The organism is Clostridioides sp. ES-S-0006-03, assembly GCF_020662275.1.
Classification (GTDB): Bacteria; Bacillota; Clostridia; order Peptostreptococcales; family Peptostreptococcaceae; genus Clostridioides.
Window position 1 is genome coordinate 1 of the sequence record NZ_JADGMM010000019.1, and the last position, 57,671, is coordinate 57,671.

Genomic DNA, 57,671 nt, shown 5'->3' on the forward strand with positions numbered 1-57,671 from the left:
TTTTTTGTGCAACTTTTATCTGTTTCTAATAATATTGCAAATAAAGTTTTAGATACTAAAAAGATATTCATAGATATTGAATATTATCAAAGAGCTAGAAAAAATAAACTAAATCTATATGACATACAAAGTAGATTAGAAAAAATATTTAATAGAAATATAAAGGTTAAAGATAGAAGTCTAAATATAGAAAATATATCTCCTTCAATATCAAAAGATTCTGTAGGTTATAAATTAACTTTCCTAATTACTGTATCTTATTTTGAAGAGATTTACTTTAGTAAAGAAACATATGAAACTATGGAAAGTGTAGATTTAAAGATAGGAAGTGATTAAATGGGTTTACCAGAAATTAATATATCCTTTATTCAAGCTGGAAAAACTTTTGTTAAACGTTCTGGTGGTATTGTAGCACTTATTTTAAAAGATACAAAGAATACAGGATTGATTGAAATACAGGAAATAGAAGATATTCCAAATGGCTATTCTGCTGACAATTTAAACTATATAAAGATGGCAATGAGAGGAAATATATATCCTCCAAATAAAATATTAGTTTACACATTAGATGTAGATGAATTAATAGATGATGCTCTAGACTTTCTTGAAACTTGTGAGTTTAATTACCTTTGTATGCCAGAGGAAACAGAGCAAGAGTTGCCTAAAATTAAGGCCTGGATTAATAAGATGAGAGAAGATAATAAAATAAAGGTTAAGGCTATAACTGCAAATAATGTAGCAGATTATGAAGGTATAATAAACTTTACAACAACTGATATTGAAATTAATGGTAAGAAATATACTTCGAATGAATTTCTACCAAGGTTAGCAGGTTTTATCTCAGGAACTCCATCAACTCAGTCTATAACATATGCAAATATACCAGAAATAACTAACATACCAAAACTAACAAGGGTTGAAGCAAATACAAAAATAAATAATGGAGAGTTAATTTTAATAAAAGAAAGTGGCTCTATAGTTGTTGCTAGAGGGGTAACATCCTTTACAACAACCACAGATTCAAAAGGTGACATATTTAAAAAAATTAAATTAGTAGATACATTAGACCAAATTCATAATGATCTTAAAAAGATAATTGTAAAAAACTATATAGGAAAAGTCCCAAATACCTATGATAATAAGTGCTTACTTATAGTCGCAATACAATTATATCTTCAAGAATTAGAAAAAGATGGTCTCATTGATCCAGGTTCAACAGTAGAAATAAATTTAGATGCACAAAGAGAATGGTTAAAAAAACAAAATATAGATACATTCAATATGGAAGAACAACAAATAAAGGAGTATAACACAGATACTCTCGTTTTTTTAAAAGCAAAGATTAAATTAATAGATGCTATGGAAGATGTCTATTTAGACATATCTATGTAGTTTGGAGGTTATAATTTGAGAGCTAGAATGGAGACAAATAGAATAATATCTGGTACATTTGGGGAATGTTGGATTGATAACAGACAACTAACATCTGTAAAAGGACTAGAGGCGAAAATTGAAATAGAAAAAGAAGAAGTAAAAATTTGTGGTCAGGTAATGGTTGGACAAAAGTTTATGGGAGCCTCTGGTAAAGGTTCAATCACATTATTTAAACTAAGTTCCTTATTTGGAGAATACATCGAAAGTATGCTAAATGAGGGAAAAGCATTTAGATTTACTATAATAAGCAAGTTACAAGATCCAGATTCATATGGAGCTGAAAGAATTGCACTTTATGGGTGTATGTTTGATGATTTAACTTTAGCTGATTGGGAAGCAGGAAAAATGGGAGAGATAGAGGTTCCATTTACATTTGAAGGATTTAAATACTTAGATAAAATCAAGGAAAAATAGGAGGATTTTTATTATATGAATACAGTAGAAAAATTATTAAATATGGATGCAGGTAAATTAAAAATGCCATCTAGTATATATGAATTGTATTGTAAAAAATTAGATGACACTTTAGAAATTGAATGTAATGCCATTGATCCAGAACGTTTTGACGAAATAAGAGTCAATTCAATGGATGTTGATAGCGGCAATTTAGAGAATATTAATGTTTACGAACTTAAGGTGAACACAATACTTGAATCATGCCCAATGTTTAGAAATATGGAAGTTGTAGAAAAGTTCGGACTGGTAACTCCTAAAGACCTTATAAAAAAGTTACTATTAGCTGGAGAGATTGATAATTTATATGAAGAAGTTAATAAGGTAAATGGTATAGATGCAGAGGGCGATAGAAAAAGACAGAAGGAAAAAGATAAAGAAATAAAAAACTAATTAAAACGGATGGAAAGGTTAACTTAATGTACTTATTATTTAAGTATAAAGGGATAATGCCATCCGTTTCTTTTCGCATGCTTAAAGGTGAAACAAAGATTGTTAGTGTTTTTATGGACCAAGAGTTAGATGAAAGAAAAGAAGAAATAAAATCTGGTGCTGGGAGGTTGTTTTAATCTATGAGTTCTAGTACAAAAGTTTTACAAGCAGTAATAAAAATGAGAGATGAAGCAAGTTCAACTTTAAGAAGAGTAGCAGCTAATACTAGAGCTTTGCATGATTCATCCTCTCAAGCATCAAGAGCATTAAATAATGTCCAGAACAATTTAAAAAGCGTTGGCACAAGTGCATTAAAAGCAGGAGGACTTATAACTGCTGGAGTTGGTGGAGCATTTGCTGCTGCAACAAAAGTTGGAACAGAATTTGAAAGTGCCATGTCTCAAGTTAAAGCCACATTTGGAAATTCCTTAAAGCCAGGAGACTTTGAAGCTATGTCAAAGGCTGCTAGAGATGCTGGGAAAGCTACAACTAAAACTGCTGCTGATTCTGCCAATGCACTTCAATATATGGGGCTTGCTGGATGGGATGTTCAAAAATCAATGCATGCCTTAATGCCAGTACTTAACTTATCAGAAGCAGCATCTATGGACCTTGGTTTAGCATCTGATTTAGTAACTGATAGTATGAGTTCTATGTGTTTAGAAGTTGATAAAGTAAGTAAAAGTGGCAAAGTACTAGCTGGTGCTGGATTAAGTGAGTACTTAGATAAGGTTGCAAATGCATCTACTAAATCAAATACAAACATCCAACAGTTAATGGAAGCATTTAATGTTGCAGGGGGTACATTTAGTAACTTAAAAGTTCCATTATCTGAAGCAACTGCTATTATGGGAATACTTGCAAATAGAGGAGTTAAAGGTACAGATGCAGGCCATGCTTTAAACTCAATCATGATAAACCTTACAACAGGTGCAGGCCAAGCAGGTAAGGCAATGAAAAAACTTGGAGTAAGTGCATTTGATAATCAGGGTAAATTTAAAGGTATGTCAAATGTACTTAAAGAAGTTGCAAATAAAACAAAAGATATGACTGATAAACAGAAAAATTATTACTTAGCAGCCATAGGGGGAAAAACTCAATTAAAAACGTTACAAAAGTTACTTGATGGAGTTGGAAATGAGTATGATAGCTTAAAGAAAAAAATAGATAATTCAAAAGGTGCCTTAAAAACAATGTCTGATGTAATGAAAGATAATACTAAGGGTGGACTTGCAACCTTAAAATCAGCCCTTGAAGAAACTGGAATTACTATTTACTATCAACTAAAACCAGCAATAGCCTCTGTAGTTGATAGTTTAACTAAAATGACTGTTTGGTTTAATAATCTAAGTGAACCAATAAAAAGAGTTATAACCAATGTAATGCTTTCAGTTGGAGCATTTGGAGTTCTTTTACTTACTATAGGAGCTGTATTTTTAATCGTTTCAAAAGCTATAGGGATATTCGCTTTCTTTATCCCTATAATATTAAGAACAAAAGTTGCCTTCAGAGCCTTTGTAATTGGTATGAAACCATTAAGTGCAGTATTTTTGGCTGTAATGGGTCCTATAGGATGGACTATAACAGCTGTAATTGCATTGTCAGCGGCATTTACTGTTGCTTATGCTAAATCTGAAGTTTTTAGAAATAAAGTTAATTCATTAGTAAAATCATTTACAGAATTTGCAAAGCCGATAGTAAATTTTTGCATGCCTGCACTTAAACAATTAGGAGAGAAATTTAAAGAGTTATTATCAGCATTTGGTCCACTATTTGCATCTATTTTAAACTTAGGAAGTGTAATAATGAAGGTCCTAGGACCTGTTTTAATTGGTGTAATAGGTTTTCATATAGCAAAGTTAGTTGTAGTTTTGTCTACTCTTGCAATTGCTTTTAAAACTGTGGTTGATACTATAGCTAATGTATTAAATGGTCTAGCATCTATTTTAAGTGGTATTTTTGATTTAATTATAGGTATTGTCACAGGTGATAGTAAAAAAATGATGGATGGAGTTAAACAAATATTTGATGGTGGAGCTAAAATTATAAAATCAATTTGGAAAGGTTTCATAGATTTTATAACTGCTCCAATAGAAGCAGTGGCTGATATTGTAGATAGTTTATTTAAGGATAAATCGAAATGGCTTACAGATAAATGGAGAGATTTAAGAGCCTTCTTAGAAAATCCAATTGAAGCAACCGCAAAAATATCTACTAAAACAAATGTAAATATCCCAGGAAGTAAAGCAGCAGATGCAGCTGGAAAATCTACACCAAATACAGGTGGATTAAAACAAACAATGGCAAATTTAAAAGGTTCATTTAGTGATTTTAAAACTTTTATTAAACCTATGACAGATTCTATAAGTCAAGGTGTTGAATCTGGAAAGACTAAATTTACAGAACTGCAAAATAAGATATTAAATGATGTTAAACCTGCACTAAAGATTCTAGAGGATTCTGGAGTAAATTTTAAGAATAAATTTAAGGAGTCAATAACTTCAATAAAAGATAAATTTAAGGAATTAAAGGATATATTAGCTGGAAATATTAAAACAAATATAGATAATCTAGTAAAAGCATTTGAACCTTTAAAACCTCATTTAGATAATTTGAAAGAGTGTTTTGATAAGGTTAAAAAAGCAATTACTGACTTTTTTACTCCAGCCAAACAGGTTGGAGATACAGTAAATAAGGTAAGTCAACCATTGGATAGTGTTAAAAAATCTACTGATGGAATTAAAAATTCTTTCCAAAGCTTAGGTCAAGCACTTGCTCCTGTTAAAACTTGGTTTCAAGGATTTATGCCTTTCTTATCTCAAATAGGGCAACAATTGTTACCTTCTATAGGAATAGCAATAGCTGGTGTTGTTGGTGGAATAATTTTAGCATTTACATGGGTTTTAAATACATTAACTGCTATTATAACAATGGTGTCTGGTATCATAAATGGCATCATGTCTTTTATATCTGGAATTATAAATGTTGTCATGGGACTTATAACAGGAAATGCTGATCAGACCATGGATGGACTTAAGCAAATATTTGATAGTGGAGTAGGCGTAATAAAATCAATTTGGAATGGTCTAGTTGATCTAGTTAGTGGAGTACTAGAACCTGTAATAGATCTTGCTGATTCCCTTTTCAAAGATAAGGTTAAAGGAGTAAAGGAAGCTTGGAATAAACTTAAAGAGTTCTTTAATAATCCAATCAAAGGAATGATTGAGATTGTAAAAAGTGGTCCTAGCTTAAAAATAGGAAAAGGTGCAGATGCTGCTGGCGGTCCAAGAGGAGCATTCGGTATAAATAGAGTTCCTCGAAATGATTATTTAATAAGAGCACACGAGGGAGAAAAACTTTTAACTAAACAAGAAGCCAATCAATATAAGAGAAACAGTTCAAATGGAAGTTTATTTCTTGATAAGTTGGCAGATACAATAATTGTAAGGGAAGAAGCTGACATAGATAAAATTGTAAAAAAACTAAACAAAAAAATATCTCTTGCGAATGCTGGAGGCATATTGTAAATTATCGTGCTATAATTGTAGTATATAATTTACAGGGGGTTATGTTATGAATAAAAAAATACCAGTATTAGCAATATCAGTTGTACTATCTTTAAGTTTAGTTGGATGCAGCACAAATGATTCAAAAAATGGAGATAGTAAACCTAAACAAAATACTGAAGAAATTAAAAATCATAAAATAGGCGAAGTTGTTGATTTAGATGGAGCAAAGGTATCTGTTAAAAATGTTAGAAAGCTAGAATCAGATAGTAATGTATATGCAGTTGAAATTGAAATCACCAATACAGGAGAAACAGATCTTGAAAGTGATTTCCTTCAAAACTACATACTAAAAACAGATGATAATAAAGTTGGAAATGCAATAAATAATCAAGAATTAAATGGAGAATTACTATTTGACACAATACATCCAGGAGATACTTTAAAAGGCGAAATAGCATTTGAACTTCCAAAAGATACAAAGCCAAAAACAATTGAAATTGCTTATGAAAATGTGGGGAAATATACAGTATTTGATTTATAATAAATCAACATTTAAAAGGTGCTTATTTTTTAAGTACCTTTTATTTTTTTTAGGAGGATATAATGGAAATTTGGTTAAGGCAAGCAAATAACTCTTTTAGATTCCCTATTTTACCAACTTCTTTTGAGATAAATGGAAATACAACAATAAATACATCTAACATATTAAACATTGGAGATATTGCAGTATTTGGAGGGCTAGGACTTAAGAGTATAGAAATAGCATCATTTTTTCCAAGTCAAGAATATAGTTTCTGTAATTATAATGGATTCCCAAAACCTTATGATTGCGTAAATTTAATACAAGGTTGGATGAAAGAGGGATTTATATTAAGATTTATAATTACAGAAACTAATGTAAACTTTGAATGTATCATATCAGATTTTAATTACAAAGAGCAAGATTGTTCAAGAGATGTTTATTTTACCTTAAGTTTAAAAGAATATAGAAGAATAAAAATATCTAAGGTCAATGCTAAGGATGGCAATTTATCTTCTAGTATTGACCTACCCATTACAAAAGGATTTGAAACTAAGCAAAAAACTCACAAGGTCATTGAAGGAGATACTCTTTTTAAAATAGCTAAGAAATATTATGGAAATGGTGATCTTTGGCATAAAATTTATGAAGCCAATAAGGATAAAATTAAAAGCCCAAACATAATACAAAATGGATGGATTTTAATAGTTCCATAAAAGGATGGTGATTTATAATTAATAAAATCAAAATACAAGTTCATATAAAAAACGGAAATATATATAATATAACTGATTTAGTAGACAAATGTACCTGGTCTGGAGATTATAGATCACCATCAAGAACACTTGAATTTTCTATAATTCAATCATCATCTGATATTAACTTTAGGCAAATAGATATTCCAGTGGCAAGTACAATTTGTTTCTATATAGATGATAAAGAGATTTTTAGAGGCATGATAATAGACAGATCTCTTGATTCAAGTAATAACAGTATTGATTTTACTGCAAAAGATATGGGTTTTTTACTTTTACAAAGTGAAGTTTCATATAATTTTAAAGATAAATTAGTTGAAGATATTGCTAAACAAGTTTTTGTAGATAATAAACTCCCACTAGGTAATTTACCTAAGACTAATGTTAAATACACTAAGATGTTTATTGGTGTAAATGGATATGACACCATAATGAGTGTTTATACAGAAGCAAGCAAAACGACAAAGAAGAAATATATGATAGAAGCCAATCTTGATAAATTTAATGTCATTGAAAAAGGAATTGTTACTCTAGATATTACCTTTGAAGAAGGTTTTAATCTTATTAATACAACTTTTTCAGAAAGTATGGAGAATGTTAAAAATAAAGTACTGATTGTTGATCAGTATGGTAATAAGATTAATGAAAAAATAAATGACTCTATATTTAAAAATGTTGGAGTAATTATGCAAAAGGTAATACAACAACAAGAAAATGACACTGTAGATATAGATAATGAGTTTAAAGGCATAGAAAGAACTTGCTCTTTAAAAGGATATGGTGATATAAGTTGTATAACTGGTAGAGGTGTAAAAGTAAAAGATTCATATACAAAATTAATAGGACTTTTTTATATAGATACAGATAAGCATACATGGCAAAATGGAGATTATCAAATTGAACTTGAACTTAACTTTCAAAATATTATGGATGAAAAATCTGCTGGCCAAGATGAACAAAAAGAAGATAGCAGTTCAGATTATACTGGAGGTACAGAGTTTCCTGCTGAATTTACTGCTTATTGTCCTAGAAAATCTGAGGGAGGAGATACAGATTGTAAAAAGAAAAAATTAGATCCTTCTAAAAAAACATGTGCTGCTCCTATGGCTGGAGCATATGACGATAAGTCTTACTATACAAAAGATTTCTTAGATAAACATCCATTATTAAAATATGGAGATGAAATACAATTAGTTACAGGAGTTTCAAGTCGAGATGGAACATATAAAGTAAATGACAATGGTCCTGCAATAATTATAGAAAAGGATGGAACATATCATATAGATATTTTATTTGGAAATGTTCAAGATGCTAATGAGTTTGGAAGAAGAAAAGGTAAAATTATTATTGGTGGCTATGCTGGCAATGTATCTGATAGATCTAAAACAGTAATAGCAGAGGCTAAAAAACACCTTGGAAAACCATACAAATGGGGTGGTAATGGACCAAGTAACTTTGACTGTTCTGGACTTATGGTATATTGCTTTAAAAAAGTTAATATTAATTTACCAAGAACATCTAGCCAACAATCTAAAGTTGGTAAAAAAGTAGAGCAAAGTAATTTGCAAGCAGGAGACTTAGTGTTTTTCCATAATCCAGTTAGTCATGTTGGTTTATATATAGGTAATGGAGAATTTCTACATGCCCCACAAACAGGTGATGTAGTTAAAATAAGCAAAACAAGCAGTAGTTATTACACTAAAAACTTTGCTACAGCTCGAAGAGTTTTATAAAAAGAGGTGATAGAATGGCAGATCCAATTAATGAATTTATAGGAATAATGAGAAAAGAAGGTAAATATCATAATCAGCCTTCTTTTTTTATTGGTAAAGTTAAAGATAAATTACCAGATTTAAAAATAGAGATAAATAATCTTTTATTGGAAAAAGAAAATCTTTTAATAGATAACTGGATACTTAATAGCCAGATAGAAACATTTGAAACAGAAATAAATCAAGAACACAAACATAATATAAAAAACCCTTTTACTAATAATCTCGAATCTGGAGATATGGTAATAATGTTTAAAATAGGCGAGAAATTTGCTGTTGTAAGTAAGTTGGTGAGTTTATAATGAGTACAATCTTCCCTTTCATGGGTGTTCCAGATGATTATACTTCTCCATCCAATGAAGAATTACATATTTTCAAGGAATTTGCTTGGAATTTTGAAAAAGATGAAAAGATAATTGAAAATGGAGACTTTAAAGTAGTTGAAAGAAATGAAGCAATCAAGGTATGGATTTATAAAACTATAAAGACAGATAAGTATGTTCATTTAATATACACTTGGGATTATGGAACAGATATAAAAAATCTCATAGGACAAAAGTATACTAAAGGCCTTACTGAAAGTGAAGCAAAAAGGTATATACAAGAAGCACTCTTAATTAATCCATATATATTAGAAGTTAATGTAACAAATACAGAATTTAAGGATGATAATTTATCTATAAATTTGAATATAAAAACAATCTATGGAGAGGAGAAGATTACTTTTGTATGATAACCAAACATTTAGTATCTTAAATAATAGAACATTAAATAACATAGACCTTCCTCTTTACAAAGGTCAGGGATCTTCTCTTTATAATATAGTTTCACCTGTTAATTCAGAACTTGCACAGTTATATATAGAACTTTCTTATATACATAAAAGAGTTTTTATTCAAGATAATTTTGACGATTTTCTCGATAGAAGAGTCAATGAATTTGGAGTATATAGAAAGTTAGGTACAGAAGCAATAGGTGAAGTAACATTTGAAGGCAAAATGGGAACTCAAATACCAAATGGAACAATAGTATCTCACAGTGATTTACTATTTGTAGTTATTAAAGATATTACAATAGATGAAAATAGTAAGTTAAATGTAAGCCCTATACAGGCTTTGGAGGTTGGCGTTAAGTACAATTTATCAGCTAACACAGAATTTAAACTTATAGACAATATAAATGGTGTAACTAAAATTTATAATGAACTGGACCTAAAGGGTGGAACAGAAATAGAAACTGATGAAGAATTAAAAGAAAGGTTCTATAAAATACAAAAAAATCAAGCAACGAGTGGAAATAAAGCACATTACCAGTCTTGGGCTTTAGAGGTTGAAGGTGTTTATAATGCAAAAGTAATTCCTTGTTGGGATGGACCAGGTACAATTAAAATTCTAATTTATGGTCAAAACAATCAATCAGTTGACAATGAAGTATTACAAAGATGTGCTGAACATATAGAAGAAGAAAAACCTATTGGACCTACTGTTACAATTGTTACACCAAGTACTTTTGATATTACTATTAGTGCGACTTTAACACTTGAAAATGGATATGATATTGAATCCATAAAAGTTGTGTTCTTAGATATTATAAATTCTTATTTAATAGAAAATTCAAGAGAGATTATTTATATAAAAATAATGAGTTTATTAGCAAGCATAGAAGGAGTGCATGATATAAAAAATCTACTTATAAATGAAGATATTAAAAACATAATAGTTGATGAAGAAAAAGTTCCTGCTGTTTCAAATGTTACATTTAATATCGAGGTGAGTTAAATTGAAGTTAATTGACCACTTACCAAGTTTTGCAAACAATGAAATTGACATACAAATTCAAGATGCACTTGAAAATGAACTTCTAGCATTACTTGATGAAAAGAATGATTTATTAGATCAGTTTTTTATAGATACAGCAACTTGGGGTCTTGATGACTGGGAAGATCTATTAAAAATAAAAACAAATTCTAAGTTGGATTTTGATACTAGAAGAAGTAATATAAAAGCTAAAATGCGTGGCAAAGGTACAACTACAATAGAAGTAATAAAAGCTATCTCAGAAGCTTACACAAAGACTAATGTTGATGTAGAGGTATTTAGTAATCTATTTAGTTTTACACTTAGTTTTATAACAAATAATTGTAGTTACAACACTATCTTAGAGTTAGACAAGAAAATAGAAGAGATAAAACCAGCACATTTAGAGCATAAATTTGAGAGAGTTTTATTTGATAAAAGTGGACTTTATACAGGAGCAATAGCTAGTGCAGGAGAAACAGTTACTATATACCCTTATACTCCTAAAGATATAACATGTTTTGGAGAAATAATATTTGCTAGTGGAAACAATAAAAGTGCAGAAAGGGTAACATTATATCCTAAACAGGAGGTGATATAATTGGCACAAGCACAATATTATACATTACTTACAGAAATAGGTAAGGCGGCTATAGCAAATGCTACAGCACTTGGGACTAGAGTTGATTTTGCAAAAATAAAAGTTGGGGATGGTGGTGGAAGTGCATATATTCCAACGGAAACTCAGACAGCACTTAAAAATGTGGTGTGGGAAAGCACATTAGAACATGTTCAAGCAGACGAAAAAAATCCTAATTGGGTAGTTATCCAAAAAACTATAACTGGAGATACTGGAAGCTTTACAATTAGAGAGGTTGGGGTATTCGACTCTAAAGACCAACTTTTAGCAGTATCTAGTTATCCCGAAACTTATAAACCTGCTCCGGATTCGGGAACAGTAAAAGAAATATTAATTAAAATTATATTAGCTGTATCTAATACAGCAAGTATAAATTTAAAAATAGACCCAACCGTTATTTTAGCTACACTCAAAGATATACAAGATGTAAACACTAAAATAGATACAACTAAAACGGAGTTAACAAGCAACATAGAAACTGCTAAGACAGAGATTAATAATAAAATAGGAGATACAACACAACTTACTACAACGGATAAAACAAATATAGTTAGTGCATTAAATGAGGTAAAAACTAGTGTAGATAGTATAGAAACAACAGCAGATAAAACAAGTATAAAAGATACAGATAACTTATTTGTAAGTGATAATGTAGAGGGAGCATTAAAAGAAGTGATGCAAGAAGTAAAAAAGAATAGAACTAGTATTATATCAACTGTAAATAGTAATCTAATACCAATGTAGAAAAGGGGATGATTAAGTGGCATTTTATGTTAATGAAAGAACCATTAAAAAAAGAAGGGGCTGTTACTCTGAATCTGATATACACATTACCCCTTTATATTATGAATACAGAAATTGTTATGCCAGTTATAATTTAAGCGATATTAAAAATATAAATATTCCCGAAAGAAACAAAGTTGTTATTAATTCATTTGAAGCATATTATTTAATAAATAACGAAAAGGTTATTATAAATGATACAATTCGGCAAGATACAACTATTGAGTTTATAACAGACCCTATAATTTCTATAAGTGACGATTTGGGATATATTAGTTATGCTTGTAGTATAAATTATGAAATAATAGATATTGACCCTACTACAAGATTTAAAATAGTTTATAAATTAAATGATATTGTTATAGGTGAAAAGTATAATACAACTGATTCAAACTATACTATAGATTTAACAGAAGAACAGTTATCAAAATTAAGTTTTAAATCTAGAAACAATATAACTATAGAACTTAGCACCCATGATGGAGGAGTATTTTTAACTAAAGTAGTTTCATTTATAAAAGGAAATACTAAACCAAAACTAAGTGTATTCTCTTATAATTCAACTTCTGCGAAATTTGCAGTAATAGACACAGATAATAACTTAACTAAAATAGAGTGGTATCTTGATGATGTATTAAAAGAAACAATAACAACAGATTTAACAACAGAGAAAACAATAAACTATGAACTTACAGACAATGCAATACACACACTTAAAATAGTAGCTACAGACGCAGAGAATGAAACTGCTGAGAAAGTTTTAAGTATAAGTAAAGAAATAATGCCACTACAAACAGATGCAACCCTGCAAGATATATCTTCTAAATTAGTAGAAATTGGAGAAGGATTTAAGAATGGAAAAACAAGCATTATAAATACTTTAGCATTAAAGAATATAGAAGCAAGTTTAAATAATACACTAGTTGAATTATCAGAGAAGATTAAAACGAGTTTTGATAGTTCAGATGCTAGTGTTGAGGAGTTGCAAAATAGGATAACAGAATTGACTAATGAACTAAGTCGAAGAAAAAGATTCGCAAAAGGAACTGCAAGTCTTACTATATCTTATGTAGATAATACTGTACATCAACAAATAGAAACTAATTTATCTTTTAGACCAAGTATAATTTTAGTAAAAACAAATCTTTTTTTTACAAATTCTGGATTTGAAAGTCATAATTGTAATTTATATAGTGCAAATAACTTGACCGAAACCTATGCTGTTAATGCCAATAAAAATACAGGTCCAGGAAGAGCTAGTGTATACGCTCAAGTTGTAACAATAAGTGAAAAATCATTCGTTTTGTACTTTACAACATCGCTTTACTTTAATGTTTCCCAAAGTTCTGCGATAACATGGTACGCTTTTGAATAAAAAAAATGAAAACTGAGGTGATAATATGAACAGAAATAATAGAATAATTTACGACCAAACAGGCAAAATATGGCTTCAAACTGGTGAAGCAACAGGAGATATAAAAGAATGGGCAGAAATAACTGAATTGAACTTTTTAGATGTTGAGTATGGAAGTATAGACTATAGTAAACAGTATATAGAGTCTATAAATCCAATCACAAAAGAGCCAAATATAAAAGATATAGAGGTTGTATTAACTGATGAGCAAAAGAGATTAGAAGCATTAGAAAAAGAACTAAGTATGTTAAAAGAAGAAAATAAGAATAGAGATTCAGAGATAGTAAACACAGCCTTTGAAGTAGTAAATATAAAACTAAATAACAATTTATAGGAGGAATTAATATGTATAACTTATTAAAATTAATGATAGAACAAAAGAACTATAGTACTAAAGAGGATTTGCAACACAAGATGGATGTATTCTATGCAGTAAATAGGATTACAGAGGAACAATATTTAGAGTTAACAGGTTTATTAAATAAAGAAGAAACACCAGTAGAACCAACAGTATAGGAGGTTCTTTTTTATTCTTAAAAATATATAAATTCATTTACATTTTGCCCACACTTCATATACACTTTGCAGACATTTATAGTTTTAAAATTAGGTACAATGAAACTATAAATTAAGAAAGAGGTGGATTGAATGGCAACAGTTTATGAATTTAATTATACAGGAAGTGAACAAAGTGTAACATTAAAACCTGGTAAATATGAATTAGAATGTTGGGGGGCTTGTGGTGGCAAATATAGTACAAATATTTGGAGCGATTGTGCAAAAGGTGGTTATGCAAAAGGTGAAGTTACACTAAAGAAAGAAACTGTACTTCACATTTGTGTTGGTCAAACAGGTTTTGAAATAACTTCGTCAAGTTCTCCTCTTAAGAGGACTGGTTATAATGGTGCAGGTTTAGGTAGTTCTGTGGGTAGTGGTGGAACTAAATGGTCTACTGTTGGTGGTGGTGCTACTGATATAAGACTTGTTGGTGGTGCTTGGAATGACTCACAAGGTTTACTATCACGTATAATTGTTGCTGGTGGTGCTGGTGGATGTAATGATGATACTCCTTATATTGGCGGTAATGGAGGTGGCTATGCAGGAGAAAGAGGTACTGTTTATTACAGTTTTACTACAGGAGGTACACAATATCAAGGTGGATTATCTTACGATGAAAGATATAATGGCTCCTTTGGCAGAGGAGGAAGTGGTGCTAGTGTAGGAGGTGGAGGTGGTTGGTATGGAGGTGGAGGCAGTACAAGCGATGGAGCTGGTGGAGGCAGTGGTTATGCTTTAACTAAAGACAGTTACAAACCTACTGGATATATACCAACTTCTGAATATTGGCTAGAAAATGTAGTTATGAAATCAGGCGGAAATACTACCAAAGCTGATGGTTATGCCAAAATAACATTACTTCAAGCATTACCATTTTTAACTGTATCTTCTTATAATTCTACTACTGCTAAATTTAAAGCAGACCACACAGACCCTACATTATTAAATAAGATAGAATGGTTTATTGATGATGAGTTGAAAGAAACTATAACAACAGATTTAACAGCAGAAAAAACAATTAACTATCGATTGGAAGACAATGCACTACACACACTTAAAATAGTAGTGACAGACAACACTAATGCAACTTCTGAAAAAGTTGTAAATGTAAGTAAAAATATAATGCCATTAGAAGATGATGCCAATCTAAAAGATATAACAAGCAAAATCAAAGAAATGAAGGACGGACTTAAAACTGGTAAAACAAGTATTATAAATACTTTAGCACTTAAAAATATTAATGCAGATTTAAATAATACATTAGTTGATTTATCAGAAAAAATAAAAAACTCTTTTAATAGTTCAGATGCTAGTTTAAAAGAATTACAAAATAAAATAACAGAATTAACAAATCAACTTAGTCAAAGAAAAAAATGGGCCAAGGGTACTTATGCATCAAATCCAGGGCTTCATATTGAAGCAAATACTGCTATTGGAACCTCAAAAACAATAGAGATAAATGTAGGTTTAAATTTTAATCCTAGCATTATTATAATAGATAGTATATCTATGCTTGATGATAGAAAAAGAGTTTACTTCACAAATGTTAGCAATTTGAGTAATGTAAATATTGGTAGATATTTGGACACTGATGATTTTTGGAGAACTAATGGCAACATAACATTACAAATATCTGGTAGAAACTTTAAATTAACGGTATCTAAAGAAAAAGGATTAAATGGCTCAGCAGATGAGTTAATTTCTACAGCAGATGGTTTCACATGGTATGCTTTTGAATAAAAAAAGATTATAGAAATATTTAAGTCATTTTAATAAATTAATAAAAAAGAACACAAATAACATAAAATGAAATATTAAATATAGCCTTCGAATTAGAAACTATAAAATCAAATAATAATTCATTTACATTTTGCCTACAATTTTCAGACGTGTATAGTTTTAAACTTATATATAATAAAACTATAAAATAAGAAAGAGGTGAAATAAATGGAAAATTTGGTATATGAATTTTTAGAATCCAATAAAATGCATGATGTATACTTACGACCAGGTGTGTGGAAACTCGAATGCCAAGGAGGGTATGGTGGAGTTTCTAGTGTAGAAGATGGTCATTTATCTATAGCTAATATTTCTAATGGTGGTTATGTCAAGGGGGAATTGACCTTACATGAAACTACTTCCATGTATGCATGTGTTGGCCCTACATGGAGCAAGACTACTGGAGGATTTGGTGGCGCAGGTAATGGTGGTGCTACATACGGAAGCCATGCTTCTACATATCATTATGCTGGAGGTTCTAGTGATATACGTCTTAAATATTCTAGTGATTGGGGTAATTTTGAAAGCTTAAGTTCTCGTATAATAGTAGCTGGTGGTGCAGGAATGAGTTCAAATGCTGGTGGTGGTGGAGAAACTGGAAACTGCTATTATGCAACTGACTCTAGTAATAAGAAAGCAAATCAAACTTCTGGCGGAACGAATGGAATTGCACATAACTATAATTACACTATGAATGGTAGTTTTGGAATAGGAGGAATGTATAAAGAAAAAGCAGAAGGTAGTAGTAGCCAAAATAAATATATGGCTCCAGGTGGTGGAGGCTGGTATGGTGGTGCTGCTTATAATGCTACAGCTTCTGGAGGAGGGTCTGGATATGTACTAACATCCAGTAGTGTGAAACCTGGCGGATATACTCCAACTTCTAAGTTCTGGATGATAAATACAATAAATACCATTGGAGAAACAACTATATTTGATAATGCAAAACCTTCTTATGTTAAAATAACATTGTTAGACACAGTTGCTCCTAAATTAACAACTAAATCTCCTTCTAATTTAGGAAATATAAGTAATGAAAATGAGTTGAAATATGATTTTACATTAGAAACTACAACAGATACCCAAGTTACAGTTAAAGAAACATTAAATGGAAAGCAAATTAATTCTAGAATTTTAACTAGTGCATTTTACACTACAACTATTGACAAAGCTCAAATTATACCATTAGCTTTAAATTCTACAAATACAATTGTAATCACTGCAACAGATAGCAAGGGTAAAAGTGTTAGTAAAACATTTACCTTTACAAAAGTAAATTCTGTTCCAGTAATAAATTTGTCTTCTTATAATTCAACTTCTGCGACATTTACAGTAGTTGATACAGATAATAATTTATCTAAAATAGAATGGTATCTAGATAATGTTTTAAAAGAAACAATAACTACAGACTTACATTTAGAAAAGATAATAAATTACGAACTTACAGATAATGCAATACATACATTAAAAATAATTGCTACAGACGCAGAAAATGCAACAGTTGAGAATGTCTTAAATATAAGTAAGAGTATAATGCCATTAGAAGAAGATGCTAGTCTAAATGATATATCAGATAAAGTTGTTGAAATGAAAGATGGTTTGAAAAGTGGTAAAGCTTCTATTACAAATGTACTGTCATTAAAAAATATTGAAGCAAGTTTAAGTAATACTTTAGTAGAATTATCTGAAAAAATAAGAATATCTTTTAATAGTAATGATGCAAGTCTAGAGCAACTAAAAAACCAATTAATAGAAAAAAATAATACCATAACTAACTTACAACAAGAAATTAATAAAAGATATAAATATTATTCTCGTTCAGTTCGTTATTCCACTGGAAATTCTAATGTTACCACTATACAAGAAGGTGGATATACTGGTGGTTGGTACATACAGTTGCCATTTATCCCAAAAGCTCTAATTATGGCATCTTCTATACCAAATGATTTAGCTAGTTATGAAAATTACTTTAGTTTTAATTTTCTTTATAGTGAAGCTACACATGGTAGCTTTAATAGTAATACTACAAATAATACTATTGGTTTTGTTCATACTGGAAGTAGTTCTATAAAAGAAGCAATTTGTTCTCTATTTATTAGTAATAACATTTCTAGTAAAGGCAGTGCTATTCTTTATATAAGATGTTCTGAAAGTAGCAGTAATTCTTTTGGATGTGTTCTTAATATTTGTGCATTTGGTTAATTTGAAGATATATTATATTAAAGCAAATTTACTTAAAAAATTTAAGATTTCAGTAAAGGGCCAAAGAGCCCTTTTTTAATGTAAAAGGAGGATATTATGGAAGAATTAGTAACACAATTAAGTAGCTTAGGGGCAATAGGTATACTATGTGCTTTACTCTTTAAAAATACAATGCAAGAGAAGAAAGAAGATAGAGATATGTATAAAAAAACAGTAGAAAACTTTATTGAACTTTCTACTCAACAACAAGAAATAAATAAAAATTTACTTTTAGAAATGGGTGTAATAAAAATAGATGTAGAAGATATAAAAGAAGATGTGACAGACATAAAGGTTATGCTACAAAAAGAAGGTGACAAATAATGAAAATTGCAATAGTACCAGGTCATACACTAACAGGAAAAGGGACAGGAACAGTTGGGTATATAGATGAGGGAAAAGAAAATAGAATCTTAACTGATTTAATTGTTAAATGGTTAAAACGAGGAGAAGTAACTGTATATACTGACAAAGTAGATAGTTCTAACAACTACTTATCAGAGCAGTGTCAAATAGCCAATAAACAAGACATAGACTTAGCAGTACAAATCCACTTTAACGCAAATAGTACAACCTTAAATCCTATGGGAACAGAGACATTATATAAAACAAATAATGGGAAAGTATATGCTGAAAGAGTTAATTCAAAGTTATCAACTATATTTAAAAATAGAGGAGCTAAAATAGATGTAAGGGATCTTTATTGGCTTAAACATACCAAGGCACCAGCAATATTAATAGAAGTATGCTTTGTAGACAGTAAAGCGGACACAGATTATTATATTAGACATAAAGATATAGTGGCAAAATTAATAGCAGAGGGTATTATAAATAAGAAAATAGATAGTGAAGAGGTAAATAAAATGTATAAACATACAATAGTTTATGATGGAGAAATTGATAAAATACCTGCAACTGTGGTTGGTTGGGGATATAATAATGGAAAAATATCAATATGTGATATAAAAGATTATATTCCAGGAAGAACAGAAAATTTATATGTTATAGGAGGAGAAGCATGTAATAAAATAATGAATATAACTAAAGAAAAATATACTATCATAAAGGGAAATGATAGATTTGATACTCTTTATAAAGCACTGGAATTTATAAAGAAATAACAATGTTAAATTAATATAAAATGTATTATATCAGCTATATTATACATTTTATATTAAAGTAAATAATAACTTATTTTTTAAGTTATTATTTACTTTAATATATATATTATATAGTAACTTATTTTTTGGGTCCTTTATTTCTATTTCTTTTATCATATTCTTTTGAGATTTTATCTATGTTTAATTCTTCTGGTAAATGACTTTTAGTTGCCCTTACATTAGCTCTAATAAATTCATTTATTACTTTATTTAAGGTAGTTTTCTTAAGATGTGCTATAGTTTTCAAAACTTTTAAATCTTCATCATCAATATATAATGTAACTTGTCCTTTTTTAGTCTTTTTATTTTCTTTTAAATCTAGCAAGTTTATCCCTTGAAGTTCTGTGTGTTCATTAAATTTATTTTCAATTTCTTTATTGATTTCATTTTTATAGTCTTTTTTAGGTATAGATATTTCTTCTTCTTCTAATTCAAATTTACTCATTATAATACCCCCTTATTAGTAAGCTCTTCTATTAAATCATTCAATTCTTCTCTAACTTTATGAGCCTTTTTTATCTTCCTACAATAGTCATCTATACTTAATTTATTTAGCACACAATTTTTTACTATAGTGCTTTCACTTATTTTTACATCTGATAAATCTTTTTTTATACTATCAAACCTATCTAAATAATCCATAAATATATCTCCAGAAGTTAACTTTCTTGAAGTAAAAGAATTTATTACAACTGCTCTTTTTGCCTCATTAGTTTCTCCCATATCTTCTAGATCTTCATTGTATTTTTGATAAAATAGTTCACAACCTCTTATACTTGCTATATCTTGAAATTCAAGAGGAGTAATAATACTATCTGAAATGAATAAGAAATTTCTAGCAATCAAATCATATGAAGGAGATAAATCTATTAATATATAATCATAATTTTTAAGAGTAGAAATATTTTTCTTAAACCACTTAAAAGCAACTTTCTCTCTACTAGTTTTTATAGTTAAATACTCTGATAAAACAGATAAAGATAAATCACTTGGTATTAAGTCTACATTTGGATAATCTTTTAATGGAGATTTTATTATTAATTCTTCTGCACTTATATCATCCTTAAATGCATCTAGAATTGTTTTTTTATTATGTACTATTTTATATATGAATTGTGTAAAGTTTGCTTGGGTATCTCCATCAAGTATAAGTATTTTTTTGTCTTTTTTTGATAAATTAAGAGCCATTAGATATGCTAATGTAGTTTTCCCAACCCCACCTTTTACATTAAATAAACTTACTATTTTCATTTTAATCCTCCTGTGAGTTCTATTGATATATGATATTATATCACACTTCCGCCTACATTCGGGTTTTTTGTAAAAAAATTATATAAAACTTATAAATAATTTATCATATAATTTATAAAACAATTTATTTATAAGTTTTACTCAATTACTCAAAGATAACACAAATATAAAAGGAATAGATAATATCTATTCCTTTTATATTTGTGTTATATGTAAAATTACCTGAAGTTTATTACTTTTTAAAAATATCAATTACAAGTATAAGTATTATTATTAATAATAGAAAATTAGCAGACTGAATTAATATAATTGGCCATTCAAGATATATTATTTATAGTCACCTCATCTTATGTATGCAATATTTTTTTAATATCTTTTTTCACTACTTACTATATTTTTGCTTTCAGAATTTGCTTTTATTGTAGAATGAACTCTGTAGTATCCTCTTCCTATAGTTTTTGATTTAGAAAGAGTACATGAACTATTTCCTGAAGCATTCCAAGTTTGAATTGTTGACCATGTTTTTCCATTGTCATTACTTTTCTGTAACCTAGCAATAATTGATGTACTTTTCACATTTGATGAACCTCTAATGGAACAGATTACTCTCGCTGTGTTTCCTGAAATATTTAAAGTACAAGTACCAGACTTAATATAAGACATTTTTACCATAGTATCATCTATATAGTCTACAGCTGAATATTGTTCAATATTCTTGTCTTTATATTCATCAGCAAATATAGGCATCGCAATTGCTGATGAACATATTAAAGCGCACATACTACTTATAATCATTTTTTTCCAAACCATAAAATCACCCCTTCATTTGCTTTTTATTATTTTTTACTTAATATATAACGAATAAAGAAGTGATTTCTGGACACTTATATAAAATTTTTTATTAAATTTTTATCATAATTACAAAATAGATATTCATAGCTATAATAGTTATAAATACCTAGAATACTATATATTGTAACTATCCCCCAATAAACATATATAAACTTGTAATTATATTAATAAATCATAAATACCCAATTTAGATCAGGTTTTACTAATAAATAGGTTCTTTGAGTTTTAAATCATTTTTCTAATATAAAAGGCTTATTGCTTTGTCTTGTCTTAGTTATAATAGCTAAGATATATTTGTATTTGACTTACATTCCATTTTTTAAACTATAAAAACCACCTCTTTTTCTTATAAATTTTTATAACATCAAATATATAACGAATAAAGAGATGGTTTTTGGACACTTAAGAAATTATTTTATGCTTTTAGCCATTTTTAATAAAATATTTTTATATAATTCTAAATCCTTATTATTTTGATAATCTACATTTAACAGATATATAAAGTTGTTGTCATTCCAAAATACTTGTAAGAAAGTTTCTTTTTCTATATATTTTGCCTTATACCCATTTATAAATATATCTTTAACTTTTGCATTTTCTGTATCTAATATAATAGAATTCGTATCAATTTCAGTACTTGTATATTCTATTCTTATACCTTTTTCATTTTCATATGCAATCATAAAATTATCAACCCTATCTGCTTCTTTGAATCCTTCTGGGATGTATCCTGGTTCTTTAATCTTAAGGTTTTTGATTTCAATATTTTCCTTATTTGAAAATACAAAAGAAGTTAAATCTTCATATACTCTTATTACCAATTCATATAAACGTGTACGCAATGCCTCACTACTCATAGTAATAGTAAATAAACTAGCTAAAACTATTAAAAATACAATAGCTGTTCGTTTTGAATAAAAAATAATCTTATTTGTAAGACTACTTCTTTTTTGCTGCTTAATAAGTTTTTTCATCTTTCGTTCAAAACCTTTTGAAAAAACATGATTTAATTCATCATCTGAAGGAAGGCTGTCAAGAATAATTTTTGTCGCGATTGGGATACTTTCTTGAAGCATATCATCTGTAATATCAAAATCATCTTTTTTATTACTCAATATTTCCAACCTCCATTTCTTCTAATATTTCTTTTAATTTTTTCCTAGCACGTTGAATCCTCTTATATACATTCTCCTCCCCTAAATTTAATGCATTTGCTATTTCTTTATTTGAAAAACCATACTGGAACTTTAAAGAAAGTACTTGAAAGTAACTTTCATTAAGTTTTGCAAGTGCTATAGCTAAATTACTTTCACATACTTTATCTTCTATAGAAAAATTTATCGCCCTGTTTTTATACTCTTCTTCAATATCAGATACTTTTTCCCTTTTTCTTTTTCTGTAAAAGTCTATAGCAATCCTTTCTACTATTATAACGATAAAAGCCTTCGTTCTTGGACTATCTACTTCATCAATTTTATCTATATTTTTAATTATTCTTAGAAAAGCATTATGTACAGCATCTTCTGCTAAATGATCATCCTTTAATATTTTATTGGCCACATAAAACATTATCTGTCTATATTTTTCATATATCTTTTCAAACTTGATTTTATCTTCTTCAAACTCAAGCATTGATAAATAAATTAACATTTATAATTCCTCCAAAGTAAATATCTCGAATCAATATTTTAGAGTCTAATTATAACATATATGCATATATAATTCTATTTAAATAGAGTATTGTTATACCTGTATTTAGAACTAATATTACATGTTTTAAATTATATATTAACTTATAAAATAATTTATTTTTTATATTACTTTATAAATTCTATTATTCTATAAAAAAATAGGTGTTTATTTTTTTATAGAATCTATAGATTGAATTTAAAGTAATGATATTATATAAATATAAATAATTTTATTTAAAGGAGAATCTATATGTTGGAAGTTATAAAAAATAGACGTTCAATAAGAACCTATATAGGTAAAAAAGTAGAAGAAAGCAAAGTAACTGAAATACTAAAATCAGCTATGCAAGCACCATCATCAAAAAACGCTCAACCATGGGAATTTATTGTAGTAGATGATAAATACCTCTTAAAAGAACTATCAGAGTCACAGCATAGAGCAAAGCATATAGAATTCGCACCACTATGTATAGTAGTACTTGGAAATAGAGATAGATTCTTGAAGCCTGGTAAATGGATGCAAGATTTAGGTGCTTGTACACAGAATTTATTGTTAGAAGCTACAAATCAAGGATTAGCTGCTTGTTGGATAGGTGTTTTTCCTAAAAATAAAATAGTAAATAAGGTTAGACAAACTCTAGATTTACCAGCAAAATTAGTACCTTATGCCATAGTATCTATAGGATATAGCGAAGAAAAAAATGAATTTATAGATAGATTTGATAAAGATAAAATACATATAAATATATATAAAGATAGATAATATTTAGTAATATAAATGAAAATACATAGTAAAAATACCCTTAAAATCTATTTCTTTGGATTTTAAGGGCATTAACTTTATCTGGAATGAGTAAGTACCTAAACATCCATTTTAGGATTAGTTACTTTTTACATTTATTACATAAATTTAATTATATAAAAAATCAATCTTTTTTTATTTTAATATAATAATATATAAATAAAAGTACATATGCTAAAGGTATTAAAAGTAATATTTTTAAATCAATGTCAAATGTATTAGTATAAAATGATAATGCAAGTGATAATAATACAATTATCAAATTCGGAATTGTTTTTAAAAAAACTTTATAAAGCCTTTTTTTCATATTATTCCTCCTAAAAAAGCATATTTTTTAAGTCTGATAGAACCAATGATCATATCTATAAGTATATGTTGCACCTTGGAAATTCCACTTATCCTCTATATATGATAAAACAATTCCATAATTAGTATTTATACCATTCATGTTAGTAGTTATTATCTTTCCAATAACTACTACAGCAAGCCCTACCCAAAGTTTTGGTAAAAAGCCTCCAAAAGTAGATGCAATATCTGCGCCAGCTTTTATTTTCTTTAAAGTTTTCCCACTTACATAAATATATAAATAGTTTTTACCATTTTTGACAAAGGTTCTGTACTTGTTGTATCCATTTATATACTTTACACGAGAATTTTGATTGATTTTCTTAACATAATCATCAACTTCTTGATTGATTTTATCCAATTCCTCTTGAGTAAATTGACCAGTTTTAATTAACATTTCATCAATTTTTTCATCTGAAAAAATTTTATCTTCAGGCCAGTAATTATGTAACTCCTCTACTTCTTTGTCAGACAACTCTATTTTTACATTATTATCTGATTCTGTCTTTTCCATTGCATTTGCTGTAGTGACAAGCGGTAAAGATATTATCACAGTTGCCATTGTTGTGGATAAAATACGATTAATTCTTTTATTCTTCATTTAAATCCCCCTAACTATAGTGACTTTAAGGTTTTAAAATTAAACCTTTGCATATATAACGTATCCAAACTCAATTTTTGGACAAAAATATTTATATTTTTAAAATTAAATCTTCTAGAAACCTTAATGGTACAGTAATTTAAATGCAAATGGATACAAGACTTTAGTTCTTGTACACAAAATTTATTATTAGAAGCTACTAATCAAGATCTAGCTGCTTGTTGGGCAGGAGTGTTTCCTAAAAATAAAGTGGTAAATAAAGTTACACAAGCTTTAGACTTACCAGTAAGACTAGTGCCTTATGCCCTTATATCTATAGGATACAGTGAAGAAAAAAATGAATTTATAGATAGATTTGATAAAAATAAAATACATAGAAATGTATATAAAAATAGATAATATTTAGTTGGAAAATTATTCATTCATATTTACAATATAAGAAAGTTACTAGTTATACACTGTGAATTGTATAATAAAAAGGGGGGCATTTTATGAAGAAAACACTCTCTATAATATTACCAAGTATGATAATACTTGTAATAACTCTATGGGGCAGAGCTGAAAAAAACATATTACTTGGATTATTTTTACTGTTTCCAATCATCTTTGTTATACAAGGGATAATGTATTCAGATTTCAAAAATGAATTGCTTCTAGGGTTCATTTTATCATCTATAGCATTTATAGTACCTGTAAATTTAATGTATAACATAGGAAATTGTATAGATTTATTAATAGTTTATAATATGTTGGGTATTGGAAGTTTCTTACTTAAAAAGAAAATATCTTCTAGGCATAGTTAATCCTTTTTAAATTGATTTTTACTAATTTTAACAATAGTCTTTCATGCATGAATTTCACTTTTATAGATTGTATTTTTTATCTTATCTATAAAATTAATTCTAATATTGTTCAGTTTTTAATTGACTTCATAAAAAATAGAATACAACTTATTATATAAGTTATATTCTATTTTTTATAATAATTTGTTTTATAATTTTAATTATAAATTGTTTTTAAATTCATAATATCTTCTTTCATCACATTCAATTACTATTTTTTCTTTAAATTTATAGTTTCTTCATTTCCATTCCAAGATATAATTACTTTATAACTAGATTCTCTATTTGAATAAAGACCTGGTCTTTGTATTTTATTTCCAATTCTGATCGTTCTTCAGTAGTCACAAACTTAGCTGTCCAATGTTCAGACTCTCCAATAAAAATATTTTCATCATCTGTTTTACTAAATATAAAAAATAGAGAGATTGCAAAAACTATAAAAATACCTAAAAAAAGTTTTTTACAATGTCAATCCCTCCTTTAAATAATTACTTGTATTATATCATTAAAATGACTTATTTTTAATATTTTTCTTAATATTCTAAATATTTGTACTTTTTTATTTTATTACAATGAAGTCTATGATATAATTTTAAAAAGGGGTATTTTCCAATAAAAAAGTTATTTTAAACCTATTATTAAAATTTTGAAAGTTGTTGATGATTATGAATAAAAAAAATATATTCAACGATATGTTTCTTATTATTTATCCAATTATAATATTAATAGCTATGTTCTTTAACTCATTATTACATAAGCAGATAATAAGATTTAATATTAATAAACTTCAATTTATGGTTTTTATATTAGTTTATTTTTTAATATTTGCATTATTTATATATAAGTTTTTTATAAAAAAAGAGAGTTTTCATATAGTATCTTTGATTATAGGCATGTTTTTGATAATAATCATACAAATCCCACAAGTTTTATTAATGATTTCACATAATTTATTCAGTATTGTTTATGGTCAACTTCAATTAGAGATATTTATGTTTGGAACACTTTTAACTTTGTATATAGTTATGATTATAATGTATCATAAAAAAAATCATAAAAAAACAAGAGGTTAATACCTCTTGTTTTTTGTTAGATACAAAAACGAACTCTATTATAATTTATGTTATATTGAAGTTACAATTATTATAAGTAATCTTGATTTTTTTGTGTGAATTTTAAAATTATGTAAAATTGTATCTTATTATTAATTTTGTGATATAATAAAAGCAAGAAGAACTACAATCTATTTCGCAGTAGAGTGGAGTTCATAATTTTAAAATTAAAACTATTTTTTGCGGAATTTGATTTTTAAATCAAATTCCCAGCCACTCTTTCGCACAGAGTGGCTTTTTACTTTCGCAAATATTTTACTATTTAAGTAAAATATCCAACTAGCAATAATGCCAGCAATTACATTAAGTAAAAATTCATTCATACCAACACCTCCTTTCTTCTGGAGGCTATATCTTTCGTTCGTATGAACTCCACTCTATAGATTATATATTTTCTTCTTGCTAAAATTTATTATACCATAATTTGATACATAACTAACTTCATTTTAATAATGATTAATAAGTTATATATCAATTATATTTTAATTTATTATATAATTTAATTAATAAATTAAAATATAACTTGTTTAAAAAGTTATTCTATCTTTTTCTTTTTCACATTTATCATAGACTACTTTGAATGCCTTGTATTTTTTCTCATCAGGTTTAATTATTCTTTCAAGAAAAGTAACAGGATTCATATCAAGTATTTGCATTTCTTCTAACTGTTCCTCGGTTAAACTCATTTCTATAAGTTCTACTTCAATTGCATTTTCTTTTGCTTTTAAGTAAGATATTTTATTTCTTAAAATCGAAGAAAATAACTCATAATTTGTTGCAACTATTTTAGAAGAGTTGTCCTTTTTTAAAGCAATTTCTTCTGCTTCTAATAATAGTTTATAATATTTTGGTTCACTAAAATTGTATTCTCCAAATTCTATCTTAAATAGATTTTTCAGTTTATCACTCAGAGAGATTTCTTCTGGTATAAAAAACTCTTTTTTATTTAAGTTTATATTTTTATTTTCAAGCCTTTTTTCAATAACATCTTCTTTATTTTCATATGATGTTTCTATATTTTCCTTTTTCTCTCTTATGGAAAATTCTATTGATTCAACACTTCTACCTTTTCTTATTGGTTTATATTCAACAAATATATCTGATTTCTCATTAATCTGTTCTGTACTCTTTTTTAATACATATTTATCAAGATCATAATATCTTTTGTATTTATCTTGTATTTCTAGAAGTTCTTTAAAGTAATCTAATTTAAAAACTATTCCTTGCCTTGTCCCACTCCACTGTTTCAATAATTCATAAATTCTCATAGCAAAAAAGGTTGTGAAGGAATAAATACTAGCAAAATCTAATTTAGTGAAATTTTCTTCTATTGCTTGTATGTATTTAAATATGTGCTCATCTATTATTAAAGTTATTTCATTATAATCCAAATCCCCTTTTATAGCGTACCACTGTGTCCTTATAAACTGATCTCCTATAATTACACGAGGTTGATTATTCTGTATTCCTTCAATTAAATTTTTAAACTCCTGTTTAGTTATATTCTTATCTACTATTCCACTATAGTCTTTGTATATAGTATCAAATTTAAAAGAGATCTCTCTTGAAGAATAATTCCTCTTTTGAATTATTTCAAAAAGCTTATAAACAAATTTCTGTTCAGAAGCAGAAAGAGTATATTTTCCTTGTATAAGATTATTGTGTTTTACAAGACTATTGTAGTCTTTAAATATTTCTTTTTTATCATATTTATTATAAATGACTCTTTTTACATTACCCATATATCTTAATGTATTAAGCTAAAAGTTAATACATTCCTCCTTCTTTAGTTTCTAATAAAACAATAATACATTTTTAGTTACAGTTATATATTAACCTATTTTTCACGAAAAATATATTATTTTTCGTTTTTAGTCTCCCAAATACTCGTTTCTTCATTTTTTGAAATAATTTCTTTGAAATTAATTATTAAAAATTTTTCTTTAAATATGCCAAAATATTGAAATTTAAAGGTTTTATAAGACTTTTTATTTTTTATATCTACAAAGATTTTATTTTTTACACTTTTATTTTAAATTCATAAATTCCCAAACACTCGTCATTAAAAACTCCCAAATGCTCGTTGTTAAATTCCCAAACACTCGTCGTTAAACTCCCAAATACTCGTTGTTAAATTCCCAAACACTCGTCGTTAAATTCCCAAATACTCGTCGTTAAATTCCCAAACACTCGTCGTTAATTCCCAAACACTCGTCGTTCAACCTCTGTACATAAGTAATTTCAATGCTTCCAAATCGCCTAAAATAATAAAATATAAAATAAATAAAATGTTTTTAAAATAGAATAGAATAGTAAAAGGGAAAACGTGAATACTTTTCTATTCTGTACTGCTTATAAAAAATACAAATACCTTTCTTTTATAAATTATCAAGTTATATAAATAATATATAAATTCTTATTACTTATAAAAATATTTTAGATAAAAGATGCATCTCTTGAATAAATTTAAAAGGGCTTTTTAAAGAGTTTTAAAACGTCTGTAACGCTTTTAAATAATAAATACAATAATTTACTTTATGATAAGGACAAACTACCTTAAAATGGCAATAAAATGGAATACATAATCTATTAGAAAATTCAAAGCTATATTTAATTAATTTAATTAGTCTATTAATGAAATAGTTAATAATTTTAAAAAAGGATATGTAATTGAAAAATATTAAAAGATATAATAGTATTTTATCTAAGGATAATTTGAAAAGAGAGGGGAAAAGTAATGCATGGATTATTTGGGGGATTCATTAAGATATATAAATATCAAATGATTTTGGTTATTTTAGTTTATATTTTATTTTTTATACAAAGTAGATTTAAGTTTAAAAATAAATCTTTAAGATTTCTAAAAGATAATAATAATGTATTAAGTTTGATGAATTCATGGGAATGTTTTTTTACATTTTGTATCCCATTTATAGGATATTTAGGTTTTGCATTAGCTATTTTAGGAATGCTTCTTAACTTAGGAGGAGATTTTGAAAAAGAACATGCTAAATATTTGTTAGATGTAATTAAATCTATTTATGATAAAGAAGAAGATATTAATAAGCAATACAAGAGAGAATTTAAGAGAATAGAAAATATTTTATCTGATATTAAAAATTCCTACCACAAGATAGTGGTAGAAAATGCAGTTGTTCTTGATTCTTTTATAAATGAATACAACAATATAAAAGACTATCTTAAAACTGAAAAAGAAAAGATTGATATGTATAATGAAATAAAAACATCTTTAATTAATTTTCTAAAATTTACTGATAATATGGTTAATAATCCTGAAAAAAAAATGGCTTTAGATGAAAAGGAAATATTATTAAAAGATATTAAGAAATATACTAATATGTTAAAAGAATATATGAAGATATAATATATATAATTAATACTTAAGATTTAATAACTTTAAGGTAATAAAAATAACAGTAGAATAAAAGATTGGAATATATTAATACAAAATTTTAATTATATTTTATGCTAATTAAGTGAGTAACAGAGTAGTTCTAACTACTCTGTTTTTTGTAATTTAAATTTTAAAATAAATTATTTTTAAAATTAATATATAATTTAAAAAATAATTTAAATAAAAGTTTGTTTATAATGTTTAAAGAACTTAAAAAACAATAAAATGGAATAACTAATCTATTTAAGAATTCAAAACTATATTTAATTATATTAATGGAATGGCTGATACTTTTAAAAAAGATATATCATTGAAAAATATTAAAAGATATAATAGTATTTTATCTAAGAATAACTTGAAAAGAGAGGGGAAAAGTAATGCATGAATTACTTGAGGCATTAATTAAGGTATATAAATATCAAATGTTTTTTGTTGTTTTAGTTTTTTTTCTGGCTTTTATACAAAGTAAATTTAAGTTCAAAAATAAATCTTCAAACTTTCTAAAAGATAATATTAATGTATTAGATATAGTAGGTTCATGGACATACTTTTTTGTATTTTGCATACCATTTCTAGGGTATTTGGCTTCTGCATTTGCTATTTTAGGAGTGCTTCTTAACTTAGGAGGAGATTTTGAAAAGGATCATGCTAAATATTTATTAAATGTAATTAAATCTATTTATGATAAAGAAGTAGATATTAATAGACAATATAAGAATGAGTTTAAAACAATAGAAAGTATTTTATCTGACATTAAAAATCCTTACCACAGAATAGTCGTAGAAAATGCAGTTATCCTTGACTCATTTGTGAATGAATACAACAATATAAAAGACTATTTTAAAACTGAAAAAGAAGAACTTGATATATATAACGAAATAAAAATATCTTTAATTAATCTTTTAAAATTTACTGATAATATGGCTAATCGCTCTAAAAGAGAAATGGTTTTAGATGAAAAAGAAATATTATTAAAAGATATTAAAAAATACAATAGTATGTTAAAAGAATATACAAAGCTATAATATATATAAGTGGATATTTTAAACTTGAATAGTATTAAGGTTTCAAAGAATGTTAAACAAACATATAAAAAATAGTATCAGTAATGAAGATTTTTTCTCATTTAAAGAGATTATTAAGGGGTTGTTATTTTAGTGGATTGTTTAGAAAAAATAAAAGAAGAGTATGATTATATATCTATAAAAGGCAAGGATAAAATAAATTTTAATGATAAATATGAAATTGATTTAAGAGAAAGTGAAGAAGTAAAAAGTATATTAGAAGAAATAAATATAAACAATATAGATAATATACTTAAATTTGGAAGTACATCTTCAAAGAGTGTTACAGAAATATCTGATGGACTGTTATATTCATTGAAAAATTATTATGAAATTGACATAAATGAAGTATTAAATAAATTAGACAAAGTAATAAATGAATTTGATTTTGATGAACTAAAAGAATCTAAGAAATCAAATTTTTTTAAGCAAATATTTAAAAAAAATAAATATAAATTAGATAAACAAATAAGTAAATATACAGTGATAGTAGATGAAGTTGATAAAAGCTATTTTATATTAAAAAAATATGAAATAGATTTAAGAGATCAATTAAAAAAAATGAACATGTTATACGAATCAAACTTTGAATATTGTAGTAGCTTGGAAAATTATATATCAGCAAGTGGAATTATTTTAGAGGATTTAGACAAAGAATTGTCCCTAGAAGTAGAAAAAACACAGTCTTATGAAAAAGTGGGATTTTTAAAGGAGAATAAAGAAATCTTAGAACAAAGAGTTTATGATCTAAAGATAACTCGAAATATATCTTTGCAGAATATAACATTAATGGAGCAAATTCAAAATTATAATTTCGAGTTAATAAATTTAATAAAATCTTCTCTTATAATTACACTGCCTATTTTTAAGCAATGCTTAACAAACTCAATATTATTAAAAAAACAGGAAATTTTGTCAATAGGAATAAATAGCGTGCAGAAATCAACAAACAAATTTTTTATGAAGAATAAAGTAAGCACATCTAAGAATAATTTAAAAATAATTGAGAATCAAACTGACTTATATTCACTATATAAAAAAATAATGTGTGGCATAGAAGAATATAAGAAAATAAAAGTGGAAAATAATATTGAAGATAGTTTTTTAAAATTAGAAAATTTAAAAGAAGAAATGAAATATTAATAATTTTAAATCAATAAAAATAATGGGAGAATAAAAAAATAGTTATGTATCAAGATAGGAGTTTAAATTATATTTTATATTAACTAGGTGGTATGTAAATAAAAAAGAAAAATATGAAATAGTTGGAGATATAGCAACTTTATATTAACTAAGTGGAAAACAGAACAGTTTGAAACTGCTCTGTTTTTTATTTGAATTAAAAATAGAAACATAACTTAAATAAAAAATATATAAATAATTTATAAAATAACTTATATATATAATTATTTATAATGTCTAAATTTAAAAACGAGTAAAAATAATTTTCTTTGATTATTTCTATTACTATATTAAAAATTTGTATTGACTTGTAATTAATTGCACAAGAAAGTTAGAAGTAATCAGAATTGATTTACTTCTATTTTTCTTTTCTTATAATTGATACGAAGTGTTTACTCATATTATATGCAATAACTTAGTATCAATGTTTTTTATTATTCTGTAATATTATTTACCATTAGTTCACTTTCAATAACTGATATTGTTGAAAATATATATTTCATTGAATCATCATAAAGACGAAAAATACCTCTTCCAGCAGATTTTGCTACATAAAGAGCTTGGTCTGATTGTTCAAAGAGTATATCATATTGATTGTTTGCTTTTTCAGTAGTAGATATACCCATACTTACAGAGATTGAAAAACCCTCATACTCCCCACAAATAGATTGGAAAATCTGTTCAACAAATTCAAGAAGGTTGTCATTATATTTAAAAAAAACAAGGAATTCATCTCCTCCTACTCTTGCGATAATACCATTATTACTCAAGCAATTTTTCAGACATTCTGCTGTATAGCAAAGTATTTTATCTCCAAACATATGCCCTCTACTATCATTAACCTGTTTAAAATTATCTAAGTCAAGTATAATCAAAGCAAATTTACTGTCTGGCTCATCTATAAAGCTCTTTTGTATCTGCTCTTTTGCACAATAATGAGTTAAAAGCTGAGTTAGAGAATCATGTTGTACCAGATGTTGAAGTTTTATAAGCTGACTACGCTCCTCATTAATGTCAATTACTTTTCCAACTGCTCCCATATACTGAGGAGTATCTTCAAGTAGCCATGTGGCATGACAAATAAAATGATACCATCTCTGCTCATCACCTATCTGAATCTGAAAATCATGATGGATGTCTGGAGATTCAGGAGTTGTATTACGTAGTAATCTATCTAACACTCTTAAATTGTTTATACCTATAATATGTTGAAGTTCAGAACTATGATAAGGATCTATTGCGCACTTTGTTAAACCCAGTTGTTTGGTACCCCAGTCTGAAAAAGTTACTATATGCGTTGCTTCTATGTATTCAAATTGAATTTCTCTAGACATCAAAGCTAAAAACTGATACTTAGTACGCTCATTTTCTAGTAGTTGCAATGTACGCTCAGATGCCAAAAATTCCTTATGTTGTAGTATATTTGAAGAAATATTGTGATGTTTTATTGGATCAGTAGTCGCTAAAGGATCATTTTTTAACTTATCTTGAATATGGTCAGAAATATCTATCAGACACTCTAGTAGAAGTGGATTAAATGCTCCACATTCACCATTCAAAATCATTTCGATTGCCTCTTCATGGGGAATTGCTTTTTTATAAACCCTATCACTTATTAATGCATCATATACATCTGCTAGAGCAACTATTTGTGCAGAGATTGGAATTTCATCTCCTTTAAGAGCATCTGGATACCCTCTTCCATCATAACGCTCATGATGCCAATGACAAATTTCATAGCTAACTTTGACAATTGGTTCATTTTTGTAAAAGGGTAATGTCTTCAGCATAGATGCTCCTGCCACAGAATGCGTTTTTATCACTTCAAATTCTTCTGGTGTAAGCTTGCCAGGTTTGTTTAGAATTTCATCTGGAATAGTGAGTTTTCCAATGTCATGAAGAGAGGACGCTGTGCTGATAAGTGAAATATCTGAATATGTTAAATCATATTGATCTGTTTTTTCCACTAAACGATTAAGTAGCATATTTGTCAACGTATAAATATGCAGTACATGCAGTCCACTTTCTCCATTACGAAATTCAACAATGTTACTTAAGATATTTATCATAATCTTGCTTTGCTTTTCATTTTCATAAATCTGATCTGTTACCATCTGAGCTAATTTTTTTTGCTTTCCATAAAGCATAAGAGTATTTACAACACGTCTGCGCACTATTGTTTCATCAAAAGGACGATTGATGTAATCCGTAACTCCAAGTCCATAAGCTTGATTTACATAAGAAGAGGCATTTTCAGCTGAAATCATAATAACTGGTACATCTTCAATCCAATGGTATTGGTTCATTATAGTTAATACTTCAAATCCATCCATTCTAGGCATCATTATATCCAATAGAATAAGGTCAATTTCTGTATCAGTATGCAATATATCTATAGCATGAATTCCGTCTTCTGCTTCTATGATGATATATTCATCTTCTAACATATCAGTAAGGATTGCACGATTAATTTCAGTATCATCAACAATTAATATTTTTTGTTTCCTTTTCATTTGAGTTTCTTTAAATTCATTATTTATCATCATATATCGCCCCCTTTGTGACAACACAATCATTTTTATAATGTTGATTTTAGATATTTTTTAAAACAAGTGTTAAGTTTTTCAAGTTCAATAGGTTTGGTAATATAGTTATCCATACCACAAGCATAGCCTTTGTTAACTTCTTCAATGAAAGCATTTGCGGACATAGCCACAATAGGGAGGTGGTTCATATTATTTTCTTTTTCTAACTTACGGATTTGTTGAGTTGCCTCATAACCATCCATTTTTGGCATCTGTATGTCCATAAAAACTAAATCATAATATCCTGGCTCAACTGTTTTAATACGATCAACAGCTTCTAATCCATTCCATACCTTTTCTGTGGTTACACCAAAATAACTAATAAATTCTTCTGCAATATCCATATTTATTTCATTATCTTCAACTATAAGGACACGACCTGAATAAGTTTTCTTACTTTCAGCTACATTCACATTGGCTGCTTCCTTTGTTTTTTCACTTGATGTTAAGTTACTCATGATGTGATATAAACGGGATTTGAACACTGGTTTTGATAAAAATGCATTAATGCCAGCTGCCTTTGCTTCTTCCTCAATATCAGCCCAATCATATGCAGTAAGAACAATAATTGGTAATTCATCACCAACTATCTTACGTATCTGACGCGTTGTTTGTAGACCATCCATGACTGGCATTTTCCAATCTATAATAACTACATGATAATCTTGGTTAATTTCATGGGCCATTTTTGTTTTCTCCACGGCTTCAATACCACTAAGTACCCATTCACAATTCATGCCAATTTCCTGTATAATTCTTACTGTGTTTTCACATGCAATTTCGTCATCATCTACAACTAGCGAACGCAAATCGTATAATTTACTATAATCAAATGTTTCTTCTTCACAGGTCTGTAATTTAATAGGAATAGTTACTATAAATGTGGTACCTTTACCAAGTTCACTTTCAATCTGAATTTGACCACCCATCATATCTACAATATTCTTTGTAATGGCCATACCAAGTCCTGTACCTTCTACTCTACTTTTTGTGGAAGTCTCTGCACGCTCAAAAGGTTGGAATATCTTTTTTATAAAATCTTCAGACATACCAATTCCTGTATCACGCATTATAAACTGATAACTGCCATAACCTTTTGTAGTTGGTGGCAACTCTCGAATAGTTAAACCAATTTTACCACCAGGTTGTGTAAACTTCAATGAGTTACCTATAATATTTGTCATAATACGATTAATTTGTAAAGCATCTCCAATCACTTTTTCATGAGAGATATCACTAACATTGATTTCCATTTGTATATCTTTCTCAATAGCTTGTGGATATGTAATACTAATGAAATCATCAATTAGCTCAGGGAGTTTAAAATCTTCGTCATTTAGTGAAACTTTTCCACTTTCAATTCTACTCATATCTAAAACATCATTAATTAGTCCTAACATATGACGTGAAGATGACAATATTTTGGTTAGACAGTCTTTTACTTTATCTTTCTTATCAATATCCATGGCTGCAATTACAGTAAGACCAATAATTGCATTCATTGGAGTACGAATATCATGAGACATATTAAATAAAAATTGAGATTTTGCCAAATTTGCACGTTGTTCTACTTCAAGTTCAGCTAGAGCAGAATTCATTTCTTCTTCAGACTTGTATTTAAGTCTTAGTATGTATTGATAAAAAATAATAGCAATTAAAACTGATACACTAAGAATACTACCCATTATGACCATTACTTTTTTAGAACTGGTAACCAATTCGGAATATTCGTTAAGTTTCCTTCCTGCACCTTCTGTGATGGTAACAGATAATGCATCCAGCTTATCTAGTTTTGGTTTTATTTCTTTTGAAAAGTATGCTTCTATATCCTCCTGCGTATTGTTCTGCGATTCTGCCATTTTCAACATTTTCATCTGATCATTATAAAGTTGAGAATAAAGTGAATGCATGGCTGGTACACTTTGTTTATCAGCCAGGTAACGATCCTCCAGAATATTAATTAATTCTATCATTGACTGATTAATAGAACTGTAATGTGTTTTTATCCCAGTTATTACATCAGAGGTTTGGGAGTAAGATAAACGTTCTGGTAATGCACGTAACAATGTCAGATTAGCTTTGACATCACCTATTGCAACAGACACAGTATATGGATGTTCGCTGACTATGTTCATTTGTTCGTTCATAGTATTAGAACTATATATAGTTATTACATAGTATATAATAACTATCACAAATATGATGCCTGACATTATTTTTGATAATAGGTTTATATTCGTTTTTATTAGTTTCTGAAACATATATTATCTGTTCCTTTCTTAAAGTTTAAGCTCTATTAGTAGAACCTTGATATTCTTTGATAGAAGCAACTACTGTGTTGTAATCTTCACTTACCTGCAAAAATAATGAAGTAGCTTTAATAATATCTTCTGTACGAAGTGCTTCTGTAATCAAATGAGATGATTCTGCTAATCTGTTAAATCCAAGATTTTGAGAAACTCCTTTCAATGTATGTGCAGACCTGAAAGCATCTTCAATATTACCTGTTTCTAATGATAATTTAAGTGTCTGAAAAGACTGATCCTGTAAAAACTTATTAATATATTTTTCTATGCGTTCTTCTGAGCGAAAACGGTTAAATATATCCTGATAAGCTCCACCAAAAGATTGATAACATTCTTTAATTGTCATAATTTCACCCCCCTCTATATTCATATTACTTTATATAATATTATAATCGAATCTAGGCGACAGAAGTATTATATTTAGTTAATAAATCGAAATTTTCATTAGATAATTTATCTTATAATAAATATATAAATTTGCAGTGTACGATATTTTAAAAAGAAATAATGGAATGCTTGAAACAACTAGGCTACAAGGTGTTCCCTAAAAATATAAAAAGCACTACTTGTCGTTCAATGAAATTATTGAAAATACCCAATTTATTTTGGGATTTTATATTAACTAAGTGGGATGTAAATCAAAGTTCAGAAATGCTCATAAATAATAGTGTGAGAATATAATTTAGCCCCCTTCTTGACAAGTTAACAGTTGTTAACTATAATGATAGTTAACAACTGTTCACTATATTTATTAATGGAGGTTATTATGCAAAAAAAAGAAGTGCGAGATACAAAGAAAGTTATTTTAAAAGTTGCACTAAAATTATTTTCTGAACGAGGCTATGATGGGGTTGGTATTCGAGACATATCAAAAGAAATAGGAATACGAGAGAGTGCTCTTTATAAACACTATAGTGGAAAGCAAGATATTTTTGACTCAATTCTCAAAGACATTGAGCATCGTTATCAAGAAGAATTTTCTACTATTTTCCCTGAAAACATGACCAATATTTTCTCAGAAGAAAATGATGTAAGAGAGGAATTATTCCGTATTAGCATTACAATGTTTAATTTCTATCTCAAAACGGAGTATGGTTCTCAACTGCGTAGAATGTTGACATTAGAACAGTATAGAACTTCTGAAGCAGGTAAGTTTTTTAGGGAATTGATAATAGATAAAGGTTTAGATTATATATCAGGAGTGTTCACTAGTTTAATAAATGATGGAGTTTATATTCATGCTGATACAATGGTTATGGCCTTGCAGTTTTATTCACCTTTATATTTGTTGTTATCAAAATACGACAATCAGCCTGAAAAACACGAGGAAGCTATATCCTTTTTAGAAAGACATATTACGATATTCAATAAAATCTATTTGAAGGAGTGATAAACGATGAAAGGAATTGGAATATTGGTAACGGAGTGGTTTATAACTGGTTTAATTGTTTATGCAGGACTATCTGGTAAGCAAATATTATTTATTAATGGACCTAGATCAGCTGTTATTACTTTGGGAGCAATCGGATTTGCAATGTGCATGATTATGCCAACAATCGGTAAATTTATCAGCAATTCACCTGCTCACCCACTCACAATTATGGGGTATATTTTTGGTGCAATAGCATTACTAACCACAGTAACTCAAATATTCAAATGGAATATTCCTATCATCTATGACCCAAAAACTGCACTTTTTGTAGTTGCTGGTTGCATTGTAATAAAGTCAATCATTGGTAGGTTTGCACTGTTTATAGTTAAATAAATGGCTGTAACGCTTTTAAATAATAATCTTAAAGATTTGCTATCTTATATCAACTAAGTGGTAAGTAGAGTAGTTGTAAATATATTGTTTTCCGCAATTAAAACTTATAAAAAAGTTATAAATAAAGTGTATATATAAAATTATTAATAATGTTAAAAAAAGTTGTTTTCTAAATCTAATTTAATTAACAAACTAAAATTTTTATTAAATAAACTATGTTATAATAAATATATAAATATGCAGTGCACGATATTTTGAAAATAAACGTTGTAATGATTGTAAACACGTTTTATATTAACTAAGTGGTATGTAAATATTTTAAAAATTAATAAAGATAGATTAGGAAGCATTAGTTTTATATTAACTAAGTGGTATGTAAAGAGGATGTAATTTTTTATCATCAATAAATTCCTTTTGGGTTTTATATTAACTAAGTGGTAAACAGAGTAATTTTTAATTACTCTGTTTTTTATTTTCAAAGATAATAAATTTTATATGGAAAAAATTGGAAGTTGATTATTGTGAAAATGGGTACTATACTTGTAGTATAAAGAAGATATATATCGAAATAATACATACAAAACTATGTACATAAAATACTTTTAAAATAATAACAATTTGATTTTAAACTTATTTTATGACATGACATAAATCAAAAAAATATGAATTATATTAGTTTAAATATTGAAGAAAGGAGTAGTCTATTATTTTTCACAAGTAACGAAGTTTTAGGAGAATAAATCAGAATATTTTGAAAATATGGGGATTTTATGGGAGAATTAAAACTTGAATCAAAAATGAATTGCACTAAAAATAAGAAAAAAGTTGCTATATCTATACATCAAATGAAAAAAAATTCTAAAAAAGATTATGTTTTTTTAACAGATTGCATAGAAACATTTTATATGAAAATAAAAGAGGTTTGATAAATTTTCAAACCTCTTTTTATTGCTATTTGTTTTTCTTTTGCAATAATTCTATCATTTTCAAGATAGCATCTCTATCCTCTTGTTCTAATTCATAAAGTTTGTTAGTTATTTCTTTTACATCATCATCAACTTCCAAGTCAGCTAGACAATCTTTATAAATTTCGCCCTCTCCGTTTTTTAGCCATTTTTCATTTACATTGAATTTATTACAAATGTCATTTATAGTTCTATCTGTAACTGTTCGAGTATCTTTCTCTATTGAAGAAATATGATTTTGAGAAAGATTTAAAATTTTTCCAAATTCCTTTTGTGATAAATTCATTATTTTTCTCAATTCTTTAATTCTATTGTTCATTTTTCATCTCCTCTTTCATGTTTCTCTAAGAAATTATAACATTTAAAAAATCTCAAAGCAATAAAAAGAAACTTTAAAAGCATAAAATATATCTCAAAGAGGTATTGACTCAGACTGTGACAACATATATAATACAAATATATCTCAAAGAGATTAAAATACATTTGTTGAGATAAATTTAAAATCTTATTTCATTGCACCAATTAAGAAATAAAAAATTTAATCCATTTTTATTTCATTGTTTTTTTAATATTTTCTTTATGATTTTTAAAGGTATTTATCAAATCTAAAATATATAATTGTTCTTCTTCTGATAAATCTTTAGAGAGTGTGTATATTTCAGATAAGATTTTAGAGCTTTGAGAAAGTTCTTTCTCATTTGATTGCTGACCTGTACCATGTAGTAACCATTCTTCATTTAGATTTAAAATGTCGCAGATTGCTTTTAAAACTAATGGAGCTGGTTCAGTTTTATCAGATTCAATATTTGTTATTACACCACGAGAATAGCCTATTTGTTTAGCTAAGTCCTCTTGTGAGATGCCATTTTCTTTTCTAGCATCTTTGAGTCTTTTTCCAATACTCAATTTAAATTGCTCCTTTCTTTATGTTATGATAATAGCATAATACAAATAAAATGTATTGTCAATACAAAAATGTATTTATAATACGCAAAAAAGGGGTTGTAGATGTTAAAATGTATTGACAATACATAAATAAAGAGTTAAAATGTATTTATAATACAAAATAAGGAGGTGAAATTAAATGAAAAATCAATTAAATGCTAACAATATAAATCTACCAAATGAAATATTAAAAGAAGCTAGTGAATTGCCTCCAGAGTGCCAAGAGCAAGTACTACTTTCAATAAGAGCAATGAATTTTACGAAAAAAGTGATTCTAAAAGAGTTAAATAGCCAAGATGAGAAAAGAATGATACTTTAACCTTTGTTTTGTAGATTAAATTATTAGAGGTGATAGCATTGGGAATTTCAGATTTTAATAGAGAACATATAGGTAAAGCAGCTCAACTGCAAGAGACAAGATTTAATACAACGATGGATTGCATCATTGCAGAAGTAGAAAAGAATGAAATACTAGTTATGTATTATGAAAAAGAAATTGAAGAAATAATGTACAAAACTATAAGTAAAGAAGATTTAATATTCAATGATTATAAATTTGAATTATTGTCTTAAAAAATAACTTGGATTAAGAAGGAGGTGGAGCTTTTGGAACTTTTAAAGGATTTCAGGAGAAGAGATTGGTTTTGGATAGAAAACGGACTCATAGATGATGCTAGTCTAAATATCTATGAAAAAATGATTTATATTGTTTTAACTAGGCATACAGATAATGAAAGTTCATGCTTTCCAAGTGTTTCATTAATAGCTAGAAAAACAGGGTGTGGAATAACAACTGTCAAAAAAACATTAAGAAGTTTGGAGGAAAAAAAACTAATAATAAAAGTTAAACGCAAAATTGATAATAAAAAAGAAAATGATACTAATCTATATTATGTAATGAGTTTAGAAGGTAGGTCACTAGACGACCTAGGTCGCAAGACGGCTGACAGTAGGTCACTAGGCGACCTACAGGTGGGTCGTGAGGCGACTAGTAACAATACTAATATTAACAATACTAATTTAACTAGTAATATATATAGTCTTGCAAAGCAAAAAGAAGATAAAACAAATGACAAAGTGATACATAAAATAATTATTGATTATTTAAATGAAAAAGCAGATAAATCCTTTAAGAGTACGACTAAAAAAACAAGAGACTTAATTAATGCGAGACTAAAAGAAGGATTTGTTGAAGAAGATTTTTACAAAGTAATAGATAACAAAGTGCATGCATGGTTAGAAGATGCTAAAATGAGCGTCTATTTACGCCCTGAGACGTTATTTGGCAACAAGTTTGAGTCTTACTTAAATGAAGTGCTACGAATGGCTAAAAATGGAAATGAAAGTGTCAAACAAAATAAAGAAGTGAGTAAAAATAAATTTGCCAATTTTGAGCAAACATTTACTCAGTATAGTAACAAAGAGTTAGATGAAATTATAAAGAAAAGTCAAAAGGCAAAATTTGAAAAATGAGAGGTGCATTAAATGAATGAGAAAATAGAACTTACTGAAAAAGATTTACACTGCATTGCGAGACATTTACAAAATGAAGTGATGCAAATAGCGTTTCGAGGAAATAGAGAAGCCGCTACATCTTGCGAAGTTTGTGATTACTTGCAAGAATGTAAGGACCATTTCACCCATATAGATACTTTTAACAAGTTAAGTGGAATGACAGGTGTGAAAATTTTTACAATTGGATATTGGTGTCCAGATGAAAATAAGTGTAGAAAATAGGAAATTTTATAAATTAATAAATTTGAATAAAATTCAATATTGAAGAATATAGAAATTCAATATTGAAAAAAATTACTTTTCAATATTGAAAATCGAGTTTTGAAAAAGTATTGAATTTTAATACTAAAAGAAGTTTAAAAACATAGTATTTGCAAGGTTTATATAAATTGATTTCCTGACACAATTAGCACAGATTTAGATATGCTAGCAAAAAAACTTAAAAATAGTGTAAGGATAAAAGGACTATAGACATTTATAAAAAATTTTAAAAGTGTTATTAAATTATAGCCAAAGTTTATTAATTAATTTCCTCGTAGGAAAAATAACCTTTAATAGAAAGAGGTACAAAAATGAAATTAGAAAATATATCAAAAGAACAAAAAATAGCTATCCTTCCTATAAATGAAGCGATAGAAAAAACTAAAGAAGATGAAAAAGATATAAACAAATACTTAAGAGAAATAAAAAACTGTAAAGAAATAAAAGTAAAAATTATAAGAAAAAACGGAAACAAAATAGATGTTACATTTGTAAATAAATATATGAAACAGTGGCTGGATGAAGAAATTGAGATTTTGATTAATGTCATGAAAAATGAGGTTGTTCAGTTAAAAAAAGAATTGCTTAAAATGCAAAAAGAAGGTGAGAAAAATGAACAGAATTAGTATCACACAAGCACTAGCAAAGTTTGATAGTTTGCTAGACAAATATGATAATTTTCCGAATTATGTATACACACTTGAGTATAGAGGTAAGTTCTACGAGTGGATAAAGTACCTTGAAAGAAAAAATGAACTAAAAAAGTTTAGGATAGTTAATGCTATAATTTTTGAGCTAAATGGAGAAGAAGCACCATTTTGGAATTAAAAAATGCATTAAGGAAGGAGAGTACATGATATTTAACATTGTAATTTTGATATTATGTTTTGATGCAGTTTTCAGTATTAGAAACAATATCAGACTAAGAAAAAGTATTAAATTAATAGAGCAAGATGTAAAAGAAATTAATAGTTTTAAAAATAGTTTATATAAAAGTGCTAATTCATCATTAAATATTGCAGTCAGAATAAATAGAGTTTTTAATGACGCAACTAAGACAGTAGAAAATACTAAAAAGATAGAGAATGAATGTCAAAAGATATATGAGCAATTAAAAAAAGATATATAAAAAAGGGGTATAGTTCATGAAGAAAATATCACATATGAACATATTAGAAAAAACAGAATTCATTAATAAAATAGCATCAGAAATAAAATCTGAATCTAAGTCAATGAGTAGATATGAATCATTATTAAAAGCAACAGAAGTTGTAAAAGAAATGGAAAAAAGAGAAGAATATATATCTTAAAGAGGAGAATTGAAAAATGGTTAATAGAGAAAAGGAATACATAGTAAAATTCAGAACGAAAGGTACTAAGGTTAGGGGTAAACAGTGTGAAATAGCATTTTCAACTATGGAAAATGCAGAACATTTTTATGAGCACCTTTTAGACTTGAAAGAGAATTATGATATTGAGATTTCAACTAGAATAGTAACTGATAATAGAATCATTAGAATAACTAGAAAAACAGTTTAGGAGAGAGGTCTTTGAAAAAGTTGAAGATAATTGGTGGTAGGGAAAATGAGTGTCCAATTTGTAATGGCAATGTATTTAAGATTGAAACATCAATTGGAATAGTTTGGCAATGTAAAGACTGTGGTTGTATGTATCAAGACTTTAAATGTAAGAAAAATTAAAGGAGGAATTTAAGATGAAAGAAAATATGAAAAGCCTTATTTAACATAGTGAAAATATAAAGAATTTGAAGGAAAGCATGGAAAGTACAATAGATGAGTTAATTAATCTAAATGTTGGAAGTAGTGGAATTGATGTATATAGAAAAATTATGCAAGAAGAAATACATAAAGAAACTATAAATGTATGTAAAGATAGTAAAGAAATAATTATTATCAAGAAAAGAGAAGAAGAAAAAATGCTAAAGGATATAGAAAAAAATGAAAGTAAAATTGAAGATTTTTTTAAGAAAATAGGCTTTGGTAATAAGTAAAATTCAAAAAAGAAAAAGGAGCATTACTTCACGCTCCCGTTTGTCAAAACTCTAAAACTGTCATCACAAAATCATTATAACATAAATGGGAGTGTGAAGTAACATTGGCCAATAAAAAAGATACTTTGTTCAGTAGTACAGAGGGCAAATTATATAGTTATAAAAAAGCAAAAGCAGAAATAGAGAAAATAGGTATCGATATAGAAATAATAAAAAATGACTATAGAGGATGCAGTAGTATTGAAATTAAAGAGAAATCAAGTAGAACATATAACACTAAAAGTGTAGTTGAGATAGAAGTTGAAGAGAAAGAAAGGAAAGTACTATTAAAAGAAAAAGAGAAAAGACATAAGGAATTATTAGTTGAAAAAATAGATAATGCAATGAAGATATTAAGTGAAGAAGAAAAGAAAATAGTCCAATATAAGTATTTTTCAAATAATAGGACATCTTGGGAATATGTCGCTAGAATGATTGGATTTTCAACAAGTAAGTGTAAACAGATGAGAATAGAGATTATAGATAAGATAAAAGGATTACTTTGAAATACATTATTTATAATTAGTAAAAATAAAATTTATAATATAGATAATTAAAAATAATATAAAAATTTATTATTGCTAGTTATTATTTTATATCAGTTGAAGGATAAGAAAAATGCTCAAGATTTATGTAAATAAGATACTTTTGTAAATCTTGAGCATTTTAATGTTTATAAATTAAATGGAAGAAGCTATTTATAGTGACTATATTGTGTAAATAGTCTTAAGATTACTAGAAGAAGTAAAGAAATACATCTTATATGTACTAGAGTATAAAAGAGATTGGAATCAAAGTCGAGTAAATTAATTAGAATTATTTTTATTCATATTTAAACTATTCAAATTGTTTTCCCAGTTTTTTATCTCCTTTTTAATTTCTTCACTTAAAGTATTACTTGAAGACATTTTCTTTAATTTATCGTTCAAGGATTTCTTTTGTTCCTCTGAAAGATCTGTTTTTATTGTAGGATCAATAATATCTATTACATCTTTTACATCAAAATCAACAAATTTGCACAATTCTTCTAAATGATCAATTAGAAAATCTAGACCTTCATATGACCATTCTTTATAATTTTTCCCGTTCTTTAATATGAATTCATTAACTTCATAACTTTGATTTGCTAATTCAAAGAATGAACCTGAAGGATCCATTATATCATTTATAGAGTTTTCATAGTTAACAATATTAATTTGTCTTATTAATTTCTCTTTTTCTGTTAAGTTACTATAATTCTTGTTAACAAAAGCAACTAATCCAAATTCAAAATTTAAAATTGAATCTTTACGCTGTTTTACTGAATCTTCTCCAAATTCTCTAAGACCTTCTAAATTTTTATCAATGGCCTTGTCTCTAATCTCTATTAATTGTTCTATACTTAAATCTTCTAAGTTTTTAGGCACTATTTCTTCATTATTTTTAGTAACTTCTTTTAATTTATCATTTGTATTTCTATTATTGAAAACAAATATAGCAGTGAATAAACTTAAAACTATTACCAATATAATTAAACTTATGTTTTTCTTATTTAGCATATTAATCCTCCTTTATGGCAATGTATATATAATTATAACGAAGAATGAATTGATTTTTAGACACTTTTATATAATCTTTAAAAATTTTATATATTAAGTAGGACTTGATTGCAATTAACAGAAATAAAACTATAACTTATAAAATAAACAATCAAAAATGGTGTAAAAACTAATACTTTTTGTTAATATTAATAGATAAAGATAAACTAAGGTGGTGATTAAACTGACAATAGAAGAATACAAAAATAAATACTCTACTGGAAATAAGATTATACTTTCCTTAAAGAGTTTTGATGATAAAGAACTATACTATCATGAAACTTATAACATATTAAATTCAATAGATGAAATAGATAGATTAACATCAAGCAAGATATTTAAAATAATAGAAGATAAAAATGATTTAGCCTTAGAGTCTTATTATTCTAGTGTAATTGAAGGTGCCTTTTCAACTAGAAAGATTGCAAAATCTATAATTAGAGGAAAGATGAAACCAAGTAATAAAAGTGAGTACATGATTTACAATAATCATAGAGCCTTAGAATATGGATTAGATAATTTAGATAAGTTATATAGTCACAAATTTATATATGACTTACATCATATATTGGGTGAAAACTGCTTGGATTCAGAAGAATATGAGTATAGAACTGAAAAAGTATATGTATGTGATTCAAAAGGTGAAATTATACATACAGGACTGGATCCTTTGGAAATATATAATTTTATGGATGAATTAATAACTTTTATGGAAAATAGTAAGGTAAATGATTTAGTAAAGAGTGCAATAATTCATTTCTATTTTGTATATGTTCATCCTTTTAGTGATGGTAATGGAAGAACATCAAGAGCCTTATCTTATCTATATTTAATTGATAAAGGATATGATACTTTCAAGGAGTTTTCAATATCATATATGATATCTAAAAACAGAACTAAGTATTATAAGGCTATACTAGATGTAGAGAATAAGGGATATAATTTAACTGTATTTATAGAGTTCATGTTAAAGTCCATAATACAGTCTATAAATGAAATGAGAGACATGCATGATAGAAAGTCTTTAGAGAGTGTATTGAAAGAAGAGTTATTTGAAAATGATATTACTCTATCAGCAACAGAAGAACATATATTAAAATATATCTGTAGTAAAGATAACTATTCTATGACATTGGAAAACTATATTAAAAAGAATAAAAGTAGATACTTAAAGGCTGGAATAAAGGAAATTGAATTAGTTGACCAGTTGATGGAAGTGCTTAATAATCTTGAAGAAATAGAACTTTTATCAAGAGAAAAGGACGTATATAAAGTTAATGAGAAGTACTTAAAAATGCTTGAAATAAGTTAAATTGATAGTATATAAAAATAGAAAATGTACATGGATATATAATAATAAACCCTCTAAGAATGAGTTTTCTTAGAGGGTTTTATTTTTTACTCTTAAAATAAAAAAGATTTTTATTTTGTCCAAAATTCATTTTATTATGCGTTGTATATATAAATAGACTTCTAAAGGAGGATTAAATTATGATACTAAATAAAAATATTATGAAATCGGACAGAGTTTGACTGTGAAGTTAAGCAAAAGAGTATTTTTAATATAACTAACAGGTTATATGCAATTGTTTGTAGAATAAATATTTAAGTAAAGGTGGTAAAATATTATGTTAAAGAAAAAAATAATAAGTTTTTTAATGGCAGGAATCTTTGTTTTATCTAGTGGATACAATTTGGTTTATGCATCTACTTTTGAAGATAATGAATACAAACAAGAACTTGTTGATGAAAACGAATTTACTATTATTGATAGTAATGAAAATGAAATGATTGTAGATAAAAAAGGTAATAACACTTATGTTTCAACAAAAGTTACGCCTGGTAGTTGGAAAAATGTTAAATATATAGGTCAAAAATCACGTAAACTAAGTTCTCCTTATACAAGAGAAAGAATTATCCAAACTATTCAATGGGGATTAGGTTATCTTTCTGGAGGGTCATCTTTTTTATTAGGTTTAGCTGAGAGTATTTATAGAGAAAAAGTATATGATATTACTAAATATGGAGGCGTATATACAAAAACATATTATAGAAGACAAATAACTGACATTAGAAACAGTCATGCTAATGTTCCTGTTCCATACAGATATGAATATGTTACATATTTTTATAGTTCATCTAACTTTAAAAAAGTTGTATATACTGAAAGAGTAGGAGATGGTATAAAACTAGCAAATAACTAGGAGGAAATATATGAATAATAAGAAAAAAGCATTCTTGATTTCTGGCGCTATAAACGTAATTTTATTAATCATTGTTTTTGCATTGTTTAGTTATAACATTATAGAAAATAGTACAAGAAATATGATAATAACTGTGATTCTAATTTTTATTTTTGAAATTATAAAAATAAAGATACTAGAGAAATATTATAATCTATAAACAAGAAATATCTTTCCTAAGAGCATATTGTAAAGTATGCTCTTAATTTAGTTATATAAATTTAAATGTAAATAATGTCTTTTTTATAGACGATTTATGTACGATTTGTGACCGATTTGTGTACGATTTATGTCTTTTAATCATGATAATATTGTATTATGAAAAAATATATTTAATAAAAAATGGCTTGGAATTTATATTCTAGGTCTTTTTTTATATAAAAATTCAATCATTAGACTAGGAGGGCGTAGTATGTTGAAAGTTTTGCAAGAGAAAAATATAAGAATGATATGGTCAAAGGATGGTAGTGAGGTTTGGTTTAATGCAAATGATGTAGGAGAAGAATTAGGCATAGTAAATATTCGTGATACTTTAAGAAATATAGATAGAGAATATAAAAAGAAATTTAATGAGTCTACTGTCGGAGATTCCGACACTAGAAATTTTAAAAAGTAAATTGCCAAACTTTGGTACCATATTCATTACAGAAGAAGCAGTATATAATATGTCATTTAGAAGTAATAAACCAGAAGCAAAACTATTTACAAAGTGGGTTTCTAAAGTACTTAAACAAATTAGAATACATGGTTATTATATTGCTACAGAAAAAGACCAAGAATGGATAAACATAAGAACAGAAGGCAAAAAAGTAAGAAAAGACTTCACAGATGAAATACAAGAGTTTGTTTATTATGCTCTTAGTCAAGGGAGTAATAAGCCTCAAATGTATTATAAACATTTCACTGAACTTGTAAGAAAAAAACTAGGAATACCAAAAGATGTAAAAAGAGATGAGTTAAATCAAAGTGAATTGTTTGATATACAAGCACTCGAAAGAGTTATTTCTATGAAGTTACCTAAGTTAATAGACAAAGATATGAACTATAAAGAGATATATAGGAAAATTAAAGAATTAATAGATATAATTTAATGCTATCTAAATAGATGGTATTTTTTTATGCAATAAAACAAGTATTTTTAAAAGAGGTGTTTGAAATTAAACGAGATATAACAGAGGAAATTTTAAGTGCTGCATATATACCATATAATCTAAAGTATTATGACAATGTAATGAGAGAAACTCCAGGTATGTATGGAAGGGAATGTTCTTTAGACTTTATAAAGAAAAAACAAGAAAAACTCCTGAAACTAAAAAAGAAGGTTAAAAGTAACTATCATTCCAAGATTGATAAGTTAGATTTGTATTTAAAAGTTTTAGAAGAAAGTATAATTGATGAATCTGATCATGTTGAATTAGTTACGTTTAAGTTATATTTGCAGTTAGAAAATGTGGTGAAAGTAACTAGAACTGTAAATGACTTAGGATTTAGAATAAAGACCAGTACTTATTCAAAAGAGAGAAGATACACTACAAATGATATAACCTCTATAATTACAGATTCTTTTGCTAATGTAGATGAAGATTTAAAAATGTTAGTTCAAGAGAGACAAAGAAAAAATTACTATGGGAATAAGGAGTGTTTTTAATGAATGGAAGCACATAAAGGACAAAAAGTTAATCCTATAAAAGATATTGAAGATGTATTTAGACTTTTAAATTTTTTAGAGGAATGGAATGAAAGAAATTACTTGTTAGCTCTATTTGGAATGTGTACTGGACTTAGAATAGGGGATATATTAGCACTTAAAGTCGCAGATGTAACAGATGTAAAATTAGATAAAAAAGGGAAGAAGATAAGAGTATCTAAGGATTGGATTAGAGTTATAGAGGAAAAAAGAGACTATGATAGAGAAGTTTTCTTATCTGATGTAATAAAGGGGGCTATAGAAAACTATACTCAAGATAAACCTGGAGAGGAGTTCTTATTTAAAAGCGGTAAGAGAAAAAAGTTTAATAGACCTATTCAAACAAGGCAAGCAGGAAGAATAATAAAAGGAGCAGCAGAAAAGGTAGGGATTAAAGAAAATGTTGCAACACACTCTTTAAGAAAGACATTTGCAAGACATATTTATGATGAGGAAGAAAATAAGACTTATGCTTTAGAACTTATAAGAAAGATATTAGGCCATAAGACTATAGAAGTAACAAGACGATATATTGGAATAGATAAAGAAGAAGAAGTAAAAGCAATAACTAAATTTACTAATAAATTAAAGAAAAGAAAAAGAGATTAGAATTGTTGTAAATTAGATCTAAATTTCATATGTTACGTTTTTCAGCAATAGGACATTACAAAAGTGTAAAGGCCTTTAATAATAGAATTTCCAAAGAATAGAATAGATTTATTAAGAAGTCTGAAAATGTATATTGAAGGTCATTTTTAGAGAGGTTAAAACAAATGTATATGTAATAGATATTTAAGTAAAGGAGTGATTTCTTGAGTGAAAAAGATGTTGATATAGTTAATACAGGATATAGAAGATTAGAAGAATTAAATCAAGAAGAATCAAAGTTAGTATCTCTCTTGATTTCAGGCTTTAACGTGACAGATGCTGCTAACTTAATTGGTATCAGTAGACAAACTGTTTATAACTGGATGAATAGAGAACATGTTAGGAAAGAAATGGACAGGCGTAAGCAAGAGCTGGCAAGCCAGGGGAACTCAATAATATTAAAAGATATAGAATCCTATGTTAATAATATTAAGGCATTGGCCAAAGATAATAGTGATAAGAGAGTAATGTTAGCAGCCAATCAATATCTTATAAATCGTATTTATGGTAATCCTACAAATACAGTTATACAAGAAGATAATGGTAATGGTATGGAAACTGGTGAAACAGAAATAGAAGCAGCCATAGCTAAGATAAGAATAAGAACAAAAAAATAATTCTTAATAAGCATTATTTTGATTAAAAAACTACCATTTTACAAATATTTATTGTAAAAATAAAGCATGGTATAAATTTACATTGTAATATATGTATTTTGGTGTAAAAATAAAATCAAAATCTTAATTAATTTACAAAAAGCACGATAAGTCTTTGACTCTAATTTTACATTTATGCTATAATATTATTTATAGAGTAAACATAGGTGGAGGGGTCAAAGATGGTAGTAGGTTATATGAGAGTTTCAACAGCAGAACAAAATGAAGATAGACAATTAGTTACAATGAAAAAGCATAATGTAGAAAAAATATATCAGGAGAAAATAAGTGCCAAAGATACTAAAAGATCACAACTAAATGCAATGTTAGATTTTGTAAGAGAAGGAGATGCAATAATTGTACATGATTTTAGTAGACTTGCTAGAAGTACTAAAGACCTATTAGAAATAGTTGAGCTCTTAGAAAAGAAACATGTAAAGTTAATTAGTGATAAAGAAAATTTAGATACAAGTACACCTACAGGAAAACTTATGCTTACAATGCTTGGTGCAATATATGAATTTGAGAGAACAAACATGCTAGAAAGACAAAGAGAAGGTATTGCTATAGCTAAAGAACAGGGTAAATACAAAGGACGTAAAGAAGTTAAGATAGAGAACTTTGGTAGTTATTATGATAGATATAAGGCTAGAGAACTTAATAAGACTCAATTGGCTAAAGAATTGGGAGTAAGTAGACCAACATTAGATAGATTAATAAAGAGCCATGAGAGTAACTAAAAAGAGCAATATATATGCTAAGTTAATTTTAGTGGGGCAAATTCATAGAATTATGCCCTTTAATTATGTCTGAAATAATTATAAATAACTGTTTTTAAGTATAGGGGGTATCCTTCTATTTCAAAAAAAGTATTTTTTATAGAAAATGAGTTCTGGAAATTTTCTAGCAAAATTTAAAAACCAGAGATACATCTTGAAGAAGGTGATTTTATTATAGAGAAAATTATATTGTTCATTTTATTAATTATATTATTAGCTGAACCTAACAAGAAAATAGAAGAGATAAAAGGATGTAAATACGAGTGGATAATTTAGAAAGAAATATACAACTTATATTTAGTTATCTAGCAAAGACTTTTATAAGAAATGGAGCAGCAATAAAAGATGCTGAAAATGAAGCAAATGTACTTATAAAGTCTAATGCAAATAATCTTTTTGGTGTTAATGGCCTTGCTTATCAACTTGGGAAAATAAATTTAGAATTTTTCTGTATGTACTTTATGCAAGATACCTATCTGCCAAAAGAAGATAATGCTGCTGCACCTATAGCTAAAGTTCATCATGAGTTATGGGAAGACATACAAGAATCTATAATTGGAGATGGGTCACAACAATTAGGAAGAATTTATCCAAGAGGTACAGGTAAAAGTGCATTTGGAGATTTGGCAACAACTGTATGGTCACACTGTTATAAACATAAAATGTACACATTAATTTGTTCAGATATAGGTTCTACAGCAGAAAAATTTGTAAAAGATATAAAGAATGCTTTACTTGAAAATGAGTATATCAAAAAAGCATTTGGAGTACTTTTAAATGACAATGATAGAAAATACATTTGTAATAGTACTCAATTAGAATTAACTAATAAAACCTTTATTGAAGCAATATCATCTTCATCACCAATGAGAGGAAGAAAATACAATAATAATCGTCCTGATCTTATCATACTTGATGACTATCAGTCAGAGGAAAATGTTAGAACAGAAGATGCTAGAGAAAAAAAGTTTAAAAGATTTTCTGATGACGTAAAATATGCTGCACAAAAACCAGTTATAAGAAATGGTAAAACTATAAAAAGAGGAACAACTTTTATAGCATTAGGAACTTTGCAACATAAAGAATGTTTCTATAGTAGGCTAAAGAATTTACCAACATGGAAGTTTAAATGTGAAAAAGGAGTTTTAGTCGATAATGTAGATGAATTATTTAATTCTGGTTTATGGCTTAATTTCAAAGAGTTGTTATTTGATTTCAAAAATACAAATCATCTTGAAGATGCTAAAGAGTTTTACTGGGATAATGAAAAAGAAATGAAATTTCCTATATTGTGGCCAAGTTTTTGGGATTGTTTAGATATGGCTTTAAGTTATTATGAAAACCCAACCTCTTTTAAACAGGAAGTACAAAATGATGTAAATTCGATAGGTGAAAAATGGTTTAAAACAGTAAGAACTGAATCTAGGGAATGTATTGAAACACATAACTTCAAAAAGACAATGCTATTATGTGATCCAGCATCTGCTGGTGGGTCTAAACATGACTATAGTGCTTTTCTTGTTGGGAGTGAGTCAGATAATGGTTTACTATATGGGAGATTAGCAGAACTAGCTAAAATAAATGCTAGAACTGATTTTGATAAATATATAGACCATATGATTTATTTATTAAAAGTGTATCCAGATATAACACATGTTTATATAGAAAAAAATACATTTAATGGTGCAGATGCTAATCAATTAGAACTTAAAATAAAAAATGATGATATTCTTTACTACAGAGATATAGAAATCATTAATGAGCACCAAAAGAAAAACAAAGATGATAAAATCTCTACTTTAATACCTGTTTTAAATAAAGGTCAAATGATTTTTGCAGAAGAAGATAAGGAATTTATACAGCAAATCCTTGATTTTACAGGACAAAAGTACTCTCTACATGATGATGCACCAGATATATCAGCAGAATTTATAAATAGGATTTTTAATATTAAAGTAAATGAAAGTATTACACTATTAGATAGAAGAAATTTAGGTCTTTGATTGTATGGAGGTGATGCATTAAGTGAAAATAGATTTAAATTTATTAAGAGAGATATATGATGACTGGAGTTTAAAAAAGCAAGAATACAACACTATGTATAAGTATTATAAATGTGAAACAGATGCTATTAGTAACTATAAAATGGTTACCAAGAGGTCTAATAATAAGATAAACACTAATTTCTTAAAAAAGTTTATTAATGAAGAAGTCGCTTATTCTCTTGCAAATAAAATTACCTATACAAGCAGATTGGGTGATGAGAAGATTATAAATGATTTAGAATACTATACTTGCCATTGGAGTAAAAAGCATGATTCAGATTTATTGAGATATACACTATTATTTGGATTTTGTTATGAACTTTACTATGTAAAAAACAATGAAATGAAAGTAAGAATAATAAAACCAACAGATGGCTGTCATTATGAAAATGAAGATGGAGAGATTATCTATTTTTTTAGAGAATTTAAAAAAGATTTTAAAGATGATATTTATATAGATATATATGATAAAGAATACATATATCATTTTGATTCAAATTTCAAAGAAGTTGAAAGCCCTACAGTAAATAATATATTTGATGGCAATGTGCCAATATCAATTTGCAAAAGAAGTGAAGAACTAGGAAAAAATACAATATTTAATGATATAAAAGGGTTACAAGATGCTTATGAAACTAATTTAAGTGATATAAGTAATGAAATTAGTGATTTTAGAAATGCTTATTTAACCTTCTCTGGATGTAATATTAAAGAAGAAGATTTGCCAAGGATGAAAGAACTTGGAATACTTCAAGTTAATGGAGATGGAAAAATAGAGTGGCTTATTAAAGACATGAATGATACATTTGTTCAAAATACACTATCTTCAATAAAAGAAAATATGTATGAAATTACATCTCATATAAATCACAATGAGAAAATGCAAAGTAATACATCAAGCCTAGCAGTTATAGCAAGATTAATAAGTACTGAATGGATTTGTAGTCAAAATAATGATAGTATTGCAGATACTTTATCTAATAGACATAAACTATTATGTATTTGGCTTAATAAGAAATATGGTTTTGACTATGATTATAAAGATATTAAGGCTAAATTTACCCCTAAGATACCACGTGATGATTTAGTTGTAGCAAATATATTAAGTCAACTTGGAGATAAATTATCTACTGAAACCGGATTATCTCAACTAAGTTTTATTGATAATCCTCACGCAGAAATGGAAAAGTCTAAAAAAGAACAGGAAATAGTTTCAGAGGGAGAGATATTATTAGATGAATCAAAAGATTATAACTAAATTGACTGAAGATATATATAAATCTGCTGAAAATAGGACAAAACCATTTTATAAGTATCAAAGAGAAAACAGAGATAAACTTCTACTAGAAATAGCAAAGATATTGCTAACACATGATATTATCAATGAATATTTAAATATTAATAATAAAGATAAGAAAAATCTAAGGTCAAAACTTAATAAAATTATAAATGAGTATTCTAACAATTATGATGAAGAAGTCAAGGATATAGAAACTATTTTATCTGATTCATCTAAGAATAAATATTCAAATTTGATAATTTTATTGGGAGTAATACTGAAGATAGAAGATATGAACAATAAAGTTATAAATAAGATAGTGAATAATAAGGTTGATGGAAAACATTGGAGTGACAGGCTTTGGAATAATAAAAAAGGTATAGAAGAATCTCTTAAAAAAGAAATAAAGAATTTTTTAAATGGAAAAACTTCTGTAAATAAAATAGAGAAAATAATAAGAGATAAATATTCAACTGGAGCAAGTCAAACAAGAAGGTTAGTAGAATCTGAAGTATCTAGATGCCAAAATGAAGTGAATGAGTACTTCTTTAAAACCCAAGGTATTATAAAAGTAATGTACTGTGCTGATTTAGATTCTAGAACATGTAATGATTGTAGTATGTATAATGGTCTAACTTTTTATGTAAATGAATCAAGACCTTCATTACCACAACATTGTTATTGTAGATGTGAATATATACCTATTCTTTAACACATATTGATTTGATATGTGTATTTGTTATGTTTAAATTTATAAAAAGGAGAAAAATATGCAAAAAAGAGAAATGATAGAGCTATTACAAAATATAGAAGACGAATCAGAGATAGATTCTTTATTAGAGAATTTAGACTTGTTTAAGTCAAAAGAACTTAAAATACCTACGATAGATGAATTTAAATCCTTAATTTTAAGTGATTCAAACTTTAAGTCTTTTATGGATAAAGAAAACAGTAAATATTATAGTGAAAAGTTAGAGCGTTTCAAGAAAAATGATATGCAAACACTTATAAATGCTGAAGTTCTAAAAAGGACTTCTACAAATGAAACAGAGGAACAAAAGGCTATAAGGGAACTAAATGAAAAATTGGATAGATTAGAAAAAGAAAAAAGACACACAGAAATGATTTCTAAATATAAGGATATTTTAGTTGAAAAGAAAATACCTACAAACTTAATTGAATATCTACTATCTGATGATGATGAAAAAACAAATGCAAATATAGATATCTTTGAAAACTCAATGAAGCAATATATCCAGCCTAGAGTAGATGAAAGGATTAAAGATGGTTCATATACACCACCTGGAAAAGAAGGCGATAATGAACTATCAGAGGTTAGAAAGCAGATAAAACAAGGTTTAAATAGTTTCTAAAAAAGAGGAGGATTTTATAAATGGCTAATGTATTACAATATGTAACGCTTTTTCAACAAGAATTAGATTCACAAATAGTGGTAGGTTCAACTACTGGATGGATGGAGAAAAACTCTGGTCAAGTTATATATGATGGAGGTAGAGAAGTAAAGATTCCTAAGGTATCTATGGATGGTTTAGGAGATTATGATAGATCTAAAGGATATGCTCCAGGAGCAATAACACTTGAGTATGAAACTAGAAGAATGGAAATGGATAGAAGTAGAGAGTTTATGCTTGATTCAATGGATGTAAATGAAACAAACTTTGTTGTAAATGCCTCTTCTGTAATGGGATTATTTCAAAAGCAACATGTTATACCAGAAATAGATGCATATAGATACTCAAAGATATTTTCAGAAGTTTCTAAGGTTGATGAGCGTGTAAAATATTCTTATGAAGCATCTGCTGCAACAGTCTTAAGTGAATTAAAATATCAAATAGCATCAATTCAAGATTCAACTGGTGATATACCTCTTATTATTAGTATGTCTAGTGTAGTGGCAAGTATCTTAGAACAGTCTACTCAACTTGATGATATTGAATTTGG

General features: G+C 27.3%; 71 protein-coding genes (1 of these 71 running past the window's edge). 56 read left to right on the plus strand and 15 right to left on the minus strand.

The genetic code is table 11. The features are described 5' to 3' along the window. The 21 genes from IR151_RS18205 to IR151_RS18305 form a co-directional block, all read left to right on the plus strand. On the plus strand, positions 1-336 hold a 336-nt coding region (locus IR151_RS18205), incomplete at its 5' end, for a DUF6838 family protein (RefSeq protein ID WP_227437122.1). Then, positions 337-1,392: a phage tail sheath subtilisin-like domain-containing protein gene (locus IR151_RS18210; protein WP_227437124.1), complete on the plus strand. Its 1,056-nt coding sequence runs from the start codon at positions 337-339 to the stop codon at positions 1,390-1,392. Between the two features lie 15 nt (positions 1,393-1,407). Then, a complete protein-coding gene (locus IR151_RS18215) occupies positions 1,408-1,848 on the plus strand; it encodes a phage tail tube protein (RefSeq protein ID WP_227437126.1) in 441 nt (146 codons plus the stop codon). 15 nt (positions 1,849-1,863) lie between these two features. Continuing rightward, complete coding sequence (locus tag IR151_RS18220; protein ID WP_227437127.1) at positions 1,864-2,280, plus strand: phage tail assembly chaperone; 417 nt, start codon at positions 1,864-1,866, stop codon at positions 2,278-2,280. A gap of 26 nt (positions 2,281-2,306) precedes the next feature. Further along, a complete protein-coding gene (locus IR151_RS18225) occupies positions 2,307-2,456 on the plus strand; it encodes a hypothetical protein (RefSeq protein WP_227437129.1) in 150 nt (49 codons plus the stop codon). A gap of 3 nt (positions 2,457-2,459) precedes the next feature. Next, on the plus strand, positions 2,460-5,846 hold the full coding sequence (locus IR151_RS18230; protein ID WP_227437131.1) for a phage tail tape measure protein: 3,387 nt from the start codon (positions 2,460-2,462) through the stop codon (positions 5,844-5,846). Positions 5,847-5,892: 46 nt separating this feature from the next. Further along, positions 5,893-6,369, plus strand: a complete 477-nt coding sequence (locus IR151_RS18235; RefSeq protein WP_227437133.1) for a DUF4352 domain-containing protein — start codon at positions 5,893-5,895, stop codon at positions 6,367-6,369. A gap of 62 nt (positions 6,370-6,431) precedes the next feature. Then, a complete protein-coding gene (locus IR151_RS18240; protein WP_227437135.1) occupies positions 6,432-7,064 on the plus strand; it encodes a LysM peptidoglycan-binding domain-containing protein in 633 nt (210 codons plus the stop codon). 239 nt (positions 7,065-7,303) lie between these two features. Next, positions 7,304-8,836, plus strand: a complete 1,533-nt coding sequence (locus tag IR151_RS18245; RefSeq protein ID WP_227437137.1) for an NlpC/P60 family protein — start codon at positions 7,304-7,306, stop codon at positions 8,834-8,836. Positions 8,837-8,850: 14 nt separating this feature from the next. Beyond that, complete coding sequence (locus IR151_RS18250) at positions 8,851-9,177, plus strand: DUF2577 family protein (RefSeq protein ID WP_227437139.1); 327 nt, start codon at positions 8,851-8,853, stop codon at positions 9,175-9,177. After that, positions 9,177-9,608 carry a DUF2634 domain-containing protein gene (locus IR151_RS18255; protein ID WP_227437141.1) on the plus strand — a complete coding sequence of 144 codons (432 nt, stop codon included), beginning with the start codon at positions 9,177-9,179 and terminating at the stop codon, positions 9,606-9,608. Before IR151_RS18250 ends, IR151_RS18255 begins: the two co-directional genes overlap by 1 nt. Continuing rightward, positions 9,601-10,653, plus strand: coding sequence for a baseplate J/gp47 family protein (locus IR151_RS18260; RefSeq protein WP_227437143.1), 1,053 nt, complete (start codon positions 9,601-9,603; stop codon positions 10,651-10,653). Before IR151_RS18255 ends, IR151_RS18260 begins: the two co-directional genes overlap by 8 nt. Position 10,654: 1 nt before the next feature. Then, entirely contained in the window at positions 10,655-11,272 is a 618-nt protein-coding gene (locus IR151_RS18265) for a putative phage tail protein (protein WP_227437145.1), read from the plus strand. After that, a complete protein-coding gene (locus IR151_RS18270; protein WP_227437147.1) occupies positions 11,273-12,055 on the plus strand; it encodes a phage tail protein in 783 nt (260 codons plus the stop codon). Between the two features lie 16 nt (positions 12,056-12,071). After that, complete coding sequence (locus tag IR151_RS20540) at positions 12,072-13,469, plus strand: hypothetical protein (RefSeq protein ID WP_227437149.1); 1,398 nt, start codon at positions 12,072-12,074, stop codon at positions 13,467-13,469. 25 nt (positions 13,470-13,494) lie between these two features. Next, positions 13,495-13,842: a hypothetical protein gene (locus IR151_RS18280; protein ID WP_227437151.1), complete on the plus strand. Its 348-nt coding sequence runs from the start codon at positions 13,495-13,497 to the stop codon at positions 13,840-13,842. A gap of 11 nt (positions 13,843-13,853) precedes the next feature. Beyond that, the gene (locus tag IR151_RS18285) at positions 13,854-14,024 is read left to right on the plus strand and encodes a hypothetical protein (protein ID WP_021362020.1); all 171 of its coding nucleotides are present in this window, start codon (positions 13,854-13,856) and stop codon (positions 14,022-14,024) included. A 132-nt stretch (positions 14,025-14,156) separates the two neighbouring features. Continuing rightward, a complete protein-coding gene (locus IR151_RS18290) occupies positions 14,157-15,806 on the plus strand; it encodes a glycine-rich protein (RefSeq protein ID WP_227437153.1) in 1,650 nt (549 codons plus the stop codon). Between the two features lie 207 nt (positions 15,807-16,013). Next, a complete protein-coding gene (locus IR151_RS18295) occupies positions 16,014-18,047 on the plus strand; it encodes a glycine rich domain-containing protein (RefSeq protein ID WP_227437155.1) in 2,034 nt (677 codons plus the stop codon). 96 nt (positions 18,048-18,143) lie between these two features. Next, positions 18,144-18,410 (plus strand): hypothetical protein, encoded by a 267-nt coding sequence (locus IR151_RS18300; protein WP_219674152.1) that lies wholly within the window; start codon positions 18,144-18,146, stop codon positions 18,408-18,410. Beyond that, on the plus strand, positions 18,410-19,207 hold the full coding sequence (locus IR151_RS18305) for an N-acetylmuramoyl-L-alanine amidase (RefSeq protein WP_227437156.1): 798 nt from the start codon (positions 18,410-18,412) through the stop codon (positions 19,205-19,207). Before IR151_RS18300 ends, IR151_RS18305 begins: the two co-directional genes overlap by 1 nt. Positions 19,208-19,325: 118 nt before the next feature. On the opposite strand, the gene IR151_RS18310 is transcribed toward IR151_RS18305, so the two are convergent. The 5 genes from IR151_RS18310 to IR151_RS18330 all read right to left on the minus strand — a co-directional run bounded on the left by IR151_RS18310 (position 19,326) and on the right by IR151_RS18330 (position 22,999). After that, positions 19,326-19,691 carry a hypothetical protein gene (locus IR151_RS18310; protein ID WP_227437158.1) on the minus strand — a complete coding sequence of 122 codons (366 nt, stop codon included), beginning with the start codon at positions 19,689-19,691 and terminating at the stop codon, positions 19,326-19,328. After that, positions 19,691-20,497 carry a ParA family protein gene (locus tag IR151_RS18315; RefSeq protein WP_021382772.1) on the minus strand — a complete coding sequence of 269 codons (807 nt, stop codon included), beginning with the start codon at positions 20,495-20,497 and terminating at the stop codon, positions 19,691-19,693. The genes IR151_RS18310 and IR151_RS18315 overlap by 1 nt, the downstream gene beginning before the upstream one ends. Positions 20,498-20,863: 366 nt before the next feature. Beyond that, positions 20,864-21,307, minus strand: coding sequence for a hypothetical protein (locus tag IR151_RS18320; RefSeq protein WP_227437160.1), 444 nt, complete (start codon positions 21,305-21,307; stop codon positions 20,864-20,866). A 452-nt stretch (positions 21,308-21,759) separates the two neighbouring features. Continuing rightward, positions 21,760-22,464 (minus strand): DUF4367 domain-containing protein, encoded by a 705-nt coding sequence (locus IR151_RS18325; RefSeq protein ID WP_227437162.1) that lies wholly within the window; start codon positions 22,462-22,464, stop codon positions 21,760-21,762. Next, positions 22,457-22,999, minus strand: a complete 543-nt coding sequence (locus IR151_RS18330; protein WP_227437164.1) for an RNA polymerase sigma factor — start codon at positions 22,997-22,999, stop codon at positions 22,457-22,459. The genes IR151_RS18325 and IR151_RS18330 overlap by 8 nt, the downstream gene beginning before the upstream one ends. A 291-nt stretch (positions 23,000-23,290) precedes the next feature. Between IR151_RS18330 and IR151_RS18335 the strand changes: the two genes are divergently transcribed. Continuing rightward, positions 23,291-23,803: a nitroreductase family protein gene (locus tag IR151_RS18335; RefSeq protein WP_227437166.1), complete on the plus strand. Its 513-nt coding sequence runs from the start codon at positions 23,291-23,293 to the stop codon at positions 23,801-23,803. Positions 23,804-23,966: 163 nt separating this feature from the next. Here IR151_RS18335 and IR151_RS18340 read toward each other — a convergent pair whose 3' ends face one another. Both IR151_RS18340 and IR151_RS18345 read right to left on the minus strand, forming a co-directional pair. Next, positions 23,967-24,149 carry a hypothetical protein gene (locus IR151_RS18340; RefSeq protein WP_227437169.1) on the minus strand — a complete coding sequence of 61 codons (183 nt, stop codon included), beginning with the start codon at positions 24,147-24,149 and terminating at the stop codon, positions 23,967-23,969. A gap of 27 nt (positions 24,150-24,176) precedes the next feature. After that, a complete protein-coding gene (locus IR151_RS18345) occupies positions 24,177-24,788 on the minus strand; it encodes a hypothetical protein (RefSeq protein WP_227437171.1) in 612 nt (203 codons plus the stop codon). Positions 24,789-24,941: 153 nt separating this feature from the next. Here IR151_RS18345 and IR151_RS18350 point away from each other — a divergent pair, with 153 nt between their 5' ends. Then, positions 24,942-25,187 (plus strand): nitroreductase family protein, encoded by a 246-nt coding sequence (locus IR151_RS18350; RefSeq protein ID WP_227437256.1) that lies wholly within the window; start codon positions 24,942-24,944, stop codon positions 25,185-25,187. A 92-nt stretch (positions 25,188-25,279) separates the two neighbouring features. Beyond that, positions 25,280-25,591: a hypothetical protein gene (locus IR151_RS18355; RefSeq protein WP_227437173.1), complete on the plus strand. Its 312-nt coding sequence runs from the start codon at positions 25,280-25,282 to the stop codon at positions 25,589-25,591. Between the two features lie 1,324 nt (positions 25,592-26,915). Here the strand turns inward: IR151_RS18355 and IR151_RS18360 are convergent. Beyond that, entirely contained in the window at positions 26,916-27,065 is a 150-nt protein-coding gene (locus IR151_RS18360) for a type I toxin-antitoxin system toxin (protein WP_227437175.1), read from the minus strand. A gap of 204 nt (positions 27,066-27,269) precedes the next feature. Continuing rightward, positions 27,270-28,484 (minus strand): replication initiation protein, encoded by a 1,215-nt coding sequence (locus IR151_RS18365; protein ID WP_227437176.1) that lies wholly within the window; start codon positions 28,482-28,484, stop codon positions 27,270-27,272. A gap of 995 nt (positions 28,485-29,479) precedes the next feature. Here IR151_RS18365 and IR151_RS18370 point away from each other — a divergent pair. From IR151_RS18370 to IR151_RS18380, 3 genes are all read left to right on the plus strand, one after another. Then, the gene (locus IR151_RS18370) at positions 29,480-30,127 is read left to right on the plus strand and encodes a hypothetical protein (protein ID WP_227437179.1); all 648 of its coding nucleotides are present in this window, start codon (positions 29,480-29,482) and stop codon (positions 30,125-30,127) included. Positions 30,128-30,534: 407 nt separating this feature from the next. Then, a complete protein-coding gene (locus IR151_RS18375; RefSeq protein WP_227437181.1) occupies positions 30,535-31,182 on the plus strand; it encodes a hypothetical protein in 648 nt (215 codons plus the stop codon). Positions 31,183-31,314: 132 nt separating this feature from the next. Next, positions 31,315-32,364 carry a toxic anion resistance protein gene (locus tag IR151_RS18380; protein WP_227437183.1) on the plus strand — a complete coding sequence of 350 codons (1,050 nt, stop codon included), beginning with the start codon at positions 31,315-31,317 and terminating at the stop codon, positions 32,362-32,364. 473 nt (positions 32,365-32,837) lie between these two features. Here IR151_RS18380 and IR151_RS18385 read toward each other — a convergent pair whose 3' ends face one another. From IR151_RS18385 to IR151_RS18395, 3 genes are read right to left on the minus strand one after another with little or no spacing between them, the layout of a single operon-like run. Beyond that, positions 32,838-34,946, minus strand: a complete 2,109-nt coding sequence (locus tag IR151_RS18385) for a diguanylate cyclase (protein ID WP_227437185.1) — start codon at positions 34,944-34,946, stop codon at positions 32,838-32,840. Between the two features lie 35 nt (positions 34,947-34,981). Further along, positions 34,982-37,249 (minus strand): response regulator, encoded by a 2,268-nt coding sequence (locus tag IR151_RS18390; protein ID WP_227437187.1) that lies wholly within the window; start codon positions 37,247-37,249, stop codon positions 34,982-34,984. 25 nt (positions 37,250-37,274) lie between these two features. Next, the gene (locus IR151_RS18395) at positions 37,275-37,664 is read right to left on the minus strand and encodes an Hpt domain-containing protein (RefSeq protein ID WP_227437189.1); all 390 of its coding nucleotides are present in this window, start codon (positions 37,662-37,664) and stop codon (positions 37,275-37,277) included. A gap of 396 nt (positions 37,665-38,060) precedes the next feature. On the opposite strand from IR151_RS18395, the gene IR151_RS18400 reads away from it, so the two are divergent. The 3 genes from IR151_RS18400 to IR151_RS18410 all read left to right on the plus strand — a co-directional run bounded on the left by IR151_RS18400 (position 38,061) and on the right by IR151_RS18410 (position 39,985). Further along, a complete protein-coding gene (locus tag IR151_RS18400; RefSeq protein ID WP_227437191.1) occupies positions 38,061-38,684 on the plus strand; it encodes a TetR/AcrR family transcriptional regulator in 624 nt (207 codons plus the stop codon). Positions 38,685-38,708: 24 nt separating this feature from the next. Beyond that, positions 38,709-39,059 (plus strand): hypothetical protein, encoded by a 351-nt coding sequence (locus IR151_RS18405; RefSeq protein ID WP_227437193.1) that lies wholly within the window; start codon positions 38,709-38,711, stop codon positions 39,057-39,059. Between the two features lie 770 nt (positions 39,060-39,829). Beyond that, positions 39,830-39,985, plus strand: a complete 156-nt coding sequence (locus IR151_RS18410) for a hypothetical protein (RefSeq protein ID WP_227437195.1) — start codon at positions 39,830-39,832, stop codon at positions 39,983-39,985. 25 nt (positions 39,986-40,010) lie between these two features. Here the strand turns inward: IR151_RS18410 and IR151_RS18415 are convergent, their stop codons facing one another. Together IR151_RS18415 and IR151_RS18420 are read right to left on the minus strand one after the other, a co-directional pair. Beyond that, positions 40,011-40,343, minus strand: coding sequence for a helix-turn-helix domain-containing protein (locus IR151_RS18415; protein WP_227437197.1), 333 nt, complete (start codon positions 40,341-40,343; stop codon positions 40,011-40,013). A 230-nt stretch (positions 40,344-40,573) separates the two neighbouring features. Continuing rightward, the gene (locus IR151_RS18420) at positions 40,574-40,930 is read right to left on the minus strand and encodes a helix-turn-helix domain-containing protein (RefSeq protein WP_227437200.1); all 357 of its coding nucleotides are present in this window, start codon (positions 40,928-40,930) and stop codon (positions 40,574-40,576) included. Positions 40,931-41,108: 178 nt separating this feature from the next. Between IR151_RS18420 and IR151_RS18425 the strand changes: the two genes are divergently transcribed. From IR151_RS18425 to IR151_RS18480, 12 genes are all read left to right on the plus strand, one after another. Further along, positions 41,109-41,288 (plus strand): hypothetical protein, encoded by a 180-nt coding sequence (locus tag IR151_RS18425; protein ID WP_227437202.1) that lies wholly within the window; start codon positions 41,109-41,111, stop codon positions 41,286-41,288. Between the two features lie 29 nt (positions 41,289-41,317). Further along, positions 41,318-41,542, plus strand: a complete 225-nt coding sequence (locus IR151_RS18430; protein WP_227437204.1) for a hypothetical protein — start codon at positions 41,318-41,320, stop codon at positions 41,540-41,542. 33 nt (positions 41,543-41,575) lie between these two features. Further along, positions 41,576-42,442 carry a conserved phage C-terminal domain-containing protein gene (locus IR151_RS18435; protein ID WP_227437205.1) on the plus strand — a complete coding sequence of 289 codons (867 nt, stop codon included), beginning with the start codon at positions 41,576-41,578 and terminating at the stop codon, positions 42,440-42,442. 12 nt (positions 42,443-42,454) lie between these two features. Then, the gene (locus tag IR151_RS18440; protein ID WP_021382773.1) at positions 42,455-42,706 is read left to right on the plus strand and encodes a hypothetical protein; all 252 of its coding nucleotides are present in this window, start codon (positions 42,455-42,457) and stop codon (positions 42,704-42,706) included. A 350-nt stretch (positions 42,707-43,056) separates the two neighbouring features. Beyond that, a complete protein-coding gene (locus IR151_RS18445) occupies positions 43,057-43,371 on the plus strand; it encodes a hypothetical protein (RefSeq protein WP_227437208.1) in 315 nt (104 codons plus the stop codon). Then, positions 43,358-43,573: a hypothetical protein gene (locus IR151_RS18450; protein WP_227437210.1), complete on the plus strand. Its 216-nt coding sequence runs from the start codon at positions 43,358-43,360 to the stop codon at positions 43,571-43,573. Before IR151_RS18445 ends, IR151_RS18450 begins: the two co-directional genes overlap by 14 nt. A 25-nt stretch (positions 43,574-43,598) precedes the next feature. Next, positions 43,599-43,874, plus strand: a complete 276-nt coding sequence (locus tag IR151_RS18455; RefSeq protein ID WP_227437212.1) for a hypothetical protein — start codon at positions 43,599-43,601, stop codon at positions 43,872-43,874. Between the two features lie 16 nt (positions 43,875-43,890). Next, on the plus strand, positions 43,891-44,055 hold the full coding sequence (locus IR151_RS18460; RefSeq protein ID WP_223195723.1) for a hypothetical protein: 165 nt from the start codon (positions 43,891-43,893) through the stop codon (positions 44,053-44,055). A 16-nt stretch (positions 44,056-44,071) separates the two neighbouring features. Further along, positions 44,072-44,284, plus strand: coding sequence for a hypothetical protein (locus tag IR151_RS18465; protein ID WP_227437214.1), 213 nt, complete (start codon positions 44,072-44,074; stop codon positions 44,282-44,284). Positions 44,285-44,295: 11 nt separating this feature from the next. After that, positions 44,296-44,445 carry a hypothetical protein gene (locus IR151_RS18470; RefSeq protein WP_227437215.1) on the plus strand — a complete coding sequence of 50 codons (150 nt, stop codon included), beginning with the start codon at positions 44,296-44,298 and terminating at the stop codon, positions 44,443-44,445. Positions 44,446-44,522: 77 nt separating this feature from the next. Beyond that, positions 44,523-44,756 carry a hypothetical protein gene (locus IR151_RS18475; RefSeq protein ID WP_227437217.1) on the plus strand — a complete coding sequence of 78 codons (234 nt, stop codon included), beginning with the start codon at positions 44,523-44,525 and terminating at the stop codon, positions 44,754-44,756. A gap of 104 nt (positions 44,757-44,860) precedes the next feature. Then, positions 44,861-45,301 carry a RinA family protein gene (locus IR151_RS18480; RefSeq protein ID WP_227437219.1) on the plus strand — a complete coding sequence of 147 codons (441 nt, stop codon included), beginning with the start codon at positions 44,861-44,863 and terminating at the stop codon, positions 45,299-45,301. Between the two features lie 300 nt (positions 45,302-45,601). Here IR151_RS18480 and IR151_RS18485 read toward each other — a convergent pair whose 3' ends face one another. Next, positions 45,602-46,333 (minus strand): hypothetical protein, encoded by a 732-nt coding sequence (locus IR151_RS18485; RefSeq protein WP_227437222.1) that lies wholly within the window; start codon positions 46,331-46,333, stop codon positions 45,602-45,604. A 214-nt stretch (positions 46,334-46,547) separates the two neighbouring features. Between IR151_RS18485 and IR151_RS18490 the strand changes: the two genes are divergently transcribed. The 14 genes from IR151_RS18490 to IR151_RS18550 all read left to right on the plus strand — a co-directional run. Continuing rightward, positions 46,548-47,684 (plus strand): Fic family protein, encoded by a 1,137-nt coding sequence (locus tag IR151_RS18490; RefSeq protein WP_227437224.1) that lies wholly within the window; start codon positions 46,548-46,550, stop codon positions 47,682-47,684. Between the two features lie 316 nt (positions 47,685-48,000). Further along, positions 48,001-48,576, plus strand: coding sequence for a hypothetical protein (locus IR151_RS18495; protein WP_227437225.1), 576 nt, complete (start codon positions 48,001-48,003; stop codon positions 48,574-48,576). 10 nt (positions 48,577-48,586) lie between these two features. Beyond that, complete coding sequence (locus IR151_RS18500; protein ID WP_227437227.1) at positions 48,587-48,775, plus strand: hypothetical protein; 189 nt, start codon at positions 48,587-48,589, stop codon at positions 48,773-48,775. A gap of 252 nt (positions 48,776-49,027) precedes the next feature. Beyond that, complete coding sequence (locus tag IR151_RS20295) at positions 49,028-49,231, plus strand: BRO family protein (RefSeq protein ID WP_255613048.1); 204 nt, start codon at positions 49,028-49,030, stop codon at positions 49,229-49,231. Then, the gene (locus tag IR151_RS18505) at positions 49,185-49,706 is read left to right on the plus strand and encodes a BRO family protein (RefSeq protein WP_255613049.1); all 522 of its coding nucleotides are present in this window, start codon (positions 49,185-49,187) and stop codon (positions 49,704-49,706) included. The genes IR151_RS20295 and IR151_RS18505 overlap by 47 nt, the downstream gene beginning before the upstream one ends. A 14-nt stretch (positions 49,707-49,720) precedes the next feature. Then, positions 49,721-50,263 (plus strand): hypothetical protein, encoded by a 543-nt coding sequence (locus IR151_RS18510; protein ID WP_227437229.1) that lies wholly within the window; start codon positions 49,721-49,723, stop codon positions 50,261-50,263. Between the two features lie 3 nt (positions 50,264-50,266). After that, positions 50,267-50,911, plus strand: coding sequence for a tyrosine-type recombinase/integrase (locus IR151_RS18515; protein WP_227437232.1), 645 nt, complete (start codon positions 50,267-50,269; stop codon positions 50,909-50,911). A 203-nt stretch (positions 50,912-51,114) separates the two neighbouring features. Further along, positions 51,115-51,567, plus strand: coding sequence for a helix-turn-helix domain-containing protein (locus IR151_RS18520; RefSeq protein ID WP_227437234.1), 453 nt, complete (start codon positions 51,115-51,117; stop codon positions 51,565-51,567). 221 nt (positions 51,568-51,788) lie between these two features. Further along, positions 51,789-52,346, plus strand: a complete 558-nt coding sequence (locus IR151_RS18525; protein WP_227437235.1) for a recombinase family protein — start codon at positions 51,789-51,791, stop codon at positions 52,344-52,346. A gap of 302 nt (positions 52,347-52,648) precedes the next feature. Beyond that, positions 52,649-54,388, plus strand: a complete 1,740-nt coding sequence (locus IR151_RS18530; RefSeq protein ID WP_227437238.1) for a hypothetical protein — start codon at positions 52,649-52,651, stop codon at positions 54,386-54,388. A gap of 22 nt (positions 54,389-54,410) precedes the next feature. Beyond that, a complete protein-coding gene (locus tag IR151_RS18535; protein ID WP_227437240.1) occupies positions 54,411-55,688 on the plus strand; it encodes a phage portal protein in 1,278 nt (425 codons plus the stop codon). Further along, entirely contained in the window at positions 55,666-56,421 is a 756-nt protein-coding gene (locus IR151_RS18540; protein ID WP_227437242.1) for a minor capsid protein, read from the plus strand. The genes IR151_RS18535 and IR151_RS18540 overlap by 23 nt, the downstream gene beginning before the upstream one ends. Positions 56,422-56,479: 58 nt before the next feature. Next, positions 56,480-57,082: a DUF4355 domain-containing protein gene (locus IR151_RS18545; RefSeq protein ID WP_227437244.1), complete on the plus strand. Its 603-nt coding sequence runs from the start codon at positions 56,480-56,482 to the stop codon at positions 57,080-57,082. Between the two features lie 20 nt (positions 57,083-57,102). Further along, a protein-coding gene (locus IR151_RS18550; protein ID WP_227437246.1) for a hypothetical protein crosses the window boundary here: on the plus strand, positions 57,103-57,671 show its 5' portion. The gene runs 355 nt beyond the window's last position; only the first 569 of its 924 coding nucleotides appear in the window; it begins with the start codon at positions 57,103-57,105; the stop codon falls past the right edge of the window.

Excerpts from the sequence above, each read along its gene's own strand:
- IR151_RS18210 (WP_227437124.1), top strand. The coding sequence starts at position 337 with ATGGGTTTACCAGAAATTAATATATCCTTTATTCAAGCTGGAAAAACT.
- IR151_RS18220 (WP_227437127.1), top strand. The coding sequence starts at position 1,864 with ATGAATACAGTAGAAAAATTATTAAATATGGATGCAGGTAAATTAAAA.
- IR151_RS18225 (WP_227437129.1), top strand. The coding sequence starts at position 2,307 with ATGTACTTATTATTTAAGTATAAAGGGATAATGCCATCCGTTTCTTTT.
- IR151_RS18230 (WP_227437131.1), top strand. The coding sequence starts at position 2,460 with ATGAGTTCTAGTACAAAAGTTTTACAAGCAGTAATAAAAATGAGAGAT.
- IR151_RS18235 (WP_227437133.1), top strand. The coding sequence starts at position 5,893 with ATGAATAAAAAAATACCAGTATTAGCAATATCAGTTGTACTATCTTTA.
- IR151_RS18240 (WP_227437135.1), top strand. The coding sequence starts at position 6,432 with ATGGAAATTTGGTTAAGGCAAGCAAATAACTCTTTTAGATTCCCTATT.
- IR151_RS18245 (WP_227437137.1), top strand. The coding sequence starts at position 7,304 with ATGATAATAGACAGATCTCTTGATTCAAGTAATAACAGTATTGATTTT.
- IR151_RS18250 (WP_227437139.1), top strand. The coding sequence starts at position 8,851 with ATGGCAGATCCAATTAATGAATTTATAGGAATAATGAGAAAAGAAGGT.
- IR151_RS18255 (WP_227437141.1), top strand. The coding sequence starts at position 9,177 with ATGAGTACAATCTTCCCTTTCATGGGTGTTCCAGATGATTATACTTCT.
- IR151_RS18280 (WP_227437151.1), top strand. The coding sequence starts at position 13,495 with ATGAACAGAAATAATAGAATAATTTACGACCAAACAGGCAAAATATGG.
- IR151_RS18285 (WP_021362020.1), top strand. The coding sequence starts at position 13,854 with ATGTATAACTTATTAAAATTAATGATAGAACAAAAGAACTATAGTACT.
- IR151_RS18290 (WP_227437153.1), top strand. The coding sequence starts at position 14,157 with ATGGCAACAGTTTATGAATTTAATTATACAGGAAGTGAACAAAGTGTA.
- IR151_RS18295 (WP_227437155.1), top strand. The coding sequence starts at position 16,014 with ATGGAAAATTTGGTATATGAATTTTTAGAATCCAATAAAATGCATGAT.
- IR151_RS18300 (WP_219674152.1), top strand. The coding sequence starts at position 18,144 with ATGGAAGAATTAGTAACACAATTAAGTAGCTTAGGGGCAATAGGTATA.
- IR151_RS18305 (WP_227437156.1), top strand. The coding sequence starts at position 18,410 with ATGAAAATTGCAATAGTACCAGGTCATACACTAACAGGAAAAGGGACA.
- IR151_RS18310 (WP_227437158.1), bottom strand. The coding sequence starts at position 19,691 with ATGAGTAAATTTGAATTAGAAGAAGAAGAAATATCTATACCTAAAAAA.
- IR151_RS18315 (WP_021382772.1), bottom strand. The coding sequence starts at position 20,497 with ATGAAAATAGTAAGTTTATTTAATGTAAAAGGTGGGGTTGGGAAAACT.
- IR151_RS18320 (WP_227437160.1), bottom strand. The coding sequence starts at position 21,307 with ATGGTTTGGAAAAAAATGATTATAAGTAGTATGTGCGCTTTAATATGT.
- IR151_RS18330 (WP_227437164.1), bottom strand. The coding sequence starts at position 22,999 with ATGTTAATTTATTTATCAATGCTTGAGTTTGAAGAAGATAAAATCAAG.
- IR151_RS18335 (WP_227437166.1), top strand. The coding sequence starts at position 23,291 with ATGTTGGAAGTTATAAAAAATAGACGTTCAATAAGAACCTATATAGGT.
- IR151_RS18340 (WP_227437169.1), bottom strand. The coding sequence starts at position 24,149 with ATGAAAAAAAGGCTTTATAAAGTTTTTTTAAAAACAATTCCGAATTTG.
- IR151_RS18345 (WP_227437171.1), bottom strand. The coding sequence starts at position 24,788 with ATGAAGAATAAAAGAATTAATCGTATTTTATCCACAACAATGGCAACT.
- IR151_RS18355 (WP_227437173.1), top strand. The coding sequence starts at position 25,280 with ATGAAGAAAACACTCTCTATAATATTACCAAGTATGATAATACTTGTA.
- IR151_RS18360 (WP_227437175.1), bottom strand. The coding sequence starts at position 27,065 with ATGAATGAATTTTTACTTAATGTAATTGCTGGCATTATTGCTAGTTGG.
- IR151_RS18365 (WP_227437176.1), bottom strand. The coding sequence starts at position 28,484 with ATGGGTAATGTAAAAAGAGTCATTTATAATAAATATGATAAAAAAGAA.
- IR151_RS18370 (WP_227437179.1), top strand. The coding sequence starts at position 29,480 with ATGCATGGATTATTTGGGGGATTCATTAAGATATATAAATATCAAATG.
- IR151_RS18375 (WP_227437181.1), top strand. The coding sequence starts at position 30,535 with ATGCATGAATTACTTGAGGCATTAATTAAGGTATATAAATATCAAATG.
- IR151_RS18385 (WP_227437185.1), bottom strand. The coding sequence starts at position 34,946 with ATGATAAATAATGAATTTAAAGAAACTCAAATGAAAAGGAAACAAAAA.
- IR151_RS18390 (WP_227437187.1), bottom strand. The coding sequence starts at position 37,249 with ATGTTTCAGAAACTAATAAAAACGAATATAAACCTATTATCAAAAATA.
- IR151_RS18395 (WP_227437189.1), bottom strand. The coding sequence starts at position 37,664 with ATGAATATAGAGGGGGGTGAAATTATGACAATTAAAGAATGTTATCAA.
- IR151_RS18400 (WP_227437191.1), top strand. The coding sequence starts at position 38,061 with ATGCAAAAAAAAGAAGTGCGAGATACAAAGAAAGTTATTTTAAAAGTT.
- IR151_RS18410 (WP_227437195.1), top strand. The coding sequence starts at position 39,830 with ATGGGAGAATTAAAACTTGAATCAAAAATGAATTGCACTAAAAATAAG.
- IR151_RS18415 (WP_227437197.1), bottom strand. The coding sequence starts at position 40,343 with ATGAACAATAGAATTAAAGAATTGAGAAAAATAATGAATTTATCACAA.
- IR151_RS18425 (WP_227437202.1), top strand. The coding sequence starts at position 41,109 with ATGAAAAATCAATTAAATGCTAACAATATAAATCTACCAAATGAAATA.
- IR151_RS18440 (WP_021382773.1), top strand. The coding sequence starts at position 42,455 with ATGAATGAGAAAATAGAACTTACTGAAAAAGATTTACACTGCATTGCG.
- IR151_RS18445 (WP_227437208.1), top strand. The coding sequence starts at position 43,057 with ATGAAATTAGAAAATATATCAAAAGAACAAAAAATAGCTATCCTTCCT.
- IR151_RS18450 (WP_227437210.1), top strand. The coding sequence starts at position 43,358 with ATGAACAGAATTAGTATCACACAAGCACTAGCAAAGTTTGATAGTTTG.
- IR151_RS18455 (WP_227437212.1), top strand. The coding sequence starts at position 43,599 with ATGATATTTAACATTGTAATTTTGATATTATGTTTTGATGCAGTTTTC.
- IR151_RS18460 (WP_223195723.1), top strand. The coding sequence starts at position 43,891 with ATGAAGAAAATATCACATATGAACATATTAGAAAAAACAGAATTCATT.
- IR151_RS18465 (WP_227437214.1), top strand. The coding sequence starts at position 44,072 with ATGGTTAATAGAGAAAAGGAATACATAGTAAAATTCAGAACGAAAGGT.
- IR151_RS18475 (WP_227437217.1), top strand. The coding sequence starts at position 44,523 with ATGGAAAGTACAATAGATGAGTTAATTAATCTAAATGTTGGAAGTAGT.
- IR151_RS18485 (WP_227437222.1), bottom strand. The coding sequence starts at position 46,333 with ATGCTAAATAAGAAAAACATAAGTTTAATTATATTGGTAATAGTTTTA.
- IR151_RS18495 (WP_227437225.1), top strand. The coding sequence starts at position 48,001 with ATGTTAAAGAAAAAAATAATAAGTTTTTTAATGGCAGGAATCTTTGTT.
- IR151_RS18500 (WP_227437227.1), top strand. The coding sequence starts at position 48,587 with ATGAATAATAAGAAAAAAGCATTCTTGATTTCTGGCGCTATAAACGTA.
- IR151_RS20295 (WP_255613048.1), top strand. The coding sequence starts at position 49,028 with ATGTTGAAAGTTTTGCAAGAGAAAAATATAAGAATGATATGGTCAAAG.
- IR151_RS18505 (WP_255613049.1), top strand. The coding sequence starts at position 49,185 with ATGAGTCTACTGTCGGAGATTCCGACACTAGAAATTTTAAAAAGTAAA.
- IR151_RS18510 (WP_227437229.1), top strand. The coding sequence starts at position 49,721 with ATGGTATTTTTTTATGCAATAAAACAAGTATTTTTAAAAGAGGTGTTT.
- IR151_RS18515 (WP_227437232.1), top strand. The coding sequence starts at position 50,267 with ATGGAAGCACATAAAGGACAAAAAGTTAATCCTATAAAAGATATTGAA.
- IR151_RS18525 (WP_227437235.1), top strand. The coding sequence starts at position 51,789 with ATGGTAGTAGGTTATATGAGAGTTTCAACAGCAGAACAAAATGAAGAT.
- IR151_RS18540 (WP_227437242.1), top strand. The coding sequence starts at position 55,666 with ATGAATCAAAAGATTATAACTAAATTGACTGAAGATATATATAAATCT.
- IR151_RS18545 (WP_227437244.1), top strand. The coding sequence starts at position 56,480 with ATGCAAAAAAGAGAAATGATAGAGCTATTACAAAATATAGAAGACGAA.